Raw genomic sequence first — 57,671 nt, forward strand, 5'->3', positions numbered from 1 at the left:
AACAGTATTGTTAATGGTGAAGTTACTTTAAATGCTAACTCTAATGTTTCTGCTGGTAAAGGTAAGAAGACTACTGCAAGTATAGATGCTGATGGTAAGGGGCATGCTAATATTAATGTTCAAGTTGGAAATGTTTCAGCAACAGCTAATGTAAGTGCTCAAGGAAGTGTATCTGCTTCTACAAACAAGCCAGTTAAAACAAATGTAACTGCTAATGTTTCTAAACCTAAAGTAACTGTATCTAAACCTAAGGTTAATAATGTTAAACCTAAAAAATTAAAAGATAAGGTTGATATGAAAGAAATTCGTAGAAATGTACTATCTAGATTTAGAAGAAGACATAGATAATTTTGAACTACAAGGATTCAATTCCTTGTAGTTTTTTTATACAAAAAACTTTTTCAAAAAAGTTGTTCCAATTTGTATTTATATGGAATATATAAGGTGTTTCTAATCGTATTCTAAGAATTGGGTGTTATACTTAAAGTATAAAAAGTAGTGATATTAATAATAATGTTTTTTTCAATCCGTGTGCCTTAGTTAAAACTAAAGCACTTTTTTTTGTTGAAAATTAAGAGTAAATAGGGTATAATTTTGGTATATAAACAATGAAATGAGAAGATTATGAAGATATTAGGAATAGAAAGTTCTTGTGATGAAACTTCTATAGCTATTGTTGAAGACGGAAATAAAGTATACAGTAACATTATAGCTACTCAAATACCTATCCATAAATTGTATGGAGGCGTTGTTCCTGAAATAGCTTCAAGACATCACATAGAGAATATAACATACGTATTTTATCAATGCTTAGAAAAAGCAAATATGACTATGGATGACATAGACTATATAGCCGTGACTAACAAACCAGGTTTAATTGGTTCTTTACTTGTAGGTTTACTTTTTGCTGAAGGTTTAAGCTATAAGTATAATAAGCCTTTAATACCTGTAAACCACTTAGAAGGTCATATCTATTCAACATTTATTGAAAATACGGTTAAATTACCAGCAATAACTGTTGCTGCATCTGGTGGTCATACATGTATATACCTTATGGACGAAGATCATAATTTAAAATTAATGGGTGAAACATTAGACGATGCTATAGGTGAAGCATATGACAAAGTTGCAAGAATAATAGGTCTTTTCTATCCTGGTGGACCAGAAATAGAAAAAGCTGCTAAGAATGCAGAAGCCACATTAGATATACCTATACCAAATATCCCTAATTATGATTTAAGTTTTAGTGGTATTAAAACTTTTGTTACAAATTATGTAAATCAATGTAAAATGAAAAATATTGAAATAAATGTAGGTAACATTGCAAAATCTTTCCAAGTAACAGCAATAGAACACTTAAGAAGAAAAATAGTTAAAGCTGTTAAAGATACAAATTCCAAGACTTTAGCAATTGCTGGAGGAGTTTCTGCAAATAAATACTTAAGAGAAGTACTTTATTCTTGTGAAGACTTATCAAATGTTGATATATCTTTCCCTGTAAAAATGGAATACTGTACTGACAATGGTGCAATGATAGCAACTGCTGCATACTATATGTTAAAACACAATAAGGTTAAATTTGAAAAGAACTTAGATGCTACATCTACAAAAGAATTTCATAGATCTTAGGAGGAACGATGAGAACAAGTAGAAATTATCCCAGTACAAAATTAATTCCCAATATACCAGTAAGAGTTAGAAGAAAACCTGGTTATCTAAAAAGACTTTATCTTAATTACAACAAGAAAATTGAAAATCTTAATGAACAATTTTGTAAATTTAAATATGATAAAGGCTTAGACAAGTATTTTGATAAGGCTCCATTACCTGACAGATACTATACAAATCAAGTTGTGCTAATACCTAAAAATATCACAACACTTTATACTTACTGGGAAGTAAGAGAAGATACCTTCAAACACTTGAAGGATAATTTTGAAGTTTTTGATGGTGCAACTATACAACTATACAAGAATGGAACACTATTTAGAAAAATAGAAAACTTATCAAGATTCGGATCTTACTATATCCTTAACGTAGAAGCTGATAAAAAATATCAAGCTGTTTTAGGATTCGAAAACAAATATGGACATTTCTTTGAAGTTGCTACTTCAACATTTGTAATTTCTCCTAGTGGAAGAGTATCTAATAGAATTGCAACTACTTGGGGTATACCTTCATTTTTAAATGGTAAGATAAGACTAACTAAGTACTCTAAAGAATTCTTACCTGATGAAGATAGATTTAAACGTGAAATTTTAAATACTGATAATTTATACTTAGACATCTACGGTTACGAAAGATTAATAAGTCTTGGTTCTTCTTTAGTGAAGAAAATAGGCGTAGGAGTAATGGGATCGTCAAATAAGCACATTGGAAGTACTAATAATTTATTTAAATAACATTTAAGAAGATGTTTATTACATCTTCTTTTTTTGAAAGGAGTAACATAATGAAAAAAATATATCTTTTATTAAATATATTTTTTGCACTAAATTCATTCTCAATTAATTGTAAATTACTAAATGAATTAGCACTTAATAAGGCTAATAAGGTTAACAAGAAATTTACACTAGATAAGCTAACTGCGTATAAGGTGGAAAAGATTGATGAAATGCTATCTGATGTACTAAAAACTTCTGAACAATTAGTCCCTAAACAATGTTGGTACATTGATATTAAAGGAATAAAAAAAGAAGAATTCCCTCTTGCAAAGAATGCAATAAAAGTTAGCGTATTAGCTAATTCAACAATCAATCCTAATTTAAATGTATTTATTCAAAAAGATCAAGAAGCATTTAACGATATTGTTTCTTTGGTAAAAGAATATGGAATAAAAAACATTTATACTTACTCTAATGAAAAAGACCTAATTAAAGACATATTAAAAATTAAAGGTTCTAATTCTTCCCTTTTCCATAGAAGAATCTTGCTTCTAACAAGTTCTAAAAATATGAGGGTAGAATATTCAAAATTAATAGATGCCCTAGAAGATAATAAGGAAGATATGGTTATCGATAACTTTGCCTACCTGTATAACGATACACAAGAAAAATATGAATTTTCTACTAAACAGGATATACTAAATTCGTACAATCAAATACATTGTAAATAATTTTATTGGAGGTTTTATGAACAAGACGCTTTTATTAATGCCACTTTTAGCATTAACAACATCTTATTCAATTGCCAATACTAAGTTAAGAAATAAGCATTATCCACTAAACCTTAGTATTGTTCACATTAACGATCATCACTCTCATTTAGAGCCAAATGATTTGAAATTTGTAATAAATGGTAAACCCACTGCAGTTAAAATTGGTGGATACCCTGAAGTAGTTAATGAAATAAACAAAATGAGAAAAAATTCTTCAAGAAAACCACTTGTTTTACATGCTGGTGATGCAATCACAGGTACACTTTACTTCACATTATTCCGTGGATCTGCTGATGCTGAAATGATGAATTTAACTAAATTTGATTATTTCACATTAGGAAACCATGAATTTGATGCTGGTAATGAAGGATTAAAAAAATTCCTAGACTATTTAAAAATACCTGTTATCTCATCTAATGTAATACCTGATAAGAAGAGTATCTTAAAAGGTTACTGGAAGCCTTATGCTATTAAAAATATACGTGGTGAAAAGGTTGGGATTATAGGGTTAGATGTAGTTAAAAAGACTAAAGAATCATCAAGTCCAGGTCCTGATATTAAATTTACAGATGAAATCGAAACTGCACAAAAATATGCAAATATATTAAAAAGAAAAGGTGTAAATAAGATAATACTTCTATCTCACGCTGGAGCACCTAAAAACTTTGAAATTGCTCAAAAAGTAACTGGAATAGATATTATCGTAACTGGTGATACACACTGGCTATTTGGTAATGATGATATGAGAAAGTTTGGACTACCTGTTATGTCTGAATACCCTACTAAATTTACAAGCCCTAATGGAGAACCTGTTTATGTTGTAGAAGGTTGGGAATATTCAAAACTTATTGGTAAACTTGATGTTAAATTTACTAAAGATGGTATAGTTAAACATATTAAAGGTTCACCTGTAATACCTTACCACCTAGATTCAACTTTTCAAAGAAAAGATAAAAATGGTAAAAAATACATACCTACTGGTGAAGAACGTGAAGAAATACTACGAGAACTTGCTAAGAGTAAGTACTTTACTATTGCAAAAGCAGACAAAAAAGCAGCAGTTGTCTTAAGTAAATATATGAAAGAAAAAAAATTATTAGGTGACAAAACTATAGGTAATATTACTGGAAATATTATGCCTGGTGGTTCAGATAACAGAATACCTAATACAGCAAATCCTAAAGGTTCAGTTGCAGCAAGATTTGTTGCTGAAACTATGTTAACTCAAATGAGAAGCTTTGGTAAACAATCTCACATAGATATGACTATCCAAAATGCTGGTGGTGTAAGATCGAATATAGAGCCTAAGAATTGGACATATAATGATGCATACAACCTATTACCATTCAGTAACACTCTATACCTTTTAAAAATGTCTGGTGCAGAAGTTAAACAAGTTATAGAAGACGCATTAGAATTTGCACTTTGTGGTGGTTCTACTGGTGCTTTCCCTTATTCTGCAGGTATGCGTTATGAAGCAAACCAATACAAGGATAAAGACGGTAAGAGAATCGTTAAAATGGAAGTTAAAAATGAACAAACTGGTGAATGGGAACCTATAAATGAAGAAAAAATGTACACTGTAGGAACTAACGCATACATAGCTAAAGGTAAAGACGGATACAAAACATTTGGTAAAATTGATAAAGAACGTGGTGGTGAAGATACATTCCTACCAGATGCAGAAAGCTTTATTAAATTCTTACAACTTAATAAATCATTCAAAACATATGAAGATTCAAACGTAATCTTCCACTTTGATAAGAATAATGAAGTTAAGAAACAATAATATATAAAATGCACCTTGAGGGTGCATTTTTTTACTTTAATATTTCACCTTTGGGATATAGGTAGTGAGACACCTTCTTTAACATTTCACCTTTGGGATGTAGGTAGTGAGACACCTTCTTTAAAGTACTTTTAGTATATCATATATTATGTGCTTCTACAATATCACCAAACCACCTTTATTTTTCCACCTAAGCATGGTATAATTTACAAATAAAAAAGAAATGGGTGATAAAATGTTTAAAGCTGTTGTTACTGATTTGGATGGCACACTGCTTGATAAAAATCATTTTTTTAGTCCTTATACTAAAGATGTTTTAAACAGATTCTTACAAAAAGGGTATAAGCTGTACATAGCGACTGGACGTGTAGAAAAAGGTGCAAGACTAATATCTGACCAATTAGATTATAGTTTGCCATTGATAACAACTAATGGAGCAAGAATTATAGATGAAAAAGGGAATGAAATTTTCTCAGTTACGTTAAATAAAAAATGTAAAGACTTTATCTTAAACTTAGATTACAAAAAGTTTGGAGACGAAGTCTTTATTAATGGATATTCTGGTACAGAATGGTATGTAGTTTCTAATGAGTATAAAGAATTTTACTCAAAAAAAAGGGTTGATAAAACCTTTGGTGCTACCGTATTATCTGTAGAGGATTTTAGAAAAAAAGAATTCAATAAGCTATTCTTTATAGGTAAATTTGAAAATTTAAAGAAAATACGTACAGTCTTACAAGAAAATATAGGGGGAGAAGCTAATATAGACTTTGTAAGTCAAAATTCTTTAGAAATATTTAATTTATCTGCAAACAAAGCAAAGGCAAGTCTAGAGTTAATAAGAAAAGATGGTATTAATCCTGATGAAGTATTAGCATTTGGTGATGGTTTAAATGACTATATCATGTTAAAGCAATACCCTAATAGCTTTGTTATGGGTAATGCACTCGATGAATTAAAAGAATTGCTTAAAGATAAAGAAGTACTTGAAGACAGTGATACTAATGCTGTTGCAAGAAAAATAGAAGAGGTCTTTAAAATATGAAAGTAGCTTTAGTAGTTGACGACAGTCAATATTTTAGACAAATTATTAAAAACATATTGGAAGAGTATAATTTTAAAGTTATAGAAGCAGAAAATGGCCTTGTAGGTTATGAAAAATATGTTGAGTATAAGCCAACACTAGTTACAATGGATATTAATATGCCCATACTAGATGGCTTTGGATGTATAAAGAAGATATTAGACTTTGATAAGACTGCAAAGATAATAATTTGTAGTTCTATGATGTTTTTAAATGTTTACATTGCAGAAGGTTTAGAAAGTGGTGCAAAGGCATGCCTATGTAAACCATTTACTACTTCTGAATTAATAAACGCAGTAGATACAGTTTTGATGGGGGATGATTAGAAAAAATGAATGTGTATAAGGAGATAATGTATATTTTGATTTTCTCGCTTATAGGGGAACTATTTTCAAAAGGTTTAAAACTTCCTGTTCCTGGAAGTGTTATAGGAATGCTAATACTATTTGCATTTTTAGAATTTAATATACTTAAGATGAAAAAGATAGAAAAAGTTGGAGAATTTTTATTAGAAAATTTAGGAATATTGTTTGTGCCAGCAGGTGTTGGAATAATGGTTAAATTTAATTTTATAAAAGAAATATGGTTAAGTTTCTTTGTTATCGCAATATTTACTACTATATTTTCACTTATTATCACAGTTAAAATAGTGGAAATTGTTAAACAAAAATTTGAAGGAGATGAGGATGCTTAATATATTAATAAATAACCAAATGTTCGGTATTATGCTTACTATACTAGTCTATGTACTAGCTGTAAAGCTATTCACTAAAACAAATTCATCATTATTAAATCCAATTTTAATTTCAATACTTTTGATAATAGGGATATTAAAAGTATTTAAAATACCTTATGATACATACAACATAGGGGGGTCAATATTTACAACATTAATAACACCAGCAACAGTTGCTCTTGCTATTCCATTACATAAGAACTTGCACTTATTAAAAAAACATTTTATTTCTATACTTACAGGGATTATTGTAGGGAATACTATCAATTGTATAGTTGTTGGATATGTTTGTAAGTTATTTGCGTATAAACCAGAGATTATAGCTTCATTTATGCCAAAATCTGTTACTACAGCCATTGCTGTAGGTTTAGCAGAAAATGTCCATGGGATTATACCTATAACAGTAATATTAGTAATAGTTACAGGTATTACTGGTGCAACATTAGGACCTAGCTTGTATAAGATGCTAAATGTTGATGATAAAGTTGCAATAGGTGTAAGTCTTGGTTCTGCAGCACATGCTGTTGGTACAAGTAAGGCTATAGAGATGGATAAAGAAATAGGTGCTATGGCTGGTCTTTCTATAGGTCTTACAGGTCTATATGTCATACTAGTAGCTCCTTTAATATTAAGAGTAATATTATCATGAAAAAAGTTATTGTAGGTATGAGCGGTGGCATAGATAGTTCTGTCGCTGCTTTATTATTAAAACAACAAGGTTACGAGGTTATAGGTGTAAGTATTAAACATTTATCTGATGAATTCAGTACAAGTAAGAACAAAACATGTTGCTCATTAGATGATATTAATGACGCTAGAATTGTCTGTTATTCATTAGGTATCCCACATTATGTAATTAATGTAGAAAAAGAATTTGAAAAAGAAGTAATTAAAACTTTTATTGAAGATTACAAAAAAGGTATAACACCTAATCCTTGTGTAATCTGTAATGAAAAGATAAAGATAAGAAAATTACTTGATTTAGCCCATGAGCTTAATTTTGATTATGTCGCAACAGGTCATTATGCTGTAAAAACTGAAGATGGTTTCTTAGAATATGTAGACTATATCAAAGATCAAAGCTATATGCTCTATAGGTTAACAAAAAAAGACTTATCAATGATGCTATTCCCACTTGCTAGTATGAATAAAAAAGATGTAAGACAAATAGCAAAGGAAAATGGCATAATCACACACGATAAAAAAGATAGTACTGGTATATGTTTTGCACAAGATGGATATATACCTTTTTTAGAAAAGAATTTACATCCCAAACCTGGAAACTTTGTTTCAGAAACTGGAGAAATTCTTGGACAACATAAGGGATATCAACTGTATACCATAGGTCAAAGAAGACATTTAGGTATTAAGCTACCTTATCCCATATTCATTCTAGAAATTAGAGCAGATAAGAATGAGATAGTATTGGGTGATTATGATAAGCTTATGACAGATACAGTTAAAATTTCTAACTATATCTTCCATGAAAAACTTGAAAATGTAGTCGGTAAACGGCTTTTTGCAAAACCACGATTCTCTTCTAAAGGATTTTATGGAAAATTAATATTACACGATAACGATATATATTTTAAATATGAAGAAAAAAATGCACAAAATGCAAAAGGACAACATTTAGTCCTATTTTACAATATGAAACTTATAGGAGGAGGCGTTATAGAATGATAAAAAATATACTTAAATATCTCTTGAAATTTATATATTTCAACTTAAAAATACTTTATGTAATATTAATAATCCCAATTATTGTCATCATATGTGTGTCATTTTCAAAAGATAGTAGTAAGATTAGTAAGTCATATAGCTATGTTACTCTATCTCTTAATGACATTTCTGATGATAAATACAATAATACAGGTTTTTTTAAGGATAAAACATATACATTTAGTAATGTAATAGAAAAAGTAGATAAGTTACGATTAAACAAAAATCTTAAAGGAATAATATTAAATCTTGATAATATTGATATTACTCCCTCACAAACAGAAGAATTAGGTAAGATACTTGATAAGTATCCTATGTCAAAAAAGAAAATATATGCTTATGGTTCAAATATTAATAAGAATAATTACAAGCTAGCTAGTTATGCTGATGAGATAATAATGCCTAACACATTGAATGCTAGATTGTCTATAAACGGATATTACGCAAATAGCCTATACTTCAAAGATATTTTTGATAAGTTCGGTGTTAATGTACAAGCTATTCATGTTGGAACACATAAATCATATGGTGAAAACTTTTATTCAAATAAAATGTCTAGTGAATTAAAAGAAGATAGTACAAGAATACTAGATAATAGATTAGATAAATTTGTTAGCACTGTTTCTAAAAATAGAAAAATTGATGAGAATATTTTAAGTAAAAACATATTAGAAGGTAAATATGATTTAATCAGTCCATATACTGCAAAAGATTATGGCTTAATTGATAATATACAAGATTTTGATGACTTCTTAGACAGTATACAGTCAAATGATGATAATACAATTAGTATCACTGACATATTAAAAGAAAAAAGTACTTACAAGTCACAAAATATTATAGCCATACTACCTCTAGAAGGTCCAATATCAAGTGGTGAAAACAGTATTAATTTCAGTATATCTGAAGATAGTGTAAGAAACAAATTAGATCAAATTTCTAATAACAAAAATATTAAGGCTGTAATATTACGTATTAATTCTCCTGGTGGAGATGCACTTGAAGCTGAAATGATACACAAGCTTATTACAAAATTCTCTAAAAAATACAATATACCTATTTTCGCTTCTTTATCTGATGTTGCTGCATCTGGTGGATATTATATAGCAACTAGTGCTAAAAAAATATATGCTAATGAGGCAACTATAACAGGTTCTATAGGAGTTGTAAGTTTAATGCCTAAGTTTACAAATACTTTAAATAAATTTAGTGTTAATAATGAGGTAATATCTAAAGGTAAATTTACTGGTATATTTAATCCTTACTACAAGTTGACTGATGAAGATAAAAACCACATATTAGATACTTTAAATGATGTATATGCTGAATTTAAGCATAGAGTAAGTACAGCTAGAAATATTACGGATGATAAGCTTGAACCTATAGCTGGTGGTCGTATATGGCTAGGTGATGAAGCTAAAAAGTTAGGTCTTGTTGATGGTATAGCAAGTTTAGATGAGGTTATTGATATAGTGGCTAAGGATTGTAATTTGAGCGAATATAGCCTTTTAGAAGTAAACTCAGTATTAGATATAGATTCAATATCTAAATATATACAATCATACATATTTAAAAATTCAGCTATACAAGTTTATGATGAGGCGTATAAGAAACTATTGTTCCTAAATGAAAATAGTTGTAAGGCTCTATTCTTTGATGATGAAATGAGTAAAATAGAATTTTAGTTTTAAAAAAAACAGAGTATTTACTCTGTTTTTTTACTTAACTACTTCTGCTAATTTCTTACCAGTTTTGAATTTAACAACTTTTTTAGCACCAATTTTAATTTTTGCTCCAGTTGCAGGGTTAACTCCATTTCTTTCTGGCATTTCTTTTACATAGAAAGTTCCCCATCCAATAAATTGAACTTCTTTACCTTCTACTAAGCTTGCTTCTACTAAATCAAGAAAATCATTAATTAATTCTTCTGATTTCTTCTTAGTTTCTCCAATTTTTCCTGCATATGCAGTAACGAATTCTTTCTTGTTCATGGATAAAACTCCTTTCTTTTCATTATAGATATTTTACCCTATTTTTTATAAAAAGGCAATTATTTATTGAATTTTTTTTAAATTTCTCTTAATTTTTATAAATTTTCCTTAAGCTAAAAGTGTTGTGCGTATTTACAAGTCTAAAAAAAGCTGGACTTATTTAATCCAGCTTTCCTTTAATAGAAACAGAGTCAATAAGCTAGATTACTCTGCTTCTGAAAATAAGACTTTAGATAATCTAGAACTTAGATTTTCCTTATTCTTCATTAATATTTTTCTAACTTGATCAGAATTTTTACCTTTTAAAGTCTTCATAGCTTTTGTGCAAACTCTAACTTTAACTTCTTTACCATTAATAACTAAAGTCATTACTTGTAAATTTGGTCTCCAAATTCTCTTTGTTGCTCTATGTGAGTGGCTGACTAAGTTACCATGACTTGTTTTCTTTCCAAAAACTTCACAAACTTGCATTTTGCACCTCCTAATAATATTACTAGATTTTTATTATACCATATTAATTACTTTATTACAAGCAAATTAACTTACCTATGCATTGTAACATATCACATGATAAAATGCAATATTTAATTATTTTAATTCATTTTTATACATAATATAGTCAAATAATTGAAAGAATGTATCTATTTCCTTATCATCCTTACTTGCTTTTAATTTAAGCATAGTTCCTTCCATTTGGTTAATAAGTATCTTAGAATATATTTCTGGTTTAATATGCTTATATCTAGGGTTAGAATTATACATCATTTGTAAAAAGATCATAAGTCTAACCTCTAGTTTACCATAGCCATCATTTATTCTTTCTCTTACATCATTATTAATATCAGACATTTCTATAGCAAGATTACCCAATAAACTACCACCATGGCAGTCATTGTCTAAAACATTGCTAAAGTATTTAAAGAAAAAACTTCTAAGCTTTACCATAGATAAATCATCTACAATTTCATCAAAGACACTAATAAGGTTTTTAATATGCAAGTCTATTACTTGATTTAATAAGTCTTCTTTATTCTTAAAATAGTAATAAAATGATCCCTTAGGTATATTACATACCTTAAGTATTTCACTTATACCTGTATTAACATAACCTTGGTAGTAGAATAATCTAGTGCTCTTTAATATTACTTCGTTTTTTTTCTTTAAAACATTACGGTCCATATTACCTCACTTTATATAAAGTTTTTTAATTGGTAGATTATAGCTAATATAAGTACTAAATATGTACTAATACGTATAATCTTATTTGTTATTATCTTACCTTTAAACACATTTAAAATTAAAATTATTATTAAAACTGGATAAAATACACAAAGTACTGGTACAGATAAATTAATTATATCATCTACTCCTAATTGTGCTATTAAGAATGACACAAATGTTATTATTATTGCTATTCTATTATATCCAAGCTTATTTTTACTTAATTCATTAAAGAAGTTACTTACTGATGATATTAGTCCTATAGCTGTTGTAACACACGCAAGTATTATTATTATAATCAAAGCATATATACCTAATCTACCTAATAATTTATTTGTAATATTCATTATTAATTCAGATCTTGAAAGATTTAGCCCATCTGCTACAGGTATTCTATTACCTAAATAAACTAATCCTGCATAAACTACTGTCAAACAAATTGCGGCAACTATACTTGCTTTAACTGAAATTCCCATACGATTTTTTTCGTTTTTAACAGTATCATAAATTAATTTTGCAAATACTATTGATGCTACAGCATCTAGTGTATTGTATCCTTCTAAGAATGAGTATATAAACGGCATACTAACTTCTACGCTTCTTGCATCTGCCTTAGGACTTACTATTCCTACTATTATTAATATTACTAACATAATTATTAGTAATGGTGTTAAATATCTTCCTATTATTTCTACAACTTTTGACTTGTTAATTGAACATAATATGCATATTGCAAAAAATACAAATGTAATAATTAGCTTATTTGCATTAGGGAATACTGGTAATACTCCCATTTCATAGCTTGTAGCTGCTAATCTTGGCATAGCGATTATAGGCCCGATTAATAGAAATGATATAAACAAATATATCTTAAAGAAAACTTCTCCCATAGGTTCAAATATTTTATGATAGTCCCCTTCATTTCTAATTACTACTAATAATCCTAATAATGGTAAACCTACACCTGTCAAAACAAATCCTAATACCGAAAGTGGAAATGCTCCACCTACCCTTATTCCTATATAACTTGGTAATAAAGTATTACCTGCTCCAAAAAACATAGCGAATAATCCGAATCCTAATATAATGCTCTTTTTTATATCTCTCATAAATAAACTCCTAACTAAATCTTGAAATAAATAAAGTAATTATTCCTACATTGAAGAAATCTATAAATAATGCTCCAACTATAGGAACGGTAAAGAAGGCAAGTTTTGAATATTGATACTTTTCACAAATTGTTTCCATATTAGTTATACCATTAGGTGTTGCACCTAATCCGAATCCACAGTGACCTGCAACTATAACTGCAGCATCATAATTTGCCCCCATTACATTAAATGTAATATATCTTGTGTATATTGCTGTTATCAATGTTTGAACTACTAGTAAAACTATAACTGGTATTGCTATACCTAGTAATTCCCATAGTCTAAGTGACATCAGGGCCATTGATAAAAATAAGTTTAGTGATACATTTTCAACTATCTTTATTTCTTCCATAGGAGAATTTACAAATGCATCAAATATATCTGTAACATTTCTAATAATTGCTGCTACTATCATAGGTCCTAAATAGTATGGTAACTTTTTTAAACCTATGTACTTGAAGAACATATTAAATAATGTACCTATTGCCATTGCAAGTAATATTGTAAAAAATGCCCTAGCAAATTTTTCACCATTTAATATACTTTCTTTTTGGTCAAAGAAAGTTTCATCATGTTCAACATTTTCAGTACCATCTATTGGTGAGTATTTTTCCAATAATGAATGTTTTTCTATTAACCCACGTGCTATAGGTCCCCCTATCATAGAACCTGCTACTAATCCAAATGTAGCTGCTGCTATTGCAACTGTTTTTGCTACTGGATCTTGTATAGACTGTGATATTGCAGCTGCTGTACCATGACCACCTGTTAAGGCTGTTGATCCTGCCATAAGTGCTATACTCTTAGATAAGCCTAAATTGGTAGCTAATACCACTGAAACTATATTTTGTATAACTATTAACCCGACGGCTACTATTAAAAATACTAATACTTGTACTCCACCTTTTTTTAACACCTTTAAACTAGCGTTGAATCCTACACTAGTAAAGAACATTGTCATAAAGAAGTTTTGCAGTATATCATCAAACTTAAACTGTAGTATATTCAGTTCTTTAAGTATAAGTGTTAATATTGCAAATAGTAACCCTCCAACTACTGGTGAAGGTATACAAAATTTATCCAAGAATTTTATCTTTTTTCTACATTTACGCCCTATTAAAAGCAAAATTATCGCCAACCCTATAGATTGTATCATATCAAGATGTATCGTTACCATATATCACTCCTCTTCAATTATTACCATCGCTACTGCATAATGTTTCTCATGAGAAATACTTACATCTATTTTTTTATCTTTAAAGTTTATTGTAGGCTTACCTAATGCATCATTAGTTATTTCTATATCTAAAAACGAATACTTAGTAAATCCTTGCCCTAGTGCTTTTACTAAGGCTTCCTTAGCTGCAAATCTTCCTGCATAATTTTCATATTTATTTTTTCTTTTTTCGCAATAACTGATTTCATTTGATGTAAAAACTTTTTCTCTAAAACCTTTGGTTGTTTCTATTGCTTTTTTTATTCTCTCAACCTCTACTATGTCTATTCCAAGTCCCATATATTCTCCATATTATATGCTATTATAGCATTTTTTGTAGTAATATCAACTACTTCTTCATAAGAAATATTTTTTATTCTTGCAACTTCTAGTGCAACATAACTAACCATTGTCGGCTTATTTCTCTTGCCTCTAAATGGTGTAGGTGTTAAATAAGGACTATCAGTTTCTAAAATTAACTTTTCTATAGGTAATTTTTCAACTAGTTCTTTTGTCTTCCTATTGTTTTTAAAGGTTAATGTACCACCTACATTTACATAATATCTATCAAGTATAGGAAGAACTGCTTCATATGAACCTGGATAACAGTGTAATAATCCACCAACATCCTTGTACTCACTTAATATATTTATTGTATCATTCAGTGCATCTCTTGTGTGTATGATTATAGGCTTATTAACCCTTCTAATCATTTCAATTTGTTCTCTAAATCCTTCTATTTGGACTTCTTTAGGGTCTTTCATCCAATAGTAGTCTAGGCCTATTTCACCTATACCTACTACCTTCTTATTCTCTTTTGCTATCTTTTCTAATGTAGCTAATTTTTCTTTATTCATCGTACTAATATCTGTTGGGTGAAATCCTATACTTGCATATATTTTTTTATGATTATTAGCCATTTTAACGGCTTCTAAGGAACTGTTGTAATCCCATCCAGAACATACGATAAATTCCATTTCTTTTTCTACTTCTTTTATTATCTCATCTACATCATCTTTGTACATTTCGTCATTAAGATGACAATGTGCATCAACCAACTTCATATATTACCTTCTTCTTGCAGCACTTACTCTTACACCATATCTAAAGTATTGATTCCAATATGGTTCTTCAATACTTGAGATAATAACGCCTTTTGAAGATGATGCATTAATAAATAAAGAGTTACCTAAGTATACAGCCGTATGATTTACACTATTTCTTGGTCTAAAGAATAGTATATCTCCTGGCTTTAAGTTTTCACGACTAACTATATTACCCATTCTAACTTGATCTACACTTACTCTAGGTAATTCATAACCGTTAAATACTGCCCTATACACTCTTCTTGTTAGTGCAGAACAGTCTATACCGTCTTTTGAATCTCCACCCCATCTATAGCGTGTACCTCTCCAATTATTATACGCATTCATCAAACTGTCATATAGGATAATGTTGTCAATTTGTTCGTATGCATTACTTAACTTATCCTTTAATTCTTTTGTTTTAAGACGAATAAGTGCTTCATCATGCACGTATTCTTCATCGAAATTTTCTGGTTCTTCACCATTATTCCTACTTGCTCTTTCTATCATTTCATCTATATTTCTATGACGATACTTACTACCATACGCTATCTTTGGTAGTGATGTTAGTAGCATTATCAAAAATATACATAATTTACGTCTCTTCATTTTTTCTCCTAAAAGTCTAGTACCACATTAACAGGTCCAAGGTTTATTGATGTGATATCCATATTTGTTCTAAATTCTCCACTAACAACCTTTTTATAGTTTTCTTTTAAGGTCCCCAAAAACATATCATATATTTCTTTTGCTTCTTCTTTATTTGCACTTTCATCAAAACTTAATGTAGTCCCTTTTTTTGCTGTAGCATAAAGACTAAAGTTTGATATTAGCATTATACTTCCGTCAATATCTTGTATATTTTTTTTTAATTTGCCTTCTTCATTTTCAAAAAATCTTAACTTCAAAAGTTTTGATACTGCTTTTTCTATTTTGCTCTTGTCTTCATTTTTCTTTACGCCTAAATAAACAAGTAAGCCTTTTTCAATTTCTCTTTTTTCACTATTATTTATCACTACACTTGTTCTACCCACACGTTGTATTACCAATCTCATTTATATTTATTCTCACTTTTCTTATTAATCACTATTTCTATAGGACAACCTTCAAATCCAAAATATTCCCTAAATTTCTTTTCTATATATCTCTTATATGAAAAATGTACTAATTCAGGATTATTTGAGAAGAATACAAATTTTGGAGGTGCCACACTAACTTGTGTTACATAATTAATTTTTACTGCTCTTCCTTTTCTTGTTGGAACAGGATTTTGAGTAATTATATCAGATAATACTTGATTTAGTATACCAGTTGTTATCTTTTTATGATATTCTTCATTTAAAGTTTTAACTAATTTTAAAACTTCAAATATTCTCTTACCTGTTAATGCTGACATAGTTATTACAGGTACATAGTTAATAAATGCCATCTCATTTTTTACTTTTTCAGTAAATTCTTTTACTGAATTATTATCTTTTTCTACTAAGTCCCACTTATTAATAGCTATTATCATAGGTTTTTTTGCTTCATATATTAAGCTTGCTACCTTTTTATCTTGTTCTGTTATAAACTCATGAGCATCAAGTAAAAGTACACATACATCTGCTCTATCTATTGCTTTTATTGCACGAAGTACACTGTAATACTCTATACTATCTTCTAATTTTGATTTTTTTCTTATACCTGCTGTGTCTATTATTGTATAATTTTCACCCATATAGTTAAAATTAGTATCTATTGAATCTCTTGTAGTTCCTGCAATATCACTAACTATACTTCTTTCTTGATTTAATAGCTTATTAACAAATGAAGACTTACCTGCATTAGGTCTACCTAATACAGAGATTTTAAGACCTTGTTCTATAGATGCATTAGATAAATCTGAAAATTTTGATACAACTAAGTCTAGCATATCTCCCAAATTAACCTTATGTTCTGCAGATATTCCTATTACATCTTCAAATCCTAGTGCATAAAATTCTAATATATTTTCTTCTTCCTTTTGAAAATTGTCTATCTTATTAACCGCTACTATTACATTCTTATCTTTTTTTCTTAATATATTTGCAACTTCTTCATCTAATGCTGTAATACCAGCCCTACCATCTACTAAAAAGATAACTACATTAGCTTGGTCTATTGCAACCCATGCTTGGTCTTTAATCTTTTGCATGATAAAGTCATTATTATGTGGTTCTAAACCACCTGTATCAACTAATACAAACTCATTTCCTACCCATTCAATATTTCTATATAATCTATCTCTTGTAACACCTGGTTCATTGTTTACAATCGACACTCTATCGCCAACTAATTTGTTAAATAGCGTCGATTTACCAACATTAGGTCTACCAACTATTGCTACAATATTTTTCATATTACCCCCTTACACATCTATTATTTCTACATCTTTTAAACTCTTAAAAATATCTATGCTATCTTTGGGTATTAGAATTTTCATATTAATTCTATCTAAAAAACTTTGTTCTAATACCTCTATATTATTGTCCTTTATGTACTTATCAATTAATCCTTTTTTTGCATAATCAAATGATATTATTATTTTCCTTTTTTCTACATAAGTTATTAGGTTACACTGATCTATTAGTTCTTTTGAAACTCTAGCATAATTTCTAATTAATCCACCAGCACCTAACTTTATACCACCAAAATATCTAACAGCTACCATAGCTACATTGTATACATCTCTTCGTTCTAATATATCTGCCATGGGCTTACCTGCTGTACCTTGTGGTTCTCCATCATCATTATACTTAAAATACTCTTGAGCATTTTCTATTACTCTATATACTGGTACATTATGTGTTGCATCTTTATGTTCAGTTCTTATCTTATCTATGTATTTATTAGCTTCTTCTACACTATTAACTGGTTTTATGTAGCCTATAAACCGAGATTTCTTTTCAATAAACTCTATAATCTCCTCTTTTTCTATATTCTTCATATTATTAACCTTATTATCAAATGATAGATATAGTCAAAAGTTCCAATATGCATAAGAAATAGTATTATCCCTAATGATAATATTGGATTATATTCTATCATATCATAAATTCTTTTTAAATCATTAGGTAAAAATAGTCTTAAAATTCTACTACCATCTAGTGGAGGTATAGGTAGAATATTAAAAGCAATTAACCCTATGTTTATAATCACCAACATATATACAAATTCATTATTTATCCCAAACCATTTAACAGCTAATATCCCTATAAACGCTAAGACTAGATTTGCAAACATTCCTGCTATACTTACAAAAAATACTCCTAATTTTCTTGGTCTTAATTTGTAATAACTAATAGGCACTGGTTTAGCACTACCTATTACTATAGGGGAATGAACAAGTATTAGTATAAAGGGCAACAACAAACCGTAAAGATCTATATGTTTTAAAGGATTTAATGTTAATCTACCCTCTCTTTTAGCTGTATCATCACCGAATAATAGAGCCACACAACCATGTGATAATTCATGTGCAATTACAGATATTAGAAAAGCTAAAACTTGCATAGATACAATATATATATTGTTTCTAAATAGAAAAATAGCAAAGAGCAATAATACAACAACATATTTTGCATAAGGATATTTCAGGTCATAGTATTCTATCATATATTTTAATTTTCTCATTTATTCACCTAAACTTGCTTTTATTAACAACTCAAGTGTTTCCCTATAACCTATTCCAACTGATGCTAAACTTTTTGGTAATAGACTTGTAGCTGTCATCCCTGGTAATGTATTAACTTCCATAAAATACGCCTTATCATCACGCACTAAAAAGTCTACCCTTGAATATCCCTTACACTTTGCTGCATAGTATGCTTTTTCTGTAAATTCTTTTAATTCTTTTTCTAAGTTATCACTAAATTTTGTTACATATTCTCTTGCACCACCATCACTATACTTTGATGTATAATCAAAATATGTTCCTTTTAGTGCCTCTATTTTTATAGGAGGATAAGCTACACCGTCTATTATAGGGACAGATACTTCATCTCCCTCTATTACTTCTTCCATTATCGCTTCATCATCCATAGTAAATATATCTTTTAATGCTTCATCTAATTCTTGTTGGTTGGATATAAAGTGAACACCTATACTTGAACCACCACTATTAGGCTTAACTATTAGCTTTTCGTATTCCTTTGGATATGTAAACTCTTCTCCCTTTCTAATAGTCCACCACTTAGCAGTTCTAATACCATACGTACTTAACACTCTTTTTGCAATATCTTTATCCATACATATACCACTTGCTAAAACTCCAGGCCCTGTATATCTAATATTCATTGCTTCTAATATTGCTTGCACTCTTCCATCTTCTCCAAATTTACCATGTAATGCAATAAAGGCTAAGTCAACATTCATATCCTTAATTTTAAATATATCTTCTGTTCTATCTATTTTTAATTCACAAATATCATATTTATCTTTATCTAAACTTTTCATTATTTGCTCTGCAGTTTTTATTGATATTTCTCTTTCAGTTGATATACCAGCGTAAATAATGCAAATTCTCATTTTTCAACTCCTTTTCTCATTAGCTCTACAACCCTAGAAAATTCTTTTCTATTTTCTTCATTTAAATTCATTAAAATTTCATGTAGTTCTAATATATGTTTTGCTAGTTTCTTGTTGTCTATCTTTTCTACGTTAACTTCTTTACCACTTATCTTTAAAGTCTTATCAACTACTATTAAAAACTTTAATATTCCTGTTCTTCTAAGACAAGTTAGTACTTCTTCTGTAGGTTTTAATATTGTAATAAATTCATCATTTTTCTTTTTAAATAGCATTGTATACTTTGCTATTAACCCTAAAAATGTGCTATCTACATAGGTAGTTTCACTTAAATCTAATATTGGTGTCTTATTCATTTTATCCATAAGATCAGCTATAGCTTGGCTATTCTTCATAGTTGCCTTGCCATATATTTTTAATATATCTACATCTTGTACTTTTGCTACTTCAATTTTATCCATAATTAATCAACTTCTTTAAATCTATATGCCGCATTACAAAAATTACATACTGTTTCTATATACCCATCTTTTTGTATAATATCTTGTATTTCTTTTTTAGTATAAACTCTTTTTATTACATCTAAACAGTATTCCCTTGAACAATCACATTTAAAGCTTAATTCTCTTTCTTCAAGTACCTTATACTCCTCTATATCCTCGCATATTAATTTTAGTACCTTTTCCAAACTAAAATCATGTGCTAATAGTTCTTGTATTCCATAAATTTCTTTTATTCTCTTAACATATTTATCAAATACTTCATCACTACAATCTGGTAGAGCTTGTATGAATATTGCACCAGTTTTCAATATGCTATTACCCTCAGTGTACTTTATACCTGTTTTGATAATAGTTTTTAATTGTTCTGATTTGATATAGTATTCGCTTAGTGCATCTTCTATGTTCTTTGTATCATCTATATCTATCTCTGTATAATATGGACTCTTTAAACCTAAATCTGTTTCAAATCTTAGTACACCTTTGCCTATTCTGTATATCTTCTTAAACTCATCTAAGTCTTTGCACTCATTTAGTTTTTCAATTTTATCTGCATCTACCTCATTACTAGATATGACACGTCCATCTATTCTTGCTCTTGCGTGTGCCTTACCTAAAAGTCCATCAGCTTTCAATACAAGTGATATCTTACCTTCCTTTGACTTAATATTACTTGATAATATTGAAATAATATTAAGTAAGGCTAGCTCTGATGTACATAGTATGCCATCATATTCACTATTTTCTACTGCCTCTTTTGATATTTCTGTAGTATCTGCTATGGCAAATCTTACGTTTTTACTTATTCCTATTAAAATATTAGATTTCATTTTTACCTACCTATATTTGATATATTAGCTATTGAAGAATAATATCCCCCAAATATATTGTCTATATTTTTTGATGTAACATCAACTTTGTATTTTCTACCTTTTCTTACTAGAACATATTGATCTACAACCTTATTCTTTTTAAAGTTCCCACTAGATAAGACACTTAAAATTTCTTTTTCAATATTTACATCTTTTTGCCCATTAAATGTTTTTTGTAATGAACTTTGAAATACTTTTAGTAATAGATCTTGTACATCTATATTCACTATTTCAACATTTACAATTATACTCTTATCTTGCTGTTTTACTGAATTTAAAACTTTAAACTCTAAATTAGAATACAATGTATTAAAGAACATTTTTTGCATATCATTGCTAAAATTATGTTCTAGATTCTTAACAAAGTCTGGATTGTTTGATAATTCCATAGCTTTATCAACCTTTTTTTCCTTTACATCAGTTAAAAATGTTTCAACTGTTTTTTCTGGTGTTAAACCACACCCTATTGTTGTTAATAAGATTAATATTAAAAATATTAATTTTTTCATTTACTTCTCCTTATGTGTATAAGGACTAGCTATGCTAGTCCCTATATTAAAATGTTTGACCAAATCCAAATGAGAATTTTCCACCTAAATCAAAGCCTTTTTTAGTTCCTTTATCTTTATCAGCATCAGGTTTATTTATTAATGGCCATGCATAATCTAATCTGATTACACCTAAAGGTGTTGTTAATCTTGCACCTATACCTATATCTGCTTTAACATGTTCTTTAGTAAACATAGCTTTGAATCCTTCATATTGTCTAAGTCCTGCGTATCTTCCTGCATCTTCACCATAGAATACAGCTGCACCATGTTCATCATATAACGGATTATTATGTATACCAACTTCAGCAAATGCTACTAATTGAACATAGTCATTTATGTATGTTCTATTTTCTACAGTTGCAGTAGCTAAAATACTTGCTAATGAATCTGGATATCCTCTTAATATTGTTCCATCTGATGTATGGAATAGCATATTTTCAGGAGTTCCCTTACTTGCATAACCTAATGTCACTCTATATGCCATTGAGTTCTTATCTTTAATTACTTTATGATAAGCTCTTGCATCTAAGTTTAAGATATAGAATGGTCTTGGTTTTAATCTGTTTTCGTCTTTAGCTTCTTTCAAGCTAGGTAATTTATGAACTTCAAAATATTTTGCATTATATTTTTCTAAAGCCTTATCATACTTTTCGGTAGCAGCTTTCTTTGCACCTGCATCTTGACCACTTTCAGCTGCTTTTTTAGCATCGTATGCTGTTTTTAATTCATTACCTGCAGCAATTAAATCTGCATCTGTTTCAGCTGGTTGTGCTGGTTTTTGATTAACAGGAGGTTTTCCTGTTGCTGCACTAGTAGCACCTGTACTTGTTGCTACTAGTGCTGATGTATTACCACTTGCAGCATTATTATTTGCTGTACCACTTGTAGTAGTACCACCTGCAGTTGTACTGTTATTAGTATTTCCTTCTGTAATTCCTAAAACTTTATTTAATGCTTTCTTGTAATCAGTATATGATTTTTGTAATGTTCCTGTTCTTAAATTATATAAGTATTCATTCTTTAAGCTCTTTTCTCTAAAGATGTATCCTAATTCTGCTGTACCTGTGATGTATAGACCGTTTTTAGGTATGTACATATCGTCTCTTGTATCGTATGAAAGACCTAATGTTACTGATCCTAATGTGTAGTCAACTAATAATTGAGGTTTACCTTTCTTATCTTTTTTAGTGATACCTTCTCCGTTATATGTCTTTATTCCAAATAATCTAGGTTTTACTGTTGCAAAAATGTTGTGTTTAAATCCTTTTCCTAATGTTAAGCTTCCACCATATATGTATGATCCTGAAGGATTTAGTACATTCATTATTTGGTATGGAACATCTTTTTCAATTGTTTTATCTACAAATACAAATTGTCCATCCTTAGTTAATTCTTTATGTTTTTCTTTTGTTCTCTTAAAGAATACGTTTGCTCCTAATTGTAATCTATCAGTTCCTTTTATCCATGGATCAAAGAATGATGCACTTAAATCATAGTTTCCTCTTGTACCAAAGTTTGCTGATACTGATACATCTTGTTGTCTACCTAAGAAGTTCTTATCTGATAATGTAAGTCCTCCTGTGAATCCTTCTTTTGTTTCATAAGCAACTTGTCCATTAATTGAAGTTGTTGGTCTTTCTTCAACTAGGAATGTTAATATCTTGTTATTTGGGTTATTAGGATCACTAGTTATTCTTGGTTCTATTGAACTATATAGCCCAGTTCTGTAGAATTCTTTAATTGTTGAACCAATTTTAGCATCTGTAATTAATTCACCCTTCTTTATATTTGTCATTCTTTCAAAGATATATGGTTTTGTCTTTAAAACTACTTTGTTCTTAGATATTCTAACATTATCTTCAAATTCTATCTTTTTCTTGTATAATATGTCTGATACTTTACCTTCAGAAACTAGTATAGTTACACGTCCATCTGGTGTTGCAGTAGCTTTTTCTATTCTTGCTGCTACTAATCCATTTTGTTTGTATAATTGTAGTATTGGACTTACTTCTGGTTGTAATGCTAATATATTTAATACTTTACCTTCCTTTATACCTGCAAATTCTTTTACTTGTTCATTGTTAAATACTGTTACACCTTCTAAGTCTACACTTTTAACAATAGGGTTTTCTTTTACAGTTAATGTAATATCAACTGTCTTGTTTTTTGCATTTCTAGTAACAGTAGGCACAACACTTTCAAAATATCCTGTATTTACTATTGCTTGTGCTAATTCACTTACGGTTATTGGTGTGAAGTAATCACCTACTCTTAATCTTGAAGCGTTTAAAATGTTACTAATATTAACATGTTTTAAATTTAAAACTTTAACACTATTAACTTTAAGGTCTGTTCTTCTTGATGCTGCTTCTACCATTTGTTGTTGTTGTAATGCTTCCATTGCATGTTCTTTTTCTTCTACTTCTATTACTAAATCTACTGTATCGTTTTCCTTGTGTTCTACATGTTTAATCTTTATACCATCTAATAGATTAGTACTTGCAAGTGCTTTGTGAATTTCACCCAATGTCATGTTAGTGTATTCACTACCTTGTCTAACTGGTAAATTTTGAAGTATAAATTCCTTTGGTAACTCTTTTAAATTCTTTACTTCAATATTATTAACCTTTGTCGCCAATGAAGTTGTTGAAACTAATACGGCTCCTAATAATGAGGCTACTTTAATCTTGTTCTTCATACTTGTCCTTTCTATTTTTTAATTTGCTTTTTATCTTGTATCAACTTTTCACGCTTTTCGAATCTATTATTTATCTTTTCAAAAAACTCACCTATGTTATTAAATTTATTTGAATAATTTACTCCAGTATAGAAATTAATATTGTTGTTAGCTCTATCGTTTCTATCCAAATCATTAGATTTTATACCTACATTTGCTCCCAATCCGTCTCCTAGATTATATGACATATTTACATCATATTTGAAGTTATTTTTATTAGTATTAAATGGTATGCTAAACTTAGTATTCCAATATATGTTCTTTTTCTTTGCTATCTTACCTTGTAAGTGTAGGTTAAGTGCTGCTGTTTCTCCTAAGTTTCTAAATCCTATCTTATCCTTATTTCCAATGTTTGTTCCTATATCAAACTTAGTTAATCCTATCTTTCTTCCTATCTTATTTGTAAATTTAGATATGAATTGATTAACTGCTGTTTCTGCAGCAATATTAACTACATTAGAACTTACGTTACCTATAGAATGCTTATCAAATTTTATACCCTTAAATGCTAATAGTGATAGTATTTCGCTTCTAGACTTATTTGTTTGTGATCTAAAGTCTATCTTCAAATTACTTAAGTTAGAATTTGCGATAATTTCTACTGTTTCACCGTTAATTACTGTCACTGCTCTAAGATTTATTAATGGATCTATACCTTCATCTCTATCATCCATAGTTACATCTAGAACTTCTACAGAAAATTCACTGTTATTCAATGTGAACTTACCGTCTGAAGTATTAAATGATCCTATTATTGTTGGAATACCATTTGCAATAGTTAGTGTTGCACTTCCTTGTATTTCTCCATAAATATCTTTTAATACAAGATATGATGGTACATCTACTATTACTGGTTCATCCATATCGATATTTATATTAACAACATATCTTCTTAATATGTTATTGAGTATAATATTCAATTTCTTGGTTAATATATTTTCATCTTTCTTAGTTTTTTTACTATTAAACTTATTAACAAATGATAAGTCTTCAATTTTAGCACTATTTATCTGTACATTACCATCTAATTGTTCACCTTTTAGTGATAAGTTTGCAGATGTAACAATATCATTTCCGCTTATAGGGAGTCTTACATGATCTACTAACATATCTAGATTCATTCTACCTATGCTGATATTGTCTAATCCTGATACATTGTCTGGAATATCTGGAATTGTAAATTCACCTTTAACTTCAGCTGTTCCTCCATTAATATTACCATTAAATTCATTTACATATACATCTTTACCTGTCATGTTAATATTAACATTTAGATTATTAATATCAACTTCTCCAGTTTTAATTCCAAAGTTCTTTATATCTATATTACCTTTAGCTACACCTTTTCTTGCACTAAAGTTAACATTTGCAATACCCGTTGCATTTGAAATGTTAGGGTAAATGTTTAAGAATTCCAAATTAAAGTTTTGTGCTACTACGTTGAATGTATAGTCTAATGGTTTGAATTTAGCAAATCCTTCAATTAATATTGGATTGTTTTGGTATTCCAAATATCCTTGGTTTATATTAAGACCATCTTTATTTATTTGTCCGTCTAATATTAAGTTAGTTATATTATGTCCATCCACTGTTAACTGCTTAGATTCTAGTACTAAGTCAGCAAATATGTTGTCTAAATTTCCTTTAACTATTGTATTTACTTTCAACTTACCTGAATAATCTTTTCCTAAGTCTCTTAAATCAAATATCTTATCTTTTAAGTTATAGTCTATATTTAGATTATCCAATGCAACAACAAATGATGTGTTATATATTTTCTTTCCACTTGAATTTACTACATTAAATTTATCTACATGTAATATTCCAGTCTTTAATATATTGTTCATATTACCTTTTTCATAATATGCACTCAAGTCTATGTCTGGTAACTTCATATTCTTATACTTAACTTCAGATAATTTACCATCTATACTCATGAATATATCATCTTTTTTACCAGCTATTTGTATATTTGTCTTTAATTTAGAACTAAAGCCATCTATCTTCAATATATCATTTAATTGTTGGTCTATATCTAATTTGATATCAATATAGCCTTTCTTTGTATCATATATACCACTAATATCATTGCCATTAAGTTTAAAGTTTAGTGATAATATATTTCCTTTTAATGTTGCTAGTCCATCTAAGTATCCTATTAACTTATCCTTTATTACAACTGTTGATGGTTCTATCTTGAACACTGCATTTATATTATCTAATCTTCCACTTGCCTCTACCTTTAAAGTTGTTAAATCTAAGTTAATATCTGGTATATCATATATTGAATATATCATAAATTTATTTACATCTAATTGTGAATGTACTTCTTTAGTCTTTAAGTCGTATATAATATTACCTTTTACAAACTCATTATTAATATCTTTAATTAATAGATTCTTACCATCATAAGTAATATCAGCACCTAGTTCTTTTAATCTATGATATTTAAACCATGCTTCATTCATATTAAGTCTAGCTTTAATATCACGTGCTTTATCATCTAGTATATGATTTGCATATCCTTTTAAATTAACATCATATGCATCTACTATGTAGGCCATATGTTTTGAATTTATATCATAACTTACAGATATATCTTTTTTTACACCACTAAGTTTTGCTGATACACTAATAGGTACATCCTTATTTAATCTATCGTTGTCTATATTAAACATTTGCATTAAGTCTAACGCTTGTAAATTACCTTGTATATTGTAATCATGTCTTAAATTGCTAAATGTTGTAGTACCTGATACAGCTAAATTACCCATAGGTAACATAATCTTTGCATTACTTACAGCTTTTTGATTATCTATATTAGATGAAGTCACAATAGATACATTTTTACCTTTAAATGTACCTGATGCATTAACTACCAAATTAGCATTAAACTTATTTGTTGTTAAGTCATATACAACATTTTTTAAACTAGGTAAAGCTTTAATATTAATATCTTTTTTATTACTATATGGTATATATTGTTTAGCATTTAAATTAGCAATTAATTTTTTGTCTTTTAACTCAACCTTACCGTATAGTTGATTACTATCTAAGGTTATATATCCCTTAGTCATAGGTTCTAAATTAATATCCCCTTTAATATCATCAAGTTTTACTTCTTTTATATTACTTTTAACTAGATACTTACCAAAAATATTATTCTTATCAATATCATATTTAGAATTTATTTCTAAATCTATGTCTACTGGCTTTTTAATAACTTTTGACTTATATGATATATTGTATAACTTATCTTTTTCATTCTTGTCAACTAAAAGCTTTATATCCCTTATATCAACATCTTTAACATTTAATTGATTAGATTTTAAGTCTACCTTTATGTCCTTTATATTAACCTTGTCTTTTACATTAAGTTTTGTACTAATTGTTCCTTTAATAGCACCTTTAATACCAAGATTTAATTTTTTGACTAGCTCGTAATTATTAATCTTATCAAAAGATAAATTATTTGTCTTAAGAACAATACCTAAATCACTAGTATCGTTAGTATAGTCAATTAAAAATCCTAATTTATCATTATCATCTAATACTATATTCCCATTTACTTTAACTGTTTTACCATCCATTTTTACTTTTGCTTTCGCATTAGTAATTTCTTCGTCATAGTCCTTGTATCTTCCACTAGATATTACAACATCAAGATCTCCGAATAAGCTTGTCTTATTCCTATAATCAACTAACTTTATACTTCCATCTAACTTACCTTTTTTGATATCCAAAATATCTAAAGTAGCAAATTGGTATAAGGCATCGTCTATATCTAGATTCTTAAATTTGAACTCTTGTGTAGATACTGTGTCTAACTTAGACTTATTATCAAATGAAAATAGGCTTAATATTTTCATTGTTAAATTAGGCTTGTTGGTTAATCTCATACCTAACTCTTCTTTTTGTCCAGTTACACTTCCTAAAGATTTACCACTTACATTTATGTCATATTCTGACTCTAGTAAATTATCTATAGTTCCAAAAACATCTGTTACCTTCTTAGTAATTGCTTTTTTAAATGTCATGTTATTGTATAACACATCTATATTTTTTATTCTTACTCTAGAAAAATATGATGTTCTAGATACTTTTTCTGAGCTTCTTAAAATCTTATTAAGATTTAATGAACCATCCTTGTATTGTGTTATCTTTAGATTACCACCTGAAAAACTAACTCTACTTAATCTTGATGGTAAAAATGGATTAAAATACAAAGATCCGCTCTTTATGTTTCCCACTTCTTCGTTGTTCAAGTCCCGAATATTTATATCTTTCATTTGTATGCATAAGCCCTTAGCCCTTATATCCCTTACAGTAATATTAGTTCCAACTATATCCTTAAAGAATGTTTTTGACACAGAGTTTATGTTAATAAACGTTAAACTAAACAGTGACACTATGCAAAAAAAGAAAAGTATTAAAGTTGTTTTTCTTATTTTCTTCATAGTTCCCAACTCTTTTACTTAGTATTATACTATATTTTACTATAATTTAGTTCATATTTCAAGAAAATTTACACCCCCAAGATTTTATTGGAAGTTCAAAAAAATGAACCCATTTTGATTGTGAGTTCATGTTTTTTCTTTGGTAGTTATTTTTACCTCAATCCACCTCTACCTTATTTAACAACAATTTATCATCACTATACTCTGCTTTTGTCATAAAATATGAATAATCATTATTTACTATTTTTTCTATTAGGTATGCATCTGTTTCCCAAAGGTTCAATTTCTTTATATCGCTCTTTTTTATCCAGTGTAATTCACCTTCATCACAGTCTATCAAACTACCTTTAAAATCCCTAGTTGAAAATACATGTATATATGTTACATCATTATTAAAGATAAATGTCATATGTCCTCTAGGAATTAGATTGTATACATCTAATCCCGTTTCTTCTTTAACTTCTCTTACTACGCAGTCATATGGACTCTCATTTTTCTCAACATGACCACCGACACCTATCCATTTTCCTTCGTTTATATCATTTTCTTTCTTGTTTCTATATAGCATTAATACTTCATCATCTTTTTCTATATAGCAAACTGTACAAATTGTCATATTTTACCTTCTTATCACTATTTTTTAGTATACCCATACACATAATCAAGATTTATATTCTTCATTGCACTAAATATTCTCTTCTTTATTCCTGGATTCTTTTCCTCTAAATCCTTTAGTAATCTTTTTATCTCTTTTCTTTTACTAGTCACCTTATTTTGTTCAACACGGCAACCACAGCTCATTGCTCTAATATTATTACTCTTTGTAAAGTTAATTATGTCCTCTTCATGTACATAAACCATAGGTCTAATCAATGATAAATTACCACTTTCAGACTGTACCTTAGGTAACATTGTTTTGACTGTACCTGCAAAGAACATATTAATTAAAGTTGTTTCGACAACATCATCAAAATGATGACCAAGTGCTATCTTATTATATCCCATTTTTTCTAATTCTTTGTATAGAATACCTCTTCTCATTTTCGCACATAAAAAACAAGGGCTATCTGGTGCCATCTTATTACTTACTTGCCAGATATTTGTATCTATTATCTCACAATCAATACCCATGTTTTTTAGATTTTCCTTAAATTGTTTTAAGTCTTCTTCTTTAAACCCTGGATTTAGATTTATTGCACAAAATTCAAACTTTTTTGATTTATCTTTTTTTAATTCTTGAAATAGTTTTGCCATAAGCAAGCTATCTTTACCTCCAGATATTGCTAAAGCAATTTTGTCACCATCTTCTATTAAGTTAAAATCATGTATTGCCTTAATGAATCTAGACCATATTACCTTCCTATATTTTGTTCTTATGCTTTCTTCTATTTCTTCTACACTTTTAATTTCTCCACTTATATCTAACGATAAGCTTAATTTTACCATATACACCTCATTACTAAAAATGATGGAGTAACTCCATCATTTATTAAATCTACTCTTTACATAATCTAATTTTTCTTTTAAATCCTTGTCTGATGGATCTAAATTATATGCTGCTAAGTATTCCTTATACGCCTTCTCATGTCTGCCCATGTGTTCGTATTTTCTTCCAAAATCCACATGTGCTGTTATTATATCAAAGTCTAAGAATATTGCTCTGTCATAATAGCTACATGCATCTAATATTCTTCCTTGTCTTGAACAAATATTTCCTAAAAGGAATAGTACAAACGGTTCTTTTGAACTTAGTTCAAGCGATCTTTCAAGGCAAACCTTAGCTAAATCTAAAGTATCATTTTCGTAGTATAAATAACCTAGAAAAGCCATTATTTCATGATCTTCTGGTTTTTCTTCTGATAACTTCTCAAATATTTCTATTGCTTCATTATTGCGTTTATATGCATGATAAATACTTGCTAGTTGCTTTTGAGATTCTATATCATTTTTACTCTTAAGTTCTTTAATACTATCTTCTATATCTTCATTATATCTAAATTCTCTAAATATTAAAGTTTTAAGCATTTCTCTCTCCATTTTTGTTTTATAGAAAAATTATATCATAAAATATTTTTTAGTGCAAACTACCAACTAGATCCTCCACCTCCAGAGAATCCACCACCTGAAAATCCTCCACTACCACTTGAAAAACTTCCATCAGAATAGTTTGAATTTTCTACTTTTGGCATAGAATTAATATATATATCGTTATTAATACTACTAAAGTTATATATATATCCATAATATATACCTGAATAGATATAGTCTTCATCAAAGTTATTAGTTCTTATTGCATCATCTATCTTAGATATGAATTTAGAACGTATATTTAATGCTATCGCATAAGGTAGCATCTTATTCGCATAGGTTATTAATTCTTTTTCACTATCAAAATTTTTAAATATATTCTTTTCAGTTAAATTAAAATACATTAGAAATCCCTTAATATTTCTAAGTATGTCTTTACCTTCTTTTGTAAATATCATCAGTGATGAACAAGTGAAGATATTTAACAATAGAAGAGCTATAGGAAGTAATGTTGAAACATTAAATTCTAAAAGAGATATATTAATTACAAAGGTAATTATTGCTATTACTATGGTCAAAACCATAGGTAAATATACAAAACTTCCTACATTTGTCTTATATATCCCCGTAACATATCCATTAAGTTCAAGATTAGTCTTCATTAATACTTCTTTATTCTTAAGCAAATCATCTTTCGATCTAAATAGATTTAAAGCTGCCTTCTTTTCTTCTGGTGGTAATGTTGGTAAGATTTTTTCTAGTACTTCTGTTTCAACAAAACTATATTTTTTTTCATTTTCGTCTTCCCACTTTAGCCTATATTTTTCTTTTTCTTTTACCTTCTCACCTTTTTTTAAAATATATTCAACATCTTCATATCTATCAGTGGCTATTATCATCTTCTTAGTTAAGAAACTATAGAAAACAACTGTTAATAGGTTGTAGAGTACAGGTTTTATTGATATATTCTTCTTATACACCATATATGCTAAAGATGGACTAATCTTTTCATCTATCTTATACACAGGTTCTATAGGTCTATTATCTTTAAACTTTTTCTTTAATATACCTACTATTATGAATAAAATTAAAAGAACAAAAGAAATAGCTAGATTATATGTAAGGCTTGTATAGGCATTTATTATATTAAATATTCTATCCTTCATTGTATAGCTATATATTTTTTTATCTAAATTTAATTTAAATGTAAGCCCTTCATATGGTTTTAATTTATATTTTGTCCTTATTGTATTTCTATCTATTGTATAGTTATTAGTCTGACTTCTTAAAGGCCCTGTAAATACATACAAGTCTTTTATTGCATTATTATCAACATTCAATGTTATATTAGCTTTTTCTATATCCATATCCCAGTACTGTCCTATGACATTAAGGAATATTTGAGAAGTCTTATCATCTGTTCTTATGATATTGTATATATTATAGCTATTAGTTATTAATGTAGGCTTATCTTCTGGAAGATATACATCTTTATCCCCTAATCTATATGAATTTAACTTTGTTCCTCTTTCTAACATTACAGGTAAATTAGATTCAAAATCCTTTATACCAACCTTACTATTTAGGCTAAAAATATTACCTACATTATCTTTTACTATATATCTTATTAGACCATGTGTTAATTTACCTTCAGGGTTATATAGTATATTTTCCTTTATATTAATACTTTTATCCTTATTAACACTAACTATCACATCGTATTTCTCTATTTTTTCACCGTAACAAATTAAGGTCAAAAAAAGTACAAAAATACTAATTATTTTCTTCATTTTCCTTTATCCTTTCTTCAATGAAAGTAAGTAACTCGTCTGTCCCCTTATTTGATAGTGATGAGTGGAAAAATACATCTTCATTATTAAATACTAACTTCTTCTTTATTTCTTTTAATTGTCTAAATCTTTCATTATTTGATACTTTATCATTTTTGGTAAAGATAATGTAATATTCTTGATTATAGTGTTCTAACCACTTTAACATATCTATGTCTTCACTAGATGGTATTCTTCTAATATCCAAAAGTAGAAAAATTATTTTCTTTCTATCACAAGATAAATATGATTCTATAATATTCCCCCAATTTTTTTTGACATTGGCAGGAACTTTTGCAAATCCATAACCTGGTAAATCAACAAAATATATCTTATTGTTTATCAAAAAAAAATTAACAAGTTGTGTTCTACCAGGAGTCTTACTTGTTCTTGCAAGATTTTTTCTATTAGTTAATCTATTTATTAAAGAAGATTTCCCTACGTTTGATTTACCTATAAAGGCAAATTCTACCGTCTTATTTTCTGGATAATCTTGTTTTCTTGTTGCTGATTTTATATACTTTGCATCAGTTACATTCATTTTTTATCCTTTCTACCATCTCTTTTATATCTTTTTCAAGCCTTTCTATACTATGCGTATTTTCTATCACATACTTGGATAATTTTTTCTTTTCCTCTATATCAATTTGCGATAAAAGCATATCTTTTGCTTTAATTTCTGTTGTACAGTCTCTTTTCATTATTCTTTTTATTTGTTCTTTTCTACTTACGTATATTAGAATTATTTCATCAAAATACTTTTCTAAATTTAGTTCATATAGCAAAGGAACTTCTATAAAGGTAAGACCTTCTTTTTGTTTAGATATGATATCAATCATGCAAGCTATTATTCTTTTATGCATAATCTTATTTAAAGCTTTCCTTTTCTTTTCATCAGAGAAGATAAGGGAAGCTAATTTTTTCCTATCTATCTTATTATCACAAAAAACATCTTTAGATATTTTTTCTTTTATTTCTTCCTTAACTTCATCCTCGTTTAATAGGTCATGCGATATATCATCAACATTAAAAACCTTAAAGTTAAGCTTTTTTAAAACACTTAAAACTGTTGTTTTACCACAACAAATCCCACCTGTTATTCCTATAACCATATTATTCACCTATACAATTTTCAGTATGTTCATGATGTATTTCGTCACATTTAATATATTCTTCAATGTAGTGTAAAACTATATCGTTTGAGCTTACTCCTGTTGTTATTAAGAAATAGTTAGCTTCCCACATGGCAGTGCCACTTAGTTTATCTCTAACTTCTGGATAATAGTTCTTTATTTTTCTACTTGATGCACTCTTGTATGCGTTTATGAATTTATATAAATTTGTAGTAGGATATGCTTCAAATTTAAAGTGCATATGTGTTGCTTCAAAGTGTATTCCAGTTAAATTAACCTGATATGATACACTAATGTTTTTAAATATCTCTACCCCAAAATTCACTATATCTTCATTAAATATTGGTGTCTTATTCTTTGTTACTAATACAAGTTCATAGTGTAATGAAAATGCAGAATGATTGTATTCCTTAAACATTTATTCACCTTCTAATATTTTAATATTGAGTAAACCTTGTTATTATGTAGTTTTTCTCTACCATTTAAGTCCTTTAATTCTATTAAAAATGCTAATTCATATATATTTGCTTTTGCACTTTCAACTAATTTTACCATTGCTTCAGCTGTACCACCTGTTGCAAGTAAATCATCTACTATTAATACATTTGATCCTTCTGTTATTGCATCCTTATGTATTTCTATAGTATTTTTACCATATTCTAATTCATATGAAGCCTTTATTGTTTCTGCTGGTAACTTACCTAATTTTCTAGCTGGAACAAATCCTGCACCTATTTCATAGGCAATAACTGCACCAAAAATGAAGCCTCTTGCATCTGCTCCTAACACATAATCTATTCCCTTATTCTTATATCTATTTATGAAGTCGTCTATAATTAGCTTTAACCCTTGTTTATCCTTAAGTGCTGTTGTAATGTCTCTAAAAAGTATTCCCTCTTCTGGAAAATTAGGTATGGTTCTAATCATACTGCTTAATTTTTCATTTTCTAACTTAGTCATCTTTTTCTCCCTCTTCGTCTAAAAGTATTATTCTTACCTTGACGATTCTTTTATTTTCTACACTCATAACTTTTATTATATATTTATCCAGTGTTACTTGATCATTTTCCTTAGCAACTTGCCCTAACTTATATTGCACAAACCCTGATATTGTTTCATATTCTTCAGATAAAGGAATAGATATATTAATTTCTTCATCAATTTCGTCAACTGTTGTTTCACCTAATACATCATATATATTATCTGATATCTTAACTATACTATCTGCTTCAACATCATATTCATCACGTATATCTCCAACAAATTCTTCTAGTATATCCTCTATTGTAACTATACCTGATGTACCACCATATTCATCTATGATTATAGCCATATGGTTTTGTTTGATTCTAAAATCTTCAAATAATTTTGAGATGTTCATTGTTTCTGGAACATACATGGCCTTTCTCATATATTTTTCAATTTTTTGCTTATTATCAACATTTATTATATCTTTTAAATACAAAATCCCTCGAATATCATCTATGCTTTCTTTGTATACTGGTATTCTAGAGAAACCTTGTTCTATTATTTTGTCTATATTCTCCTCCAATGTTTGGTCTTTATCCAAAGCATAAATAGATGTTCTAGGTGTCATTATTTCTTTAACTGTTGATGAGCTCAATTCCACATTACTTTCTTCAGTTTTCTCTTCTTTCTCTTCTAACATACTGACAGTCTTCTCCTGTTTTATCCGTGTAACTATTAAGTATATGTTTAATATAACGGATATTGCTAATATGAGGCCTATCCCTATTTCCATCTTATTCTCCTTTTTTGTTTATATCTATATGTCTACGCCAGAAATTTAATTCTTGAAGTTTTGCTGATATATCCACAGAAATTACTGCGATTTCTCTAGGTAATTCTATTTTAAATGCAGTTAAATTTAATATACCCTTTATACCACTTTTTACAAGTTGTTTTGCAACTGCTTGTGCTTCTTCCTTATTAACAGCTAGTATTGCTTGATTTATATTGTATTTTCTTATATATTCATCCATTTCATCTGAACCTTTTACAATTATATCAAGACCTTCTGTTTTTTGTCCTATTTTTTCTTTGTCCTTATCAAAAACTTCTACTATTTCAAACCCTTTACCTAGTACTACACTATTAGATACTAACATAGATCCCATCTTACCATAACCTACTAGTATCAATTTATTCTTCTTGTCTATACCTAAAATATGTTCAAGTATTTCTATTAGCTTTGCGACATCGTATCCTCTGCCTCTTACACCAAATTCGCCAAATGTTGATAAGTCTTTCCTAACTTGTGCTGCTGTACTATCCATTTTTATAGCAAGATCTAAAGAATTAATTTTCTTTTCATACTTACTTACTTCATACAAAATAGTTAAATATTCTGTTATTCTTGTTACCATGCGACTTGAAATATCTTTCGATGTAAAATCAACTTTCTTTTCCATAAAAAACATCTCCTAGTAAAACTTTTCTACCATTTACTATATCTGCACCTGATTGTATTTTTTTACCTTCAAATTTTACACTTTTTAATCTTACAGCCCCATTCAAGCATTTTACAATAGGACCTTTTTTAGTTATTTCAACTACTTGTCCCATTTTACCTTCATATTCTTTATATATTTTTTCAACCTCATATACCTTTATATGTTCACTACCCTTTAATATATATGCTGTTGGTGTTGGATTAAATGCTCTTACCTTGTTGTATATTTGTTCTTTTGTTAAATTGAAATCTAAAAGGCAATCAGATTTTTTTATTAAACTAACAACTACAGCCTTTGCATCATCTTGCTTAGTTCTTGTAATTGTACCTGACAAAATCTTTTTAATTGTTTTGTCTAATAAGCCATAAGACATATTAGATAATTTTTCAGTTAATGTAGCTAAATTATCTTTTTCATCTATATCAACTTCTTCTACTTCTAATATATCTCCTGTATCTAATCCTTCATCTATTAACATTATTGTTAACCCTGTCTTTTTATCACCATTTAAAAGTGCATGGTGTATTGGTGATGATCCTCTATATTTTGGCAGAATTGATGAATGGACATTTATTATACCATATTTTGGTAAATCTATTAATCTTTTTGGTATAATTTTACCATAAGCTGCGACTACTATCAATTCTGGTTCAAAACTTTTTATATATTCATAAGTTTCATCATTTTTCAAACTTTTTGGTTGTAAATATTCTATATTATGCTCTATCGCAAATTCTTTTACTGGCGAATAATTTATCTTATTCCCCCTAGAATTTATCTTATCTTCTTTAGTAACGACAAGACGCAAATCTGTATTTTCATATAGATATCTTAAAGATTCCAAACTAAATTCTGGTGTCCCCATAAATATTGTTCTTATCACTACTATCCCTCCTTAGAATTCTCTTGGTTTTGAATGTCTTTTTATATTTTCTAATCTCTTTCTTATTAGACTCTTGTTTATTGGTGACAAACGGTCTATAAACATCATACCATTTATATGATCTGTTTCATGTTGGAAAGCTTTTGCCCATAATCCTTCCATAACTTCTTCAACAACATTACCGTTTTCATCTAAATATCTAACCTTTATCTTATTAGGTCTTGCGACTCTTTTAAATATACCTGGTATAGATAAACATCCTTCTTCCATTTCAACATTGTCATCTAATATTTCTAAAATTTCTGGATTTATACATTTTTTTACTATTTCATCTATTTCCAATACAAAGTATCTTCTGTCTATATCAACTTGATTAGACGCTAAACCTACACCATTTGCAAGTCTCATAGTTTCAACCATTTCATCTAAAGTTTTTCTTAATTCATCATTAATCTCTTCTTTTTCTAATGGTGTTGACTTTGTTCTTAAAATTTTTGCTTCATAAACTTGTATATTCACTTCTTTTCCTTTCTATAGCATATTATTCGGATCTACATCTACTAATATCCTTGTAACTATCCTATTTCTATTTTCTATTAATTTTCTAATAATTTTCTTTATTACCTTATCATTTTTTCTGTCATATAGTATGTTTACATTAACTCTATATCTCTTACTTGCCTTATATACCATACACTTTGCCACAGGATATATTTTAGCATAAGTCCCTAGTTTATTCAAAATATATTGATAACAACTACTAGCTATTTTATTAAGTCTATTTTCATTTGTATCGGTAAATAATATTTTTATGTGTTTCTTATATGGTGGATAACCCAATTTTTCTCTTAGCTTCATTTGTTCTTCATATATTAGGTTATAGTCATTGGTGATTATAGACTTTATTAGAATTGAATCTTTATCATATGTTTGAATGAAAACTTGTCCTTTTTTCCCTTCTCTACCTGATCTACCTGAGGCTTGTGCTATTAACTGATAACTTCTTTCATATGCCCTATAATCTGGATATGATAGCATTTGATCAGCATTTAGTATACCAACTAAAGTAACATTTGGAAAGTGAAATCCTTTTGCTAATATTTGAGTTCCTATTAGAATATCATACTTATTATTCAAAAAATCTTGGTAAGCTTTATCTATTTTTGTTTTACTTGTCATAGAATCTGCATCCATTCTTAATATTCTATCCTCATCAAAAATTTCTTTTAATCTTTCCTCTAACTTTTCTGTACCTGTACCTTTTTTTTCTAACTTCTCACTACCACAGTACTTACATCTTGTAATCATTTTATATGTCTTACCACATTGATTGCACTTTAGAATGTTGTTTTTATAGTACGTTAGACTAAAAGTACATATATCACATTCCATATTTTTTTTACAGTCTCTACACTTTAAGATTATTGAATATGCCTTTCTATTAAGTAATAGTATTACCTGTTCTTTATTTTTTAATTTTTCATTAATTCTTTCTATTAATTCATCAGTTAAAAAATCTTTTTCCTCGCTAATATCTTTTACTATGTACTCAGGTAATTTTGCTCCATTATATCTATTTTTTAATATATGCTCTTCTATATCCTTATTTTTCACCTGATACATAGTTTCGAATGAAGGAGTTGCAGAACCTAATACCACCTTTGCATTTTCAAGTAATGCCCTTTTTATTGCAACGTTTTTTACATGATATCTTGGTGCTTCATCTTGTTTGTATGTACTTTCATGCTCTTCATCTATTATTATATACTTTAAATTAGAAAGATTACTAAATATTGCAGATCTAGCTCCTAAAATTACCCTTATTTTCTTTTCTTCTATGAGATTAAAGTACTTTATCTTTGCATTCTTAGTTAATTTACTATGCCATAAGGCAATATTTTGACCAAGTGCCTTTTCCAAATTTTTCTTTAATTGACTTGTAAGTGTTATTTCTGGAACTAATAGTATGGCACTGCCATCTTCTTTTAAAGCTTTTTGTATTAACTTAATATATATTTGTGTCTTACCACTACCAGTTACACCATTTATTAGATGTACTGTCTTACTAGAATTAACTATATCCAAATATACTTTTTGTTGTTCATCACTTAAATGTACTTCTTCTATTTTTGTGTTATTCGCTTTTATATCTTCACATTCTTTTTTTTCTGGTTTTTCTATTATACTAAGTAAATTACCATATGGTTCGATATAGTAGTTGTGTATAAATTGCATTAGCGAAAAAAGCTTTTCATCTAGTCTTTTATCTAGCACTTTTTCTATGCTCTTTATATTAAACTCTTTTTTTAATACATTTACTTTCTCAACTACTATACCTTCCATTTTTTTGTTATTATAGTCAACTACACAGTATGTTCCAAGCTTTATTTCTTCATCACTTTGGTATGTGAATAGCATATTCATTTTTTTTAATTGAATATTATAGTACATAGTTCTCCTACTTTAATTCTATTATTATTGGTGTATTTTCATCTATCTTAGTACCTAACTTAACGCTTTGACTTACTACTTTTCCATGACCTTTAAATTTTATATTTTTATATTTTTTATATGATGACAATGATATTATTTGTCTTAAGCTTAAACCACTTAAGTCTGGCATCATCTTATTTTGAAGATCCAAATTAATCAATCCTAAATCACGAGGTTTACTTGTATTTTTAGCAACTACTATATTATCACTCTTATTTCTTTCTTCTATATCTGGTATATATGAAGGTTCTATTCCTTTATATTTTATGAGCTTTTCTAATAAATCTCTTGCAGGAGGTAGGGCTACTGCCGCACCATAATATGCTCCATGAGGTTCATTTATTGTTATTAACACAGAATATTTAGGTTTATCTGCTGGGAAAAATGCGAAGAATGATGAGAAATACTTTCCTTTTTCATATCCTCTAGGTCCTGCTTTTTGAGCAGTACCTGTTTTTCCACCTATTCTATAACCTGGTATTATTACACCTCTACCTGTACCTGATGTAACAACATTTTCAAGAATTTCCCTTATTTGTGCTGAAGTTGCTTCTGATATTGGAGTGTATAGAACTTGTGTCTTATTCTGCAAAACTACATTTCCATTAACATCTACTACCCTATCGACAATAAATGGTTTTAAAAGTTTTCCACCATTTATTGTAGCATTTAGTGTTGTTAGCATTTGTAATTGAGTCATAGATATACCTTGTCCAAATGATACATTTGACTTTCTTACTTCAGTAAATGATTTTAATGAGAATAGTCTACCTGATGATTCAAATGAAGTATCTATACCTGTTTTTTGTGATAAACCAAATTTATGTAAGTAATTATAGAAGATATTACTGTCCATAAGTTGACCTATCTTTACCATTGCAACGTTACCTGAGTGAGTTATTATCTTAGTTATTGTAAGATCTCCTCTTGTACTTGAATCGTGGTCATGTATTATTCTATCTTTAACTTTAACATACCCATCTGAGTGTATTATTGTATCTTTATTTATTAACTTTTGTTCCATAGCTATTGAAACTGTTATTGGCTTAAATATTGAACCTGGTTCAAATAGGTCTGTTATAGGTCTATTCTTTATTTCCGACTTATTTGTAGCCTTAGGATATGAATCCATAGCAATAATACGTCCTGTATCTGCTTCCATTAATATACCCATAGCAGATTGTGCACTACTATCTTCATATGCTTTTTCCAATATTTCATCTAACCCATATTGCATAACACTGTCTATAGTTAAGTATACATTATTACCTGGTTTAGGTTCTTGTAATACCTTATCTTCTATTAAAGATTGTAATGTGTACTCCTTATACGTATCTGTTGCAGGTTTATATACCTTAACCTTACCTTGTACACCTCTTAAGTACTTATCATATGAGTTTTCAACTCCGTATACTGGCTTCCCTTCTTTATTTAAAAAACCTATAACTGACTCAAACTCATTACCTACAACTGTGTATCTTTCAGATTTTTGTTGATAAAATATCCATTTACCTATAACTCTACCTTTTCCAGACTTTTTGCTTTGTTTTTTATAGTCACTAATTTCCTTAACTAGTTTTTCTTTTAAGGTATAGTCTATTTCTATCTTGAAATCATAAAAATGCTTTTTCTTAAGTTTGGTATCTCTTATTGCCTTTTCAACTTCTTCTTTTGATTTACCTACGTATTTTGATAATATTTTTGATATATCAGATACAAACTTATCATCCAAATTCATAGGGTCAAGAGTTATATCATATTTTTCAACGTCAAAGGCTAATTTATGATTATCATTTGAGTATATACTACCCCTTTTAGCATATATTTGTTCAACTTCAAATCTCTTTTCATCAATCTTTTTTCTACCACCATCTATTGCTGAACTTATTTGAAGGTAAACTAGTTTACATAAAATTATTAATATCATAAAACAAACAACAAAGCTGTAAAGTCCTATAGCACTTATTTTATTTTTTAATTTCATATTTTTACCTATTTACACTTTTCTAATATTAAATCTGTAACAAGTTTTGGATTTGCCTTACCTTTAGATAACTTCATAGCTTGACCCATTAAGTATTTCATTGCTCTATCCTTACCTGCTTTTAGATCTTCTACAGACTCCTTATTATTCTTTATTACTTCATCTACTAGGGCTTCTATAGCCTTCATATCTGTTATTTGAGCTAATCCTTCTTTTTCAACTATTTTCTTAGGTGTTAAATCTGATTGTATCATTTTTTCAAATATTTCTTTTGCAATCTTTGAGCTTATAGTCTTATCATTAATTAGGTTTATTAACTCTGCTAGTCTATCTTCTCTTATTGTAAACTCATCTATATTGCAATTTTTTTCTTTTAGTACTCTTAATACTTCTGTTAGTATCCAGTTACATGATAGTCTTGGATCATTTGTTAATTTAACAACATTTTCAAAATAGTCTGCTAATTCTGGTTCATTTGTTAGAGGTATAGCTTCTAATTCAGGTATTTTGTACTCTTTCATAAATCTAACTAATTTTTCACCAGAAAATTCAGGCATAGTCTTTTTTATTCTTTCTAATCTTTCATCACTTATTACTACTGGTGGTAAGTCTGGTTCAGGGAAGTATCTATAATCCATAGCATCTTCCTTTGATCTCATGGTTCTTGTAACTCCATTTTCTTCATCCCAAAGTCTTGTTTCTTGTACTACTCTTCCACCATTTTCTATTACTTCTATTTGTCTACTTATTTCATAATCAATAGCCTTAGCAACTGCCTTAAATGAATTTAAATTTTTAGTTTCTGTTCTTGTTCCTAACTTCTTTTCTCCCACTTTTCTTACAGAAACATTAGCATCACATCTTAATGATCCTAATTCCATACTTACATCACTAACTTTTGTGTATTTTATTCTTTCTTTTAGTGTAGTTAAATATGCATATGCTTCTTCAGAATTTTTTATACATGGTGTAGTTATTATTTCAAGTAAAGGCATAGAAGCTCTATTAAAATTAAGTAAACTTTCTGTTGATAAGTGTATACTCTTTGCTGTATCTTCTTCTATTTGTATTCTTTCTATTGTAATTTCTGATTCCTTACCACTATTAGTCTTTACTTTTAATTTACCATTTTCAGCATATGGTTTAAAAAATTGTGTTATTTGATAATTCTTTGGTGAATCAGGGTAGAAATAGTTCTTTCTATCAAAGAAACTTAATTTATTTATTTCACATCCTAATGCAAGTGCTGCTTTTATTGCATAATTTAAAACTTCATCATTTAATTTTGGTAGTGCACCTGGTTCACCAACACAAGTAGGTGTTATACAAGTATTTGGTTCTTTTTCGTCATATTCTGCACTTGCACTACACCAAATCTTAGATTTAGTCTTTAATTGTACGTGTACTTCCAAACCTATTACTGATTCGTAATTCATTATTTTTCCTCCATTTCTGGATATTCTATTTGTCCTCTAATTTTTTCATATACATTTGATACATTTAGTATTAAATCTTCTTTGAAATAGTCTCCTATTAATTGCATACCTACAGGAAGTCCATTTTTCATACCAGTTGGAACTGAGATACTAGGTAACCCTGCCATACTTACACAAACTGTGTATATATCTGATAAATACATAGTTAATGGATCTGATATCTTTTCACCTTTTTTAGTTGCTGTAACTGGTGAAGTTGGTGTTAAAATTAAGTCAACTTCTTTAAAGGCTTTTTCAAAATCTTCTTTTATTAGTCTTCTTATTTGTGAAGCTTTTTTGTAGTATGCATCATAGAATCCTGAACATAGTACATAATTTCCTATCATTATTCTTCTTTTTACTTCTTTACCAAAACCTTGTGTTCTTGTCTTCACATACATATCTTCAACTGATTCATTAGACTTTCTATCACAGTATCTAACTCCATCATATCTTGCAAGATTAGATGCAGCTTCTGCTGAAGAGATGATATAGTATGTAGAGATTGCATATTTTGTATGAGGTAAACTTATTTCTTTAAATTTAACTCCTTCTTTTTTTAATTGTTCTATTGCTGTATTTATGCTATCTAATACATCTTTATCTAGTGTTTTAGTATAATATTCCTTTGGTAAACCTATAACTAAGTCTTTTAGTTCTTTATCTAATAGCTTTGTATATTCTGGTACTGGTATATCAGAAGTTGTAGGATCTAATTCATCATATCCTGCTATTATTTCAAGTAACCCAGCTATATCTTCTGTATTTCTTGCAAGTACTCCTATTTGGTCTAATGAAGATCCAAATGCCATTAATCCATATCTTGATACTCTTCCATAAGTAGGTTTTAATCCAACTACACCACATAAACTGGCTGGTTGACGCACACTACCACCTGTATCTGATCCTAATGCTATATATGCTTCTTTTGCTGCTACCATTGCTGCTGATCCACCACTTGAACCACCTGGTATTCTTTCCAAATCAAAAGGATTAGAAACATTTTTTACACTTGAATTTTCTGTTGATGACCCCATAGCAAACTCATCCATATTAGCCTTACCAAAAGGTATTACTCCTGCTTTTTTCATTCTTTTAACTACTGTTGCGTCATATGTACCTACATAATCTTTTAATATCTTTGAAGCTGCTGTTGTTTTTTCCTTATATGATACTATATTATCCTTTAGAGCAACTGGCACTCCATAAAGTTTTGAATTAGGTTCATGTTTATCTAATTCTTTTGCAAATTCTAATGCACTATCTTTATTTAAACTTACATATGCTCCTATTTTATCGTCTACTCTATCAATTCTTTCAGATAATTCTTCTACTACTTCACTAGAAGTTAGCTTTTTCTCTTTTATCATTTTAGCTATTTCTGTTGCACAATAATCATATATTTTCATTCTCACACCTCCATTAAACTATCTTTGGTAAAATTACAAATTCTTCATCTTTCTTAGGTGCATTAGCTAAGAAATCTTCTTTTTTTTCTGTGTTGTTTACTATATCTTGTCTTGTTCTATCTTTAAGTTCAAGAACATTGTATAAAGGTTCTACCCCTGTTACATCTACTTCATTAATTTGCTTAATATAGTCAAAAATTTCATTTAATGATTTTTCCATATCAACTAATTCTTCTTCATTAAATTCTAATTTTGACAATTTAGCTATTTTTAATACTTCTTCTCTACTTAACATATATATCTCCAATCGTGATTATAGCTTCTTTAAATATTCAATTTCATCTTTTGTTAATTTTCTATACTTGCCTACTTCTAAGTTTTTTAGAGTTAATTCTCCAACTTTAACTCTCTTTAAACTCTTAACAAAATATCCTAAAACCTCAAACATTTTTCTTATTTGTCTATTTCTACCTTCGAATATTGCAATTCTAACTTCTGTCTTAGTTAATACTTTAACCTTAGCTGGTGCTGTTTTTACACCATCTATTACTACTCCATGTGATAAGGCTTCTATGTGATCTTCTGTTATTTCTTTGTCTATAGTAGCGATATAGCTTTTGTATAATTTTTGTCTTGGATGCATTATCTTATTATACAAATCTCCATCATTACTTACTATTATTAACCCTTCTGTTAAATAGTCTAATCTTCCATAAGTGAATAGTCTTTTATTTGAATTAATTAGTGAAACTGCTGTTACTCTTCCAAACTTATCTTCATTAGAACAAATTACTCTTTTGGGTTTGTTTAGGATATAGTACTCGTATTGGTCAAGTTTTACACGAACTCTTTCACCATCTATTCTAACTATATCATTTTCTCTTACTTCGTCACCTTTTTTCGCAACATTCTTATTTATCGTTACTCTACCTATATCTATTAACTCATCAGCTTTTCTTCTAGAACAAAAACCTGATAGAGCTATATATTTATTTATCCTCAATATTATCCTCCTTATACTCTTTCAACCATTGAGCTTTTTCCATGTTAAATAATTCTTCTTTTGATTCTATACCAACATAGCCATAGAAATTTTCTGTAACCTCATAAAGTTTAGGATTTCCTAAACTCTTTTTTCTACCACTAGCATATATTAATTTCTTTTCAAGTAATGTTTGTATACTTCCATCTACACTAACACCTTTAATATCTTCTATTGCTGATTTAGTAATTGGACCTTTAAAAGCTATTATTGTAAGGGTTTCCATACTAGATTTTGACAACTTTTTTACTTTTACAGTAGGATTGAAGAAATCCTGTATTGCCTTACCACAGTTAGGATTGGTTACAAATTTTACCATTTCTTCCTTTATTTCTAAATTAATACCTGTATTTTCTCTTTTTTCTTTTAAGTCTAATAGAAGGGTCTTAGTTTCTTCTACAGTCTTATTCAAAAAATCTGCTAATTCGTCTATAGGAACAGGTTTATCTGACAAGAAAATTATTGCCTCTATTTCATTTAAATCCATTCTAATACTCCATATATTGTGGTACTATTATATTCCCATATTTATCAAAATCGTCAAATATACGTGCCATACCATTAACTACTGTATGAATAGGATCTTCTGAAATAGTAACTTTTAATTTGAATTCTTCTTCTATTCTTTGTTTTAGTATGCGTATATTTGCACCTCCACCAGTTAAATATATACCTGTTTCATAAATATCTGCTGATATTTCTGGTTCTATTTCTTCTAATGCTATCTTTATCTTTTCTACTATTTTATCAATATTTTTCTTAATAGCTGCATCAACTTGGCTACCAACTATTACTAACTCTTGAGGTAGTCCATTTGCTGTACCCATACCCTTTATTGTTATTTCTTCTTTATCTGTCGGTGCTGAAGTTGCTAATATTTTTAATTTTTCAGCTGAAGTTTCTCCTATTATTATACTATATTGATCTTTTATGAACTCTATTATATCAGCATCAAAATCATCTCCAGCAATCTTTATTGATTCAGACTTTGATGCTCCACCTGATGCAACAAAAGCTATTTCTGTTGTACCTGCACCAACATTTACTATTAAATGTCCTTTAGGTTCAAATATATCTATTCCTGCACCTATAGCTGCTACTATAGGTTCTTCTACTAAATATACCTCCTTTATACCTAAATCACTTACAACATTGAAAAATGATCTTTTTTCTACTTGTGTTACACCACTTGGAACACAGACTATAGCCTTACCTTGTAGTACTGCATCTTTTCCTATTCTTTCTAAAAAATCACCTAGCATTTTTACAGTCATTTCATAATTTGATATTACACCATTTTTTAATGGACGAATTATTTCAATAAAATTAGGTCTTCTTCCTGCTATTCTCTTAGCATCATTTCCTATTTTATCAACTACTTCTGTTTTAATATTTCTTGAAACATATGTAGGTTCATCAACTAAAATACCATCATTTTTTACGTAAATTATTGTATTTGCAGTACCTAAGTCTATACCTATTTCTTTGTAAACTCTTGATTTAAAAACTGTGTTCTTAATCTTTTTTAATTGTTTTAATATCTTCATTTTATTCTCCCACTATATTATTTTATATCCACTATCATCTAATACACCGTTATTTTTTAACTCTTCATTTATTCTTGACGCTCTATTAAATCCTATTTTCAATTCTCTTTGTAGTAAAGATATTGAAATCTTATCTTCAGCTTTTTCTACTAGTTCCAAAGCTTTAGAGTAATATGGATCTTGATCTTCTTCATCTTCTGTAGGTGTTAATATATCCATATTGTATACAGCTTCTTTTTTAGATTTTAATACTGTAGTTAAGTTAACAACCTCATCGTCTGATATGTATGCTCCTTGTATTCTTTCTAATTTTGAGCTTCCACTTTCAAGTAAAAGCATATCTCCTCTACCCAATAGCTTTTCTGCACCAACTTGATCTAATATTGTTCTTGAATCTATTTGTGATCTTAGTGCAAATGATATTCTACTTGGTAAGTTTGCTTTTATCATACCAGTTATTACATCTGTTGATGGTCTTTGAGTTGCTACTATCAAATGTATACCTACAGCTCTTGCTTTTTGAGCTATACGTGCTATTGAAGTTTCAACACTATTAGCTGAAACCATCATAAGGTCTGCTAATTCATCTATTATTATTACTATATATGGCATTTTATCATGCTTTACAAGCCTATTATATGACTTAATATTTCTAATTCCTAATTCTGCTAATTTTTTGTATCTTAATTCCATTTCAGATACAGCCCATTTTAAAGCTATAGCCGCTTGTTCTGGGTCTATTATTACTGGAACTAGTAAATGTGGTATACCATTATATGGCATTAATTCTACCATCTTAGGATCTACAAGTATAAACTTAACTTCATCACTACTTTTCTTAGAAATCAATGTAGATACTATTGTATTTATCGCAACACTCTTACCTGATCCTGTTTGACCTGCAATTAGTAAATGTGGCATTTTAGCAATATCTATTATCTTATCCCTACCAATAATATCCTTACCTAGTACAACGCTTAATTCTCCCTGTTCTAGTGCCTTATCATGTATTAAATTTGAGAAATATACATTTTCTTTTATCTTGTTAGGTGTTTCAATACCTATTGTTGACTTACCTGGTATAGGTGCTTCAAATCTTACACTTTCTGCTTCTAAGTACATAGATATTTCATCAGATAATTGTGTCACCTTATTAACCCTAACACCTGTTGGTATTGTAATTTCATAACGAGTTATTGTAGGTCCAGTAGCATAATCAACTACCTTTGCATCAACACCAAATTCTTTTAAAACTTTTTCTAGTTTTTGTATATTTTCATTTATCTCTTGCTTCATTTTTAATTTTTCTTTTTCATCGACCTTCTTATACTCAAAAACTTCTTCTATTGATTTTTTTAAGTCCTCGTCGATTTTTTCTATTTTAACTTCTTTTTGTACAGGTTTTGGTTCTGTTTTTTCTTCTACTTCTGTCAATACTTCTGTTTCTTCTGCTACTACTTCTTCTTCTTTTTCTTCTTTTTTTATACTATCTTCAGCTTGTTGTATTCTTTCCTTGTTCTTTATATATTCATCCCATTTTTTTTGTTGTTCTTCTAATTCTTCTTTTGAATAATATTCAGTTTTATCAAAGTAACTTTCCTTAGGTTTTTTTGATATCTTCTTGTCAAAGCTTTCATTAGATAAGGTTATTATTACATTTTTTACCTTATTCTCTCTTTCTTTTGCTAATATTTCTTTTTCTTCTCTTTCTAACTTCTTTTTAACTTCTAATATTTGTTTTTTCTTTAAGTATTCTTCTGAATTAAAGTATTTATGTGTCTGAACTACTATACTAATCCCTAGGAATATTACTCTTGAGAAAGCTAAGAAAAGAAAAACAATAGAAAGAATTAAAAGTGATAACTTGTATACCACATTATTACTCAGGAAGTATAAGGGGATTGAACTTACAGCTCCAAGTAATCCTGCACCACCTTTAGAAAATCCAAATTCTAACAATTTTTGTCCTGCTTTTATTAAACTTTGTTCTGAACTTACATCTATTTTACTAATAGTCATAAATGAAGAAAGTAATACTGAAAAGATAATATAGAAAATCTTTTTAGATAGTGAAATTTCTTCTTCTACAATTATGCTAATTATTATCACTACTAAGGCTAGTATTAGAAAATAGTACATAGACCCAAATAATATATGGAAAAATCCATTTATTTTTAATAACATTGTATTAACTACACCTGAATTAAGTTGTAGAGAACTTTTTAAAAAGTCTGTTACTAGTAAGACTAAGACTAGTATAGAACTTACAATTAATTCAAGTATATTTATCTTCTTTTTGTTTTCGTTTGCTCTTATTCTTTTTTCGCTTATAGTTAAATTCTTTTTCTTCTTCACTTTTCCGTCCTTCATACTACACATTTTCACTTGTACATTTTAACATAATTTTTACTTTTTTTAAATGCTTATACTTTGCTTTTAATATTTTTATTTTCTTCGATTTTATTTGATTTTATTTGATTTTTTTTTAATAATCGATTATACTATGAATATACGGCGAGAGCCTATATATATAGTAGTCAAAAAAAATCTTTATAAGGAGGAAAAAAACATGAAGAAAATAGCACTTATGGCTTTAGCATTAACTACTGTCTCTGCATTTGGTTGGGAAGTTAATGTTAAAACTGGTTATGATTTCTACAGAGGTGGAAGAAACGTTACAACTGACGTTACTAAAGTAGATGACGTGCTAGGTAACGGATGGACACTTGGTGCAGAAGTTATACCTTTCAACAAAGGTGTAGTTGAACTTGGTGTTGGTACTGAATACAATTTTGGTACAACTAAAGCTAGATTCAGTAAATATGAAAAACAAACTAATGGTTCATACGAAGAAACTGAACAAGCCCATCACTTTGCACCTATTTACGCTTTAGCCAAAGTAAATCTATTTAGATCTGAAGACAATAATTCATCAGCTTATGCATTAGCTAGATTTGGTGGTGTTGTTTACGGAACAAAAGATGCTGGTAAAGATACATACACTAACCGTGGTGGAGTTTACTATGGTGCAGGTTTAGGATTTGACTATGGTCACTTCCTAGTTGAAGGTCTATACGATGGTGCATACTTACCTAAGACTGATACAGCAACTGCTGAATTTATTAACAAAGTTGGTGTAAGAGTTGGATTTAAATTTGGTGATTACAAGGTTGTAAAACCTGTTGTAGTTGAAGAAGCTCCAGCACCTGCTCCAGTAGAAATTGTAGAACCTGTTGCTCCAAAGGTAGTTAGACCTACTAAAGTTGAAACTAAAACTAAATTTATACATGCTATGTGTGATGCAGAAGCTAAGAAATGTGTAATTCACGGATTTAAGATCGACGGAAGAAAACCTAACAAGAAGGAATCTAAAGACTTAGGAGAAGTTGTTAAATTATTAAACGACTTTGCTGATTCAGGAACTATTGATATAGTTGGACATACTGACTCAACTGGTTCTGATAAATATAACCAAAGATTATCAGTAATAAGAGCACAAGAAGTTAATAAATTATTAGCTCAATACGGATTAAAGAGCGAATACAAGATCAACTCTGTTTCAGGTAAAGGTGAAAAAGAACCTATGGCTACAAACAAGACTAGAGCTGGTAGAACTCTAAACAGACGTGTTGAACTATTATTTAGTGACATTGTTAGATAGTTAAAGAGAAAAGTGCAGAAATGCACTTTTTTTCTTGCAATTTTTTAAAAAAAATGTTAATATTATCTGTAATACCGAAACGGTCCTCTAGATATTATTTATCATACGAACGTTTTATAACGAAGGGAGTGTATATTTTTTGAAGGAAAGATTAATCGAACTTGTAGAAAAGAAATATCTTAAAGCTGATGTAACTAAAGAAATGTTCAAAGCTGGAGATACTATTGCAGTTTACTACAAAGTTATTGAAGGAAACAAAGAAAGAATCCAAGTATTCGAAGGAATAGTTATTAGAGTTTCTGGTACAGGAATAGCAAAAAATTTCACTGTAAGAAAAGTTTCTTCTGGTATAGGAGTTGAAAGAATAATACCTCTTAACTCTCCATCTATCGAAAAGATAGAAGTTAAGAAGATTGGTAAAGTAAGAAGATCAAGACTTTACTACTTAAGAAATCTTTCAGGTAAAGCTGCTCGTATTAAAGAAATTAGAAATAAATAAAAATAGACACAATTGTGTCTATTTTTTTATACTTAACATAGAGTGATAATTGAAAATGAATAATATATATGATAAACTTAAGTATATTGTTAGGAGAGATATATATGGAAGATAAGTTTAATATGTCAAAAGAGCAAAATATATTTTTAGCAAAAAAAGAAATAAAAGAAAATATATATAACGCATTAAAATTAGAAGGTTCTAATGCAACATTTTTACAAACAAAAAAAATTTTAGAAGGAATTAATGATAGTGCGGTATCTTTAGATGATATACAAATTATATTAAATCTTAAAAATGCTTGGAAATATGTTTTAGAAAATCTTGATAAAGATATAAATTTAGAATTTATTTGTCAGATAAATTCAAGAGTTTCTAAAAACGAAAGCCTTGATCCAGGAATAATTCGTTATGGTCGTGTTGGAGTAACTTTAAAAAATGAAGAAAGATATATTCCAGAAATACCAGATATACAAAAAGTTAGTGAAGAAATTAGAGAAATTAATTTAATAAAAAACACTACTGAAAAAGCGCTTAAATATTATTTATATGGAATGAGAAGTCAATTATTTTGGGACGGAAATAAAAGAACAAGTAATTTAGTAGCTAATTCAATTTTAATAAGAGAAGGTAAAGGAATAATTAGTGTTAATATTGATAAGCTTGATGAATTTCAGACAAAATTATCAAAATTTTATGAATCTAATAATTATGATGATTTAATAAATTTTATATATAATAATGCTATTAAAGGATTGAATATAGATAAAGATCTTGAAAAGAAACATAAGTCTTTGTTTATAAAAGATAATATTTAGTGGCTACTTAATGGAGCGCATATACAAAAGAAAATGTAGAAATAGAACAAAAAATCTCCCAAAAATTTTGAGAGATTTTTTTTTAATCTAAAGGTACACCAGCTGGTAATCCTTCTTCTTGTTGCATTTTTAATAACTTTTCATAATACTTCGCTAAACCGCTCGTAGATGTTTCCCTATAACCTTGACGCAAATCCTTACCTGTTTCTGCCATAGTAACTATTACATCATCAAAACTTATTATATGATCTGGATCTACTGACATTACATAATTTGCTGTATTAAGTGCCTTTACAGAAAATACTGCATTACGTTCTATACATGGTACTATTACATATCCACCTATAGGATCACAAGTCATACCAAGTGCATGTTCCATTCCACTTTCTGCTGCATATTCTATTTGATTAGCATTACCACCCATAAAATATGTTGCCATAGCTGAAGCCATAGAACAAGCTGAACCTATTTCTGCTTGACATCCACCTTCTGCTCCTGAAACTGTAGCATTTTTCTTTATTATTGATCCCACAAGACCTGCAATTGCTAGTCCACGTATTGCTCTTTTTCTGTCTATATTAAACTCTTCGACCATAGCTACTAATACTGCTGGTATAACGCCACAGGCACCACAAGTAGGGGCTGTAACAACCTCTCCAGCACTAGCATTTTCTTCAGATGATGCAAGTGCATATGCAAACATCTTCTTAGTTAATTTAAGTGATTCAGGTGCAACCATAGCTTTTTCATACATTTCTTTTGCTTTTCTTTTAAAACGCAATTTAGCAGGTAATAAACCTTCTTTTTTTATACCTCTTTTTACACATCTATACATTGCATCATATATATCATCTAAATACTGTTCTATATCCTCATTCTCAAATACATATTCCCACATCTTTTTATTATTCTTTTTACACCAATTAACAATATCTGTCATATGTTCAAGCTTATATGGTTGTTCTACACTACTTTGTTCTACAACACCATTCTTTATTTCTCTTATAGACCCACCACCTATAGAAAAGACTTCCATAGTGTCTAAAATATTGTCTTTTTCATCAAGTGCAACTAATTTCATATAGTTTGTATGATATGGATGAATAAAACTTGGATCCCAGAATACTGTTGTTGGTTTTGGCATAAATGTTTTTTCTATTATCCAATCTGTCATGTGTCCCTTACCAGTAGCTGCAAGACTTCCGTATAGATAAGCCTGATACTTTTTAGCATCTGGGCATCTTTTTTTAAATTCTTTTGCTGCTCTTTCAGGTCCCATGGTATGTGAAGATGAAGGACCACAACCAATCTTAAATACTTCTTTCAAACTTTCCATAAACACAGTTCCTCCTATGAAAATGATAACATATATTTAAAAATATTTTCAAGTGATAAAAAAATTAAAAAACGGCTAGATTTTACTCTAGCCACATAACAATTTTTTAGGGTTTAAAAGGGTGTGATATAAATATATCGCAGTTATATTTACATATATATTATACAACTTTTATAAATTTTGTCAACTATTAATTTTTCATTTTATTTTATTAATGAAATTTTCTTAACTTGTGCCCCTGTATATTGAACAACAACGCTTGCAACCCTAGTTGCAAAATCTAATGATTTTTGTATATCCCCTTCATTATACATACTGAAGAATGCCCCCATAAATGCATCTCCAGCTCCTGTCGTATCTACAGCATTCACTTTTTTGGCATTACATTCAAATTTTTCTTTTTTTGTAATATACTTTGAACCTTTTTTACCTAAAGTTAAAAGTATACTTTTTACACCAAGATCTAATAATTCCTCTATGCTTTTACCTAAAAATTTTAGTTCAATTTCATTTACCACTAAACAGTCTAATTGTTTTAGGTATTCATCAGGAATATGTCTTGCTGGTGCTAAATTTAATGCAACGTATTTACCTTTTTCCTTTGCTTTGTTTATGATATAGTAATTAGTTTGTTCTGGGATTTCATTTTGCAATAAGATGATATCATTTTTTTCTATTAAATCTATATTTTGTTCTACAACACTAGGGGTTAATAGGTTATTTGCCCCTGGGGTTATAACTATCATGTTTTCTGAATCATCAGATACCATAACTATTGCTTTACCTGTACTTTCATCACATTCTTTTATACTACAATTACAAAAACCTAAATCAGACAGATATTTTTTTACTTCTACACCATCGCCATCAGTTCCAACACAAGCTAAAAAATCAACATTAGAACCTGTTAGTTTTGCACTAAATGCTTGATTACAACCTTTTCCACCATATTGTTTTTTAAAGCTTTTTGCAGTTATTGTTTCAGATGGTTTAGGCATATTTATTACATTGAAAATGTAGTCTATATTCACACTTCCAACTACTAGTATATTATTCATAACTACCTTCTTAAACTATCTTGTATTCTCTTTTTAGTTCCTAGAATATCTCTATCTTCTTTAATTTTTTCTTCAGTTGCCTTCTTAATTGCTTGTTCTCTTTGTAAACGAACTGCACTTTCTTGTGATGCTTCTATAATATCTTCTGCTAAAACTGTAACTACGTTTTCTTTGATTTCTAAAAATCCTCCAGAGACGACATATAGTTTTTCATCTTCATCTTTTAAACGTATTAACATTTGCCCACTACCTAATGAAGTAACATAATCTATGTGGTTTGGCAAAATCCCTATATCTCCTCTTGCTCCTTTTACTTTAAGAAAAGTAACATTAGAAAAAGTATATTTTTCACCTGTTGGACTAACTACCAAAACTTCTAAAAGGTTATTATTCATTTTATTCACCTTCCAATGATCTTGCTTTTTCTACAGCTTCATCTATTGTACCAACGAATAAAAATGCTTGTTCTGGTAAATCATCATATTTACCTTCAAGAATTTCTTTAAATCCTCTTATTGTTTCTTTTAATGGTACATATTTACCTTTCATACCTGTAAATTGTTCAGCTACTGAGAAAGGTTGAGAGAAGAATCTTTGTATTTTTCTTGCTCTATTAACTATTACCTTATCTTCTTCACCTAGTTCATCCATACCTAATATTGCTATTATATCTTGTAATTCTTTGTATCTTTGTAATACTTTTTGAGTTTCACGTGCTACCTTATAGTGTTCATTACCAACTATATCTGGTTCCAATATTCTTGATGTTGAATCCAATGGGTCAACAGCTGGATAAATACCTAATGAAGCTATTTGTCTTGACAATACTGTTGTTGCATCCAAGTGTGAGAATGTTGTCGCTGGTGCTGGGTCAGTTAAGTCATCCGCTGGTACATATACAGCTTGTACTGATGTTATTGACCCTGTTTGTGTTGATGTTATTCTTTCTTGTAATGCTCCCATTTCTGTTGATAAGTTTGGTTGATATCCAACAGCAGAAGGCATTCTTCCTAATAGGGCTGAAACTTCTGCTCCTGCTTGTGTAAATCTAAATATGTTGTCTATAAACAACAGTACGTTTTGTCCTTGCTTATCTCTAAAGTATTCTGCCATTGTAAGTGCTGTTAATGCGACTCTTAATCTTGCCCCAGGCGGTTCGTTCATTTGTCCATAAACCAATGCCGTATTATTAATTACACCACTTTCTGTCATTTCGTTGTATAAGTCTCTACCTTCTCTTGTTCTTTCACCAACTCCAGCAAAAACTGATAATCCTCCATGACCTTTGGCAATATTATTTATTAATTCTTGTATTAATACTGTTTTACCAACTCCAGCTCCACCAAATAGTCCTATCTTACCACCTTTTAAGTATGGTGCTAATAAATCGACTACCTTGATACCTGTTTCTAGGATTTCAAAACTTCCTCCTTGTTCTTCAAAACTTGGAGCTTCCTTGTGGATAGAATCCATTTGTTCTGTTTTAATTTGTCCCTTGTTATCAACAGTTTCTCCTAAAACATTAAATATTCTACCTAATGTTTCTTTACCTACTGGAACTTTAATTGGTGCTTCTGTATCTAATATTTCTAATCCTCTTTTTAGTCCATCTGTATTTGACATTGCTACAGCTCTAACAGTGTTATTACCCAAATGTGAATGTACTTCTGCTACTATTCTTTTACCATTTAGATAAACTTCTAGAGCATTGTATATATCAGGCAATTTTTTTTCAAATTTAGCATCTATTACTGGACCTATTATTTGAGTGATTATCCCTTTATTTTCCAATATTGCACCTCCTATTTAAGAGCTGATGCTCCTCCAACTATTTCGTTAATTTCTTGTGTTATCTTTGCTTGTCTTATTCTATTGTATTCTAATGTTAATTGCTTTATTAATTCTTCCGCATTATCACTTGCATTCTTCATAGCCATCATTCTTGCAGAATGTTCACTTGCTGTAGTTTCCAGTAATGCTTGATAAAGTTTAATGTTTAACATCTGTGGAATAAGTTCTATTAATACATCTTCTTCATTTGGTTCAAAGATTGTACTAGTAGACTTTTTACCTTTCACATTACTTTCAAAAGGCAATAGTCTTTCTTCTAAAAGTTTGTATTCGATAACAGATACAAACTTAGAATAAATTAAATATACTTCATCATAATTATCTGATAAGTAATTATTAACTATATCAAGACTTATATTCTTTGCTTTTTCAAACATTGTTTCTGGTATTAATTGTATATATTCACTATCAACATTAACATTTCTTGCATCACAATAATCTCTTGCTTTTTTACCTATGGAAATTACTGAAACACTTTTACCTTCTTTTGTAAACTTATTTATCATATTTTCCATTCTCTTTAAAGCATTACTATTAAAGCTTCCGCATAGACCTCTATCAGAACTCATAACAATTAAGCAAACTTTTTTTACATTCTTTTTACCATCAAATAGAATATGATTTTGACCAACAACACTTCCTAGAATGTTTTCAAAAACAACATTTAATGCATTTGAATATGCTCTTGACTTAAAAGTTAATGTTTGAAACTTTTTAAATTTTGTAGATGATACTATATTCATAGCATTAGTAATTTGTCTTGAATTTTTAATACTATTTATTCTTTCTTTAATTTCTTTTGTATTTGATGCCATTTTTTACCTCTAATGAACATAATCTTTCTTGAAATTAGTCATGAATTCTTCTATTTCTTCTTCTATTTCAGGTGTAATAGCTTTCTTTTCCTTTATATGTTTCAACAAATCAGTTGTATTTGTAGCTGATGCTAACATTTCTTCTTCAAAGTTTCTTACATCTTCTATATCAATATCATCTAATTTTCCATGTGTTGCTGCATAGAATACTAATACTTGTTCTTCTACCTTATATGGACTATATTGAGGTTGTTTTAGAATTTCCATTATTCTTTCACCTCTATTTAATTGATCTCTTGTTGCCTTATCAAGATCTGAACCAAATTGAGCGAATGCTAATAGTTCGTTATATTGTGCTAATTCCAATTTTACTCTTGATGCTACTTGTTTCATAGCCTTTATTTGTGCTGATCCACCAACTCTTGAAACTGATAAACCTGCATTAATTGCTGGTCTGAATCCTGAATTGAATAAGTCAGTTTCCAAGAATATTTGTCCATCTGTAATTGATATTACGTTTGT

59 protein-coding genes (1 of these 59 running past the window's edge) are annotated in these 57,671 nt (G+C 28.9%); 14 read left to right on the top strand and 45 right to left on the bottom strand.

Going from position 1 to position 57,671, the window contains the following annotated elements; all coding sequences use genetic code 11:
* From IMK15_RS03720 to sppA, 11 genes are all read left to right on the top strand, one after another.
* Positions 1–348, top strand: a 348-nt coding sequence (locus tag IMK15_RS03720; RefSeq protein ID WP_226869196.1) for a hypothetical protein, incomplete at its 5' end; no start/stop codon positions are given.
* A gap of 276 nt (positions 349–624) precedes the next feature.
* The gene (gene tsaD, locus IMK15_RS03725; protein ID WP_046329143.1) at positions 625–1,629 is read left to right on the top strand and encodes a tRNA (adenosine(37)-N6)-threonylcarbamoyltransferase complex transferase subunit TsaD; all 1,005 of its coding nucleotides are present in this window, start codon (positions 625–627) and stop codon (positions 1,627–1,629) included.
* 8 nt (positions 1,630–1,637) lie between these two features.
* The gene (locus tag IMK15_RS03730; RefSeq protein ID WP_192941943.1) at positions 1,638–2,402 is read left to right on the top strand and encodes a DUF4912 domain-containing protein; all 765 of its coding nucleotides are present in this window, start codon (positions 1,638–1,640) and stop codon (positions 2,400–2,402) included.
* A gap of 50 nt (positions 2,403–2,452) precedes the next feature.
* Complete coding sequence (locus tag IMK15_RS03735; RefSeq protein WP_192941944.1) at positions 2,453–3,115, top strand: hypothetical protein; 663 nt, start codon at positions 2,453–2,455, stop codon at positions 3,113–3,115.
* A gap of 16 nt (positions 3,116–3,131) precedes the next feature.
* The gene (gene nadN, locus IMK15_RS03740; RefSeq protein ID WP_192941945.1) at positions 3,132–4,946 is read left to right on the top strand and encodes an NAD nucleotidase; all 1,815 of its coding nucleotides are present in this window, start codon (positions 3,132–3,134) and stop codon (positions 4,944–4,946) included.
* A 235-nt stretch (positions 4,947–5,181) separates the two neighbouring features.
* Positions 5,182–5,991, top strand: coding sequence for an HAD family hydrolase (locus IMK15_RS03745; protein ID WP_192941946.1), 810 nt, complete (start codon positions 5,182–5,184; stop codon positions 5,989–5,991).
* Entirely contained in the window at positions 5,988–6,356 is a 369-nt protein-coding gene (locus tag IMK15_RS03750; protein WP_192941947.1) for a response regulator, read from the top strand. Before IMK15_RS03745 ends, IMK15_RS03750 begins: the two co-directional genes overlap by 4 nt.
* Positions 6,357–6,382: 26 nt before the next feature.
* Positions 6,383–6,724, top strand: a complete 342-nt coding sequence (locus IMK15_RS03755) for a CidA/LrgA family protein (protein ID WP_192941948.1) — start codon at positions 6,383–6,385, stop codon at positions 6,722–6,724.
* Positions 6,717–7,415 carry an LrgB family protein gene (locus IMK15_RS03760; protein ID WP_192941949.1) on the top strand — a complete coding sequence of 233 codons (699 nt, stop codon included), beginning with the start codon at positions 6,717–6,719 and terminating at the stop codon, positions 7,413–7,415. The genes IMK15_RS03755 and IMK15_RS03760 overlap by 8 nt, the downstream gene beginning before the upstream one ends.
* The gene (gene mnmA / locus IMK15_RS03765) at positions 7,412–8,449 is read left to right on the top strand and encodes a tRNA 2-thiouridine(34) synthase MnmA (RefSeq protein ID WP_192941950.1); all 1,038 of its coding nucleotides are present in this window, start codon (positions 7,412–7,414) and stop codon (positions 8,447–8,449) included. The genes IMK15_RS03760 and mnmA overlap by 4 nt, the downstream gene beginning before the upstream one ends.
* Positions 8,446–10,173 carry a signal peptide peptidase SppA gene (sppA, locus tag IMK15_RS03770; RefSeq protein ID WP_192941951.1) on the top strand — a complete coding sequence of 576 codons (1,728 nt, stop codon included), beginning with the start codon at positions 8,446–8,448 and terminating at the stop codon, positions 10,171–10,173. Before mnmA ends, sppA begins: the two co-directional genes overlap by 4 nt.
* Before the next feature lie 33 nt (positions 10,174–10,206).
* Here sppA and IMK15_RS03775 read toward each other — a convergent pair whose 3' ends face one another.
* The 39 genes from IMK15_RS03775 to IMK15_RS03965 form a co-directional block, all read right to left on the bottom strand.
* Positions 10,207–10,479: an HU family DNA-binding protein gene (locus IMK15_RS03775; protein WP_046329150.1), complete on the bottom strand. Its 273-nt coding sequence runs from the start codon at positions 10,477–10,479 to the stop codon at positions 10,207–10,209.
* Between the two features lie 204 nt (positions 10,480–10,683).
* On the bottom strand, positions 10,684–10,950 hold the full coding sequence (rpmB, locus tag IMK15_RS03780; protein ID WP_046329151.1) for a 50S ribosomal protein L28: 267 nt from the start codon (positions 10,948–10,950) through the stop codon (positions 10,684–10,686).
* Positions 10,951–11,067: 117 nt separating this feature from the next.
* Positions 11,068–11,658, bottom strand: a complete 591-nt coding sequence (locus IMK15_RS03785) for a TetR/AcrR family transcriptional regulator (protein WP_046329152.1) — start codon at positions 11,656–11,658, stop codon at positions 11,068–11,070.
* Positions 11,659–11,669: 11 nt separating this feature from the next.
* Positions 11,670–12,809, bottom strand: a complete 1,140-nt coding sequence (brnQ, locus tag IMK15_RS03790) for a branched-chain amino acid transport system II carrier protein (protein WP_192941952.1) — start codon at positions 12,807–12,809, stop codon at positions 11,670–11,672.
* A 10-nt stretch (positions 12,810–12,819) separates the two neighbouring features.
* Positions 12,820–14,028 (bottom strand): sodium/glutamate symporter, encoded by a 1,209-nt coding sequence (gltS, locus tag IMK15_RS03795; protein WP_046329154.1) that lies wholly within the window; start codon positions 14,026–14,028, stop codon positions 12,820–12,822.
* 3 nt (positions 14,029–14,031) lie between these two features.
* Positions 14,032–14,367 (bottom strand): holo-ACP synthase, encoded by a 336-nt coding sequence (gene acpS, locus IMK15_RS03800; protein ID WP_192941953.1) that lies wholly within the window; start codon positions 14,365–14,367, stop codon positions 14,032–14,034.
* Positions 14,352–15,131 (bottom strand): TatD family hydrolase, encoded by a 780-nt coding sequence (locus tag IMK15_RS03805; RefSeq protein WP_192941954.1) that lies wholly within the window; start codon positions 15,129–15,131, stop codon positions 14,352–14,354. The genes acpS and IMK15_RS03805 overlap by 16 nt, the downstream gene beginning before the upstream one ends.
* 3 nt (positions 15,132–15,134) lie before the next feature.
* Entirely contained in the window at positions 15,135–15,761 is a 627-nt protein-coding gene (locus IMK15_RS03810) for a C40 family peptidase (RefSeq protein WP_046329157.1), read from the bottom strand.
* An 8-nt stretch (positions 15,762–15,769) separates the two neighbouring features.
* Complete coding sequence (gene dtd / locus IMK15_RS03815) at positions 15,770–16,207, bottom strand: D-aminoacyl-tRNA deacylase (RefSeq protein WP_046329158.1); 438 nt, start codon at positions 16,205–16,207, stop codon at positions 15,770–15,772.
* On the bottom strand, positions 16,204–17,529 hold the full coding sequence (gene der / locus IMK15_RS03820; RefSeq protein ID WP_192941955.1) for a ribosome biogenesis GTPase Der: 1,326 nt from the start codon (positions 17,527–17,529) through the stop codon (positions 16,204–16,206). The genes dtd and der overlap by 4 nt, the downstream gene beginning before the upstream one ends.
* Before the next feature lie 9 nt (positions 17,530–17,538).
* Entirely contained in the window at positions 17,539–18,117 is a 579-nt protein-coding gene (locus IMK15_RS03825) for an IMPACT family protein (protein WP_192941956.1), read from the bottom strand.
* Entirely contained in the window at positions 18,114–18,803 is a 690-nt protein-coding gene (locus IMK15_RS03830) for a site-2 protease family protein (RefSeq protein WP_192941957.1), read from the bottom strand. The genes IMK15_RS03825 and IMK15_RS03830 overlap by 4 nt, the downstream gene beginning before the upstream one ends.
* Entirely contained in the window at positions 18,804–19,697 is an 894-nt protein-coding gene (locus IMK15_RS03835; RefSeq protein WP_192941958.1) for a D-alanine--D-alanine ligase, read from the bottom strand.
* Positions 19,694–20,158 (bottom strand): STAS domain-containing protein, encoded by a 465-nt coding sequence (locus tag IMK15_RS03840; protein WP_046329162.1) that lies wholly within the window; start codon positions 20,156–20,158, stop codon positions 19,694–19,696. Before IMK15_RS03840 ends, IMK15_RS03835 begins: the two co-directional genes overlap by 4 nt.
* Positions 20,159–20,160: 2 nt before the next feature.
* Positions 20,161–21,027 carry an Hsp33 family molecular chaperone HslO gene (locus tag IMK15_RS03845; RefSeq protein ID WP_046329163.1) on the bottom strand — a complete coding sequence of 289 codons (867 nt, stop codon included), beginning with the start codon at positions 21,025–21,027 and terminating at the stop codon, positions 20,161–20,163.
* Positions 21,028–21,029: 2 nt separating this feature from the next.
* Entirely contained in the window at positions 21,030–21,578 is a 549-nt protein-coding gene (locus tag IMK15_RS03850; protein ID WP_046329164.1) for a hypothetical protein, read from the bottom strand.
* Positions 21,579–21,624: 46 nt separating this feature from the next.
* Complete coding sequence (locus IMK15_RS03855) at positions 21,625–24,318, bottom strand: POTRA domain-containing protein (protein WP_192941959.1); 2,694 nt, start codon at positions 24,316–24,318, stop codon at positions 21,625–21,627.
* Positions 24,319–24,329: 11 nt separating this feature from the next.
* Positions 24,330–28,814 carry a translocation/assembly module TamB domain-containing protein gene (locus IMK15_RS03860; RefSeq protein WP_192941960.1) on the bottom strand — a complete coding sequence of 1,495 codons (4,485 nt, stop codon included), beginning with the start codon at positions 28,812–28,814 and terminating at the stop codon, positions 24,330–24,332.
* Between the two features lie 157 nt (positions 28,815–28,971).
* Positions 28,972–29,430 (bottom strand): NUDIX hydrolase, encoded by a 459-nt coding sequence (locus IMK15_RS03865; RefSeq protein ID WP_192941961.1) that lies wholly within the window; start codon positions 29,428–29,430, stop codon positions 28,972–28,974.
* Positions 29,431–29,447: 17 nt separating this feature from the next.
* A complete protein-coding gene (locus IMK15_RS03870; protein ID WP_192941962.1) occupies positions 29,448–30,260 on the bottom strand; it encodes an ATP-binding protein in 813 nt (270 codons plus the stop codon).
* A gap of 36 nt (positions 30,261–30,296) precedes the next feature.
* Entirely contained in the window at positions 30,297–30,839 is a 543-nt protein-coding gene (locus IMK15_RS03875; RefSeq protein WP_046329169.1) for a tetratricopeptide repeat protein, read from the bottom strand.
* A gap of 59 nt (positions 30,840–30,898) precedes the next feature.
* Positions 30,899–32,632: a DUF2207 domain-containing protein gene (locus IMK15_RS03880; protein ID WP_192941963.1), complete on the bottom strand. Its 1,734-nt coding sequence runs from the start codon at positions 32,630–32,632 to the stop codon at positions 30,899–30,901.
* A complete protein-coding gene (gene yihA / locus IMK15_RS03885; RefSeq protein WP_192941964.1) occupies positions 32,616–33,212 on the bottom strand; it encodes a ribosome biogenesis GTP-binding protein YihA/YsxC in 597 nt (198 codons plus the stop codon). The genes IMK15_RS03880 and yihA overlap by 17 nt, the downstream gene beginning before the upstream one ends.
* Positions 33,199–33,783 carry a dephospho-CoA kinase gene (coaE, locus tag IMK15_RS03890; RefSeq protein WP_192941965.1) on the bottom strand — a complete coding sequence of 195 codons (585 nt, stop codon included), beginning with the start codon at positions 33,781–33,783 and terminating at the stop codon, positions 33,199–33,201. The genes yihA and coaE overlap by 14 nt, the downstream gene beginning before the upstream one ends.
* Position 33,784: 1 nt before the next feature.
* A complete protein-coding gene (tnpA, locus tag IMK15_RS03895; protein ID WP_046329173.1) occupies positions 33,785–34,222 on the bottom strand; it encodes an IS200/IS605 family transposase in 438 nt (145 codons plus the stop codon).
* A gap of 11 nt (positions 34,223–34,233) precedes the next feature.
* Positions 34,234–34,764 (bottom strand): adenine phosphoribosyltransferase, encoded by a 531-nt coding sequence (locus IMK15_RS03900; protein WP_046329174.1) that lies wholly within the window; start codon positions 34,762–34,764, stop codon positions 34,234–34,236.
* Complete coding sequence (locus IMK15_RS03905) at positions 34,757–35,473, bottom strand: hemolysin family protein (RefSeq protein ID WP_192941966.1); 717 nt, start codon at positions 35,471–35,473, stop codon at positions 34,757–34,759. The genes IMK15_RS03900 and IMK15_RS03905 overlap by 8 nt, the downstream gene beginning before the upstream one ends.
* 94 nt (positions 35,474–35,567) lie before the next feature.
* A complete protein-coding gene (locus IMK15_RS03910; protein ID WP_046329175.1) occupies positions 35,568–36,236 on the bottom strand; it encodes a redox-sensing transcriptional repressor Rex in 669 nt (222 codons plus the stop codon).
* Positions 36,220–37,161: a methionyl-tRNA formyltransferase gene (gene fmt / locus IMK15_RS03915; protein ID WP_319016685.1), complete on the bottom strand. Its 942-nt coding sequence runs from the start codon at positions 37,159–37,161 to the stop codon at positions 36,220–36,222. The genes IMK15_RS03910 and fmt overlap by 17 nt, the downstream gene beginning before the upstream one ends.
* A 12-nt stretch (positions 37,162–37,173) precedes the next feature.
* Positions 37,174–37,680, bottom strand: a complete 507-nt coding sequence (def, locus tag IMK15_RS03920) for a peptide deformylase (protein WP_192941967.1) — start codon at positions 37,678–37,680, stop codon at positions 37,174–37,176.
* Positions 37,681–37,692: 12 nt separating this feature from the next.
* Positions 37,693–39,612, bottom strand: coding sequence for a primosomal protein N' (gene priA / locus IMK15_RS03925; RefSeq protein ID WP_192941968.1), 1,920 nt, complete (start codon positions 39,610–39,612; stop codon positions 37,693–37,695).
* 7 nt (positions 39,613–39,619) lie between these two features.
* Positions 39,620–41,638 carry a penicillin-binding protein gene (locus IMK15_RS03930; protein WP_192941969.1) on the bottom strand — a complete coding sequence of 673 codons (2,019 nt, stop codon included), beginning with the start codon at positions 41,636–41,638 and terminating at the stop codon, positions 39,620–39,622.
* A gap of 8 nt (positions 41,639–41,646) precedes the next feature.
* Positions 41,647–43,074 carry an Asp-tRNA(Asn)/Glu-tRNA(Gln) amidotransferase subunit GatB gene (gene gatB / locus IMK15_RS03935; RefSeq protein ID WP_192941970.1) on the bottom strand — a complete coding sequence of 476 codons (1,428 nt, stop codon included), beginning with the start codon at positions 43,072–43,074 and terminating at the stop codon, positions 41,647–41,649.
* Positions 43,074–44,522 (bottom strand): Asp-tRNA(Asn)/Glu-tRNA(Gln) amidotransferase subunit GatA, encoded by a 1,449-nt coding sequence (gene gatA, locus IMK15_RS03940; RefSeq protein ID WP_192941971.1) that lies wholly within the window; start codon positions 44,520–44,522, stop codon positions 43,074–43,076. Before gatA ends, gatB begins: the two co-directional genes overlap by 1 nt.
* A 13-nt stretch (positions 44,523–44,535) precedes the next feature.
* Complete coding sequence (gene gatC / locus IMK15_RS03945) at positions 44,536–44,817, bottom strand: Asp-tRNA(Asn)/Glu-tRNA(Gln) amidotransferase subunit GatC (RefSeq protein WP_046329181.1); 282 nt, start codon at positions 44,815–44,817, stop codon at positions 44,536–44,538.
* 18 nt (positions 44,818–44,835) lie between these two features.
* Complete coding sequence (locus IMK15_RS03950; protein WP_192941972.1) at positions 44,836–45,525, bottom strand: pseudouridine synthase; 690 nt, start codon at positions 45,523–45,525, stop codon at positions 44,836–44,838.
* Positions 45,512–46,051 (bottom strand): SMC-Scp complex subunit ScpB, encoded by a 540-nt coding sequence (gene scpB / locus IMK15_RS03955; RefSeq protein WP_192941973.1) that lies wholly within the window; start codon positions 46,049–46,051, stop codon positions 45,512–45,514. Before scpB ends, IMK15_RS03950 begins: the two co-directional genes overlap by 14 nt.
* 1 nt (position 46,052) lies before the next feature.
* Complete coding sequence (locus tag IMK15_RS03960; RefSeq protein ID WP_046329184.1) at positions 46,053–47,111, bottom strand: rod shape-determining protein; 1,059 nt, start codon at positions 47,109–47,111, stop codon at positions 46,053–46,055.
* Between the two features lie 12 nt (positions 47,112–47,123).
* Positions 47,124–49,481 carry a DNA translocase FtsK gene (locus IMK15_RS03965; protein WP_192941974.1) on the bottom strand — a complete coding sequence of 786 codons (2,358 nt, stop codon included), beginning with the start codon at positions 49,479–49,481 and terminating at the stop codon, positions 47,124–47,126.
* A 199-nt stretch (positions 49,482–49,680) separates the two neighbouring features.
* Between IMK15_RS03965 and IMK15_RS03970 the strand changes: the two genes are divergently transcribed.
* The 3 genes from IMK15_RS03970 to IMK15_RS03980 all read left to right on the top strand — a co-directional run bounded on the left by IMK15_RS03970 (position 49,681) and on the right by IMK15_RS03980 (position 52,089).
* Entirely contained in the window at positions 49,681–50,772 is a 1,092-nt protein-coding gene (locus tag IMK15_RS03970) for an OmpA family protein (protein WP_192941975.1), read from the top strand.
* Between the two features lie 139 nt (positions 50,773–50,911).
* Positions 50,912–51,271: a 50S ribosomal protein L19 gene (gene rplS, locus IMK15_RS03975; RefSeq protein ID WP_192941976.1), complete on the top strand. Its 360-nt coding sequence runs from the start codon at positions 50,912–50,914 to the stop codon at positions 51,269–51,271.
* 104 nt (positions 51,272–51,375) lie between these two features.
* Positions 51,376–52,089 (top strand): Fic family protein, encoded by a 714-nt coding sequence (locus IMK15_RS03980; RefSeq protein ID WP_192941977.1) that lies wholly within the window; start codon positions 51,376–51,378, stop codon positions 52,087–52,089.
* Between the two features lie 82 nt (positions 52,090–52,171).
* Here the strand turns inward: IMK15_RS03980 and IMK15_RS03985 are convergent, their stop codons facing one another.
* From IMK15_RS03985 to atpA, 6 genes are all read right to left on the bottom strand, one after another.
* Positions 52,172–53,425, bottom strand: a complete 1,254-nt coding sequence (locus IMK15_RS03985) for an L-serine ammonia-lyase, iron-sulfur-dependent, subunit alpha (RefSeq protein WP_192941978.1) — start codon at positions 53,423–53,425, stop codon at positions 52,172–52,174.
* 203 nt (positions 53,426–53,628) lie between these two features.
* Positions 53,629–54,483 carry a ribokinase gene (locus tag IMK15_RS03990; protein ID WP_192941979.1) on the bottom strand — a complete coding sequence of 285 codons (855 nt, stop codon included), beginning with the start codon at positions 54,481–54,483 and terminating at the stop codon, positions 53,629–53,631.
* A 2-nt stretch (positions 54,484–54,485) separates the two neighbouring features.
* A complete protein-coding gene (gene atpC / locus IMK15_RS03995; protein ID WP_192941980.1) occupies positions 54,486–54,878 on the bottom strand; it encodes an ATP synthase F1 subunit epsilon in 393 nt (130 codons plus the stop codon).
* Between the two features lies 1 nt (position 54,879).
* Entirely contained in the window at positions 54,880–56,274 is a 1,395-nt protein-coding gene (gene atpD / locus IMK15_RS04000; protein ID WP_046329190.1) for a F0F1 ATP synthase subunit beta, read from the bottom strand.
* An 11-nt stretch (positions 56,275–56,285) separates the two neighbouring features.
* Positions 56,286–57,149 carry an ATP synthase F1 subunit gamma gene (gene atpG / locus IMK15_RS04005; RefSeq protein ID WP_192941981.1) on the bottom strand — a complete coding sequence of 288 codons (864 nt, stop codon included), beginning with the start codon at positions 57,147–57,149 and terminating at the stop codon, positions 56,286–56,288.
* 9 nt (positions 57,150–57,158) lie between these two features.
* Positions 57,159–57,671 carry the 3' end of a F0F1 ATP synthase subunit alpha gene (atpA, locus tag IMK15_RS04010; RefSeq protein ID WP_192941982.1) on the bottom strand. It continues 993 nt past the right edge of the window, so 513 of the gene's 1,506 nt are visible here — the last part of the coding sequence; its start codon lies beyond the right edge, outside the window; the stop codon is at positions 57,159–57,161.

This window comes from Sneathia sp. DSM 16631 (assembly GCF_014892235.1).
Lineage (GTDB): Bacteria > Fusobacteriota > Fusobacteriia > Fusobacteriales > Leptotrichiaceae > Sneathia > Sneathia vaginalis.

What these genes read in the sequence shown, in the direction of transcription:
- tsaD (WP_046329143.1), top strand. Translation starts at nt 625, where the DNA reads ATGAAGATATTAGGAATAGAAAGTTCTTGTGATGAAACTTCTATAGCT.
- IMK15_RS03730 (WP_192941943.1), top strand. Translation starts at nt 1,638, where the DNA reads ATGAGAACAAGTAGAAATTATCCCAGTACAAAATTAATTCCCAATATA.
- IMK15_RS03735 (WP_192941944.1), top strand. Translation starts at nt 2,453, where the DNA reads ATGAAAAAAATATATCTTTTATTAAATATATTTTTTGCACTAAATTCA.
- nadN (WP_192941945.1), top strand. Translation starts at nt 3,132, where the DNA reads ATGAACAAGACGCTTTTATTAATGCCACTTTTAGCATTAACAACATCT.
- IMK15_RS03745 (WP_192941946.1), top strand. Translation starts at nt 5,182, where the DNA reads ATGTTTAAAGCTGTTGTTACTGATTTGGATGGCACACTGCTTGATAAA.
- IMK15_RS03750 (WP_192941947.1), top strand. Translation starts at nt 5,988, where the DNA reads ATGAAAGTAGCTTTAGTAGTTGACGACAGTCAATATTTTAGACAAATT.
- IMK15_RS03755 (WP_192941948.1), top strand. Translation starts at nt 6,383, where the DNA reads ATGTATATTTTGATTTTCTCGCTTATAGGGGAACTATTTTCAAAAGGT.
- IMK15_RS03760 (WP_192941949.1), top strand. Translation starts at nt 6,717, where the DNA reads ATGCTTAATATATTAATAAATAACCAAATGTTCGGTATTATGCTTACT.
- mnmA (WP_192941950.1), top strand. Translation starts at nt 7,412, where the DNA reads ATGAAAAAAGTTATTGTAGGTATGAGCGGTGGCATAGATAGTTCTGTC.
- sppA (WP_192941951.1), top strand. Translation starts at nt 8,446, where the DNA reads ATGATAAAAAATATACTTAAATATCTCTTGAAATTTATATATTTCAAC.
- IMK15_RS03775 (WP_046329150.1), bottom strand. Translation starts at nt 10,479, where the DNA reads ATGAACAAGAAAGAATTCGTTACTGCATATGCAGGAAAAATTGGAGAA.
- rpmB (WP_046329151.1), bottom strand. Translation starts at nt 10,950, where the DNA reads ATGCAAGTTTGTGAAGTTTTTGGAAAGAAAACAAGTCATGGTAACTTA.
- IMK15_RS03785 (WP_046329152.1), bottom strand. Translation starts at nt 11,658, where the DNA reads ATGGACCGTAATGTTTTAAAGAAAAAAAACGAAGTAATATTAAAGAGC.
- brnQ (WP_192941952.1), bottom strand. Translation starts at nt 12,809, where the DNA reads ATGAGAGATATAAAAAAGAGCATTATATTAGGATTCGGATTATTCGCT.
- gltS (WP_046329154.1), bottom strand. Translation starts at nt 14,028, where the DNA reads ATGGTAACGATACATCTTGATATGATACAATCTATAGGGTTGGCGATA.
- acpS (WP_192941953.1), bottom strand. Translation starts at nt 14,367, where the DNA reads ATGGGACTTGGAATAGACATAGTAGAGGTTGAGAGAATAAAAAAAGCA.
- IMK15_RS03805 (WP_192941954.1), bottom strand. Translation starts at nt 15,131, where the DNA reads ATGAAGTTGGTTGATGCACATTGTCATCTTAATGACGAAATGTACAAA.
- IMK15_RS03810 (WP_046329157.1), bottom strand. Translation starts at nt 15,761, where the DNA reads ATGAAGAGACGTAAATTATGTATATTTTTGATAATGCTACTAACATCA.
- dtd (WP_046329158.1), bottom strand. Translation starts at nt 16,207, where the DNA reads ATGAGATTGGTAATACAACGTGTGGGTAGAACAAGTGTAGTGATAAAT.
- der (WP_192941955.1), bottom strand. Translation starts at nt 17,529, where the DNA reads ATGAAAAATATTGTAGCAATAGTTGGTAGACCTAATGTTGGTAAATCG.
- IMK15_RS03825 (WP_192941956.1), bottom strand. Translation starts at nt 18,117, where the DNA reads ATGAAGAATATAGAAAAAGAGGAGATTATAGAGTTTATTGAAAAGAAA.
- IMK15_RS03830 (WP_192941957.1), bottom strand. Translation starts at nt 18,803, where the DNA reads ATGAGAAAATTAAAATATATGATAGAATACTATGACCTGAAATATCCT.
- IMK15_RS03835 (WP_192941958.1), bottom strand. Translation starts at nt 19,697, where the DNA reads ATGAGAATTTGCATTATTTACGCTGGTATATCAACTGAAAGAGAAATA.
- IMK15_RS03840 (WP_046329162.1), bottom strand. Translation starts at nt 20,158, where the DNA reads ATGGATAAAATTGAAGTAGCAAAAGTACAAGATGTAGATATATTAAAA.
- IMK15_RS03845 (WP_046329163.1), bottom strand. Translation starts at nt 21,027, where the DNA reads ATGAAATCTAATATTTTAATAGGAATAAGTAAAAACGTAAGATTTGCC.
- IMK15_RS03850 (WP_046329164.1), bottom strand. Translation starts at nt 21,578, where the DNA reads ATGAAAAAATTAATATTTTTAATATTAATCTTATTAACAACAATAGGG.
- IMK15_RS03855 (WP_192941959.1), bottom strand. Translation starts at nt 24,318, where the DNA reads ATGAAGAACAAGATTAAAGTAGCCTCATTATTAGGAGCCGTATTAGTT.
- IMK15_RS03860 (WP_192941960.1), bottom strand. Translation starts at nt 28,814, where the DNA reads ATGAAGAAAATAAGAAAAACAACTTTAATACTTTTCTTTTTTTGCATA.
- IMK15_RS03865 (WP_192941961.1), bottom strand. Translation starts at nt 29,430, where the DNA reads ATGACAATTTGTACAGTTTGCTATATAGAAAAAGATGATGAAGTATTA.
- IMK15_RS03870 (WP_192941962.1), bottom strand. Translation starts at nt 30,260, where the DNA reads ATGGTAAAATTAAGCTTATCGTTAGATATAAGTGGAGAAATTAAAAGT.
- IMK15_RS03875 (WP_046329169.1), bottom strand. Translation starts at nt 30,839, where the DNA reads ATGCTTAAAACTTTAATATTTAGAGAATTTAGATATAATGAAGATATA.
- IMK15_RS03880 (WP_192941963.1), bottom strand. Translation starts at nt 32,632, where the DNA reads ATGAAGAAAATAATTAGTATTTTTGTACTTTTTTTGACCTTAATTTGT.
- yihA (WP_192941964.1), bottom strand. Translation starts at nt 33,212, where the DNA reads ATGAATGTAACTGATGCAAAGTATATAAAATCAGCAACAAGAAAACAA.
- coaE (WP_192941965.1), bottom strand. Translation starts at nt 33,783, where the DNA reads ATGGTTATAGGAATAACAGGTGGGATTTGTTGTGGTAAAACAACAGTT.
- tnpA (WP_046329173.1), bottom strand. Translation starts at nt 34,222, where the DNA reads ATGTTTAAGGAATACAATCATTCTGCATTTTCATTACACTATGAACTT.
- IMK15_RS03900 (WP_046329174.1), bottom strand. Translation starts at nt 34,764, where the DNA reads ATGACTAAGTTAGAAAATGAAAAATTAAGCAGTATGATTAGAACCATA.
- IMK15_RS03905 (WP_192941966.1), bottom strand. Translation starts at nt 35,473, where the DNA reads ATGTTAGAAGAGAAAGAAGAGAAAACTGAAGAAAGTAATGTGGAATTG.
- IMK15_RS03910 (WP_046329175.1), bottom strand. Translation starts at nt 36,236, where the DNA reads ATGGAAAAGAAAGTTGATTTTACATCGAAAGATATTTCAAGTCGCATG.
- priA (WP_192941968.1), bottom strand. Translation starts at nt 39,612, where the DNA reads ATGTACTATAATATTCAATTAAAAAAAATGAATATGCTATTCACATAC.
- IMK15_RS03930 (WP_192941969.1), bottom strand. Translation starts at nt 41,638, where the DNA reads ATGAAATTAAAAAATAAAATAAGTGCTATAGGACTTTACAGCTTTGTT.
- gatB (WP_192941970.1), bottom strand. Translation starts at nt 43,074, where the DNA reads ATGAATTACGAATCAGTAATAGGTTTGGAAGTACACGTACAATTAAAG.
- gatA (WP_192941971.1), bottom strand. Translation starts at nt 44,522, where the DNA reads ATGAAAATATATGATTATTGTGCAACAGAAATAGCTAAAATGATAAAA.
- gatC (WP_046329181.1), bottom strand. Translation starts at nt 44,817, where the DNA reads ATGTTAAGTAGAGAAGAAGTATTAAAAATAGCTAAATTGTCAAAATTA.
- scpB (WP_192941973.1), bottom strand. Translation starts at nt 46,051, where the DNA reads ATGGATTTAAATGAAATAGAGGCAATAATTTTCTTGTCAGATAAACCT.
- IMK15_RS03960 (WP_046329184.1), bottom strand. Translation starts at nt 47,111, where the DNA reads ATGAAGATATTAAAACAATTAAAAAAGATTAAGAACACAGTTTTTAAA.
- IMK15_RS03965 (WP_192941974.1), bottom strand. Translation starts at nt 49,481, where the DNA reads ATGAAGGACGGAAAAGTGAAGAAGAAAAAGAATTTAACTATAAGCGAA.
- IMK15_RS03970 (WP_192941975.1), top strand. Translation starts at nt 49,681, where the DNA reads ATGAAGAAAATAGCACTTATGGCTTTAGCATTAACTACTGTCTCTGCA.
- IMK15_RS03980 (WP_192941977.1), top strand. Translation starts at nt 51,376, where the DNA reads ATGGAAGATAAGTTTAATATGTCAAAAGAGCAAAATATATTTTTAGCA.
- IMK15_RS03985 (WP_192941978.1), bottom strand. Translation starts at nt 53,425, where the DNA reads ATGGAAAGTTTGAAAGAAGTATTTAAGATTGGTTGTGGTCCTTCATCT.
- IMK15_RS03990 (WP_192941979.1), bottom strand. Translation starts at nt 54,483, where the DNA reads ATGAATAATATACTAGTAGTTGGAAGTGTGAATATAGACTACATTTTC.
- atpC (WP_192941980.1), bottom strand. Translation starts at nt 54,878, where the DNA reads ATGAATAATAACCTTTTAGAAGTTTTGGTAGTTAGTCCAACAGGTGAA.
- atpG (WP_192941981.1), bottom strand. Translation starts at nt 57,149, where the DNA reads ATGGCATCAAATACAAAAGAAATTAAAGAAAGAATAAATAGTATTAAA.